The 57,671-nt window shown below is 60.5% G+C and carries 44 protein-coding genes and 1 riboswitch (2 of these 45 running past the window's edge); of the genes, 34 read left to right on the top strand and 10 right to left on the bottom strand.

The features are described from left to right. The 12 genes from Q7F15_RS03000 to Q7F15_RS03055 form a co-directional block, all read left to right on the top strand. Positions 1-110 carry the end of a DUF420 domain-containing protein gene (locus Q7F15_RS03000; protein WP_171566255.1) on the top strand. It extends 349 nt beyond the left edge of the window, so the window shows 110 of its 459 coding nt (coding positions 350-459); its start codon lies off the left edge, out of view; the stop codon is at positions 108-110. A 263-nt stretch (positions 111-373) separates the two neighbouring features. After that, positions 374-1,309: a heme o synthase gene (cyoE, locus tag Q7F15_RS03005; protein WP_171566254.1), complete on the top strand. Its 936-nt coding sequence runs from the start codon at positions 374-376 to the stop codon at positions 1,307-1,309. A gap of 105 nt (positions 1,310-1,414) precedes the next feature. After that, the gene (locus tag Q7F15_RS03010; protein ID WP_304415081.1) at positions 1,415-2,329 is read left to right on the top strand and encodes a COX15/CtaA family protein; all 915 of its coding nucleotides are present in this window, start codon (positions 1,415-1,417) and stop codon (positions 2,327-2,329) included. Positions 2,330-2,549: 220 nt separating this feature from the next. Then, complete coding sequence (locus Q7F15_RS03015; protein ID WP_171566252.1) at positions 2,550-3,797, top strand: metallophosphoesterase family protein; 1,248 nt, start codon at positions 2,550-2,552, stop codon at positions 3,795-3,797. Continuing rightward, positions 3,794-7,444, top strand: coding sequence for an AAA family ATPase (locus tag Q7F15_RS03020; protein WP_212132843.1), 3,651 nt, complete (start codon positions 3,794-3,796; stop codon positions 7,442-7,444). The genes Q7F15_RS03015 and Q7F15_RS03020 overlap by 4 nt, the downstream gene beginning before the upstream one ends. Positions 7,445-7,545: 101 nt before the next feature. After that, positions 7,546-11,094: a helicase-exonuclease AddAB subunit AddB gene (gene addB / locus Q7F15_RS03025; protein WP_171566250.1), complete on the top strand. Its 3,549-nt coding sequence runs from the start codon at positions 7,546-7,548 to the stop codon at positions 11,092-11,094. Beyond that, a complete protein-coding gene (gene addA, locus Q7F15_RS03030) occupies positions 11,066-14,872 on the top strand; it encodes a helicase-exonuclease AddAB subunit AddA (protein ID WP_304415082.1) in 3,807 nt (1,268 codons plus the stop codon). Before addB ends, addA begins: the two co-directional genes overlap by 29 nt. 380 nt (positions 14,873-15,252) lie before the next feature. Beyond that, positions 15,253-16,665, top strand: a complete 1,413-nt coding sequence (bcaP, locus tag Q7F15_RS03035; RefSeq protein WP_171566248.1) for a branched-chain amino acid transporter BcaP — start codon at positions 15,253-15,255, stop codon at positions 16,663-16,665. 329 nt (positions 16,666-16,994) lie between these two features. Further along, positions 16,995-18,185 (top strand): HlyD family secretion protein, encoded by a 1,191-nt coding sequence (locus Q7F15_RS03040; protein ID WP_304415083.1) that lies wholly within the window; start codon positions 16,995-16,997, stop codon positions 18,183-18,185. Further along, entirely contained in the window at positions 18,182-18,949 is a 768-nt protein-coding gene (locus tag Q7F15_RS03045) for an ABC transporter ATP-binding protein (RefSeq protein WP_171566246.1), read from the top strand. Before Q7F15_RS03040 ends, Q7F15_RS03045 begins: the two co-directional genes overlap by 4 nt. Continuing rightward, positions 18,946-20,085, top strand: coding sequence for an ABC transporter permease (locus tag Q7F15_RS03050; RefSeq protein ID WP_304415084.1), 1,140 nt, complete (start codon positions 18,946-18,948; stop codon positions 20,083-20,085). Before Q7F15_RS03045 ends, Q7F15_RS03050 begins: the two co-directional genes overlap by 4 nt. Before the next feature lie 43 nt (positions 20,086-20,128). After that, positions 20,129-20,797 (top strand): TetR/AcrR family transcriptional regulator, encoded by a 669-nt coding sequence (locus tag Q7F15_RS03055; RefSeq protein WP_171566244.1) that lies wholly within the window; start codon positions 20,129-20,131, stop codon positions 20,795-20,797. Between the two features lie 70 nt (positions 20,798-20,867). Here Q7F15_RS03055 and Q7F15_RS03060 read toward each other — a convergent pair whose 3' ends face one another. The 3 genes from Q7F15_RS03060 to Q7F15_RS03070 are packed head-to-tail and all read right to left on the bottom strand — an operon-like array spanning position 20,868 to position 24,744. Further along, the gene (locus Q7F15_RS03060) at positions 20,868-22,304 is read right to left on the bottom strand and encodes a sigma-54-dependent transcriptional regulator (protein WP_304415085.1); all 1,437 of its coding nucleotides are present in this window, start codon (positions 22,302-22,304) and stop codon (positions 20,868-20,870) included. Continuing rightward, on the bottom strand, positions 22,276-23,586 hold the full coding sequence (locus tag Q7F15_RS03065; protein ID WP_304415086.1) for a sensor histidine kinase: 1,311 nt from the start codon (positions 23,584-23,586) through the stop codon (positions 22,276-22,278). Before Q7F15_RS03065 ends, Q7F15_RS03060 begins: the two co-directional genes overlap by 29 nt. A gap of 9 nt (positions 23,587-23,595) precedes the next feature. Further along, positions 23,596-24,744 (bottom strand): iron-containing alcohol dehydrogenase, encoded by a 1,149-nt coding sequence (locus Q7F15_RS03070; protein WP_171566239.1) that lies wholly within the window; start codon positions 24,742-24,744, stop codon positions 23,596-23,598. Positions 24,745-24,970: 226 nt separating this feature from the next. On the opposite strand from Q7F15_RS03070, the gene adhP reads away from it, so the two are divergent. After that, positions 24,971-25,984 (top strand): alcohol dehydrogenase AdhP, encoded by a 1,014-nt coding sequence (gene adhP, locus Q7F15_RS03075; protein ID WP_171566237.1) that lies wholly within the window; start codon positions 24,971-24,973, stop codon positions 25,982-25,984. A gap of 589 nt (positions 25,985-26,573) precedes the next feature. Continuing rightward, on the top strand, positions 26,574-27,473 hold the full coding sequence (purU, locus tag Q7F15_RS03080; protein WP_171566235.1) for a formyltetrahydrofolate deformylase: 900 nt from the start codon (positions 26,574-26,576) through the stop codon (positions 27,471-27,473). A gap of 416 nt (positions 27,474-27,889) precedes the next feature. Here purU and Q7F15_RS03085 read toward each other — a convergent pair whose 3' ends face one another. Together Q7F15_RS03085 and Q7F15_RS03090 are read right to left on the bottom strand one after the other, a co-directional pair. Further along, complete coding sequence (locus tag Q7F15_RS03085; RefSeq protein WP_171566780.1) at positions 27,890-28,513, bottom strand: LysE family translocator; 624 nt, start codon at positions 28,511-28,513, stop codon at positions 27,890-27,892. A 149-nt stretch (positions 28,514-28,662) separates the two neighbouring features. Continuing rightward, positions 28,663-29,562: a LysR family transcriptional regulator gene (locus tag Q7F15_RS03090; RefSeq protein WP_171566781.1), complete on the bottom strand. Its 900-nt coding sequence runs from the start codon at positions 29,560-29,562 to the stop codon at positions 28,663-28,665. Positions 29,563-29,678: 116 nt separating this feature from the next. On the opposite strand from Q7F15_RS03090, the gene Q7F15_RS03095 reads away from it, so the two are divergent. After that, on the top strand, positions 29,679-30,908 hold the full coding sequence (locus Q7F15_RS03095) for an MFS transporter (protein ID WP_304415087.1): 1,230 nt from the start codon (positions 29,679-29,681) through the stop codon (positions 30,906-30,908). Between the two features lie 107 nt (positions 30,909-31,015). Here Q7F15_RS03095 and Q7F15_RS03100 read toward each other — a convergent pair whose 3' ends face one another. The 3 genes from Q7F15_RS03100 to Q7F15_RS03110 all read right to left on the bottom strand — a co-directional run bounded on the left by Q7F15_RS03100 (position 31,016) and on the right by Q7F15_RS03110 (position 33,214). Further along, positions 31,016-31,696: an alpha/beta hydrolase gene (locus Q7F15_RS03100; RefSeq protein WP_304415088.1), complete on the bottom strand. Its 681-nt coding sequence runs from the start codon at positions 31,694-31,696 to the stop codon at positions 31,016-31,018. 144 nt (positions 31,697-31,840) lie between these two features. Next, a complete protein-coding gene (locus Q7F15_RS03105) occupies positions 31,841-32,497 on the bottom strand; it encodes a CoA transferase subunit B (protein ID WP_171566784.1) in 657 nt (218 codons plus the stop codon). Positions 32,498-32,521: 24 nt separating this feature from the next. Continuing rightward, on the bottom strand, positions 32,522-33,214 hold the full coding sequence (locus Q7F15_RS03110) for a CoA transferase subunit A (RefSeq protein WP_171566785.1): 693 nt from the start codon (positions 33,212-33,214) through the stop codon (positions 32,522-32,524). A 296-nt stretch (positions 33,215-33,510) separates the two neighbouring features. On the opposite strand from Q7F15_RS03110, the gene Q7F15_RS03115 reads away from it, so the two are divergent. The 5 genes from Q7F15_RS03115 to Q7F15_RS03135 all read left to right on the top strand — a co-directional run bounded on the left by Q7F15_RS03115 (position 33,511) and on the right by Q7F15_RS03135 (position 40,161). Beyond that, positions 33,511-34,746 carry an efflux RND transporter periplasmic adaptor subunit gene (locus Q7F15_RS03115; RefSeq protein WP_230077409.1) on the top strand — a complete coding sequence of 412 codons (1,236 nt, stop codon included), beginning with the start codon at positions 33,511-33,513 and terminating at the stop codon, positions 34,744-34,746. Further along, positions 34,739-37,999, top strand: coding sequence for an efflux RND transporter permease subunit (locus Q7F15_RS03120; RefSeq protein ID WP_304415089.1), 3,261 nt, complete (start codon positions 34,739-34,741; stop codon positions 37,997-37,999). Before Q7F15_RS03115 ends, Q7F15_RS03120 begins: the two co-directional genes overlap by 8 nt. 73 nt (positions 38,000-38,072) lie before the next feature. Then, the gene (locus Q7F15_RS03125; RefSeq protein WP_171566788.1) at positions 38,073-38,576 is read left to right on the top strand and encodes a VanZ family protein; all 504 of its coding nucleotides are present in this window, start codon (positions 38,073-38,075) and stop codon (positions 38,574-38,576) included. A 214-nt stretch (positions 38,577-38,790) separates the two neighbouring features. Beyond that, complete coding sequence (locus tag Q7F15_RS03130; RefSeq protein ID WP_212132891.1) at positions 38,791-39,204, top strand: S1 RNA-binding domain-containing protein; 414 nt, start codon at positions 38,791-38,793, stop codon at positions 39,202-39,204. 165 nt (positions 39,205-39,369) lie between these two features. Next, a complete protein-coding gene (locus Q7F15_RS03135; RefSeq protein ID WP_212132899.1) occupies positions 39,370-40,161 on the top strand; it encodes an alpha/beta hydrolase family protein in 792 nt (263 codons plus the stop codon). On the opposite strand, the gene Q7F15_RS03140 is transcribed toward Q7F15_RS03135, so the two are convergent. Together Q7F15_RS03140 and Q7F15_RS03145 are read right to left on the bottom strand one after the other, a co-directional pair. Further along, a complete protein-coding gene (locus Q7F15_RS03140; RefSeq protein WP_171566790.1) occupies positions 40,158-41,993 on the bottom strand; it encodes a sensor histidine kinase in 1,836 nt (611 codons plus the stop codon). The two genes, Q7F15_RS03135 and Q7F15_RS03140, sit on opposite strands and share 4 nt — an antisense overlap. 16 nt (positions 41,994-42,009) lie before the next feature. Further along, positions 42,010-43,008, bottom strand: coding sequence for a BMP family ABC transporter substrate-binding protein (locus Q7F15_RS03145; RefSeq protein WP_171566791.1), 999 nt, complete (start codon positions 43,006-43,008; stop codon positions 42,010-42,012). Between the two features lie 229 nt (positions 43,009-43,237). Between Q7F15_RS03145 and Q7F15_RS03150 the strand changes: the two genes are divergently transcribed. The 14 genes from Q7F15_RS03150 to cbiQ all read left to right on the top strand — a co-directional run. Then, positions 43,238-43,402, top strand: coding sequence for a hypothetical protein (locus Q7F15_RS03150; RefSeq protein ID WP_171566792.1), 165 nt, complete (start codon positions 43,238-43,240; stop codon positions 43,400-43,402). A 113-nt stretch (positions 43,403-43,515) separates the two neighbouring features. Further along, positions 43,516-43,869: a response regulator gene (locus Q7F15_RS03155; protein ID WP_171566793.1), complete on the top strand. Its 354-nt coding sequence runs from the start codon at positions 43,516-43,518 to the stop codon at positions 43,867-43,869. A 164-nt stretch (positions 43,870-44,033) separates the two neighbouring features. Continuing rightward, a complete protein-coding gene (locus Q7F15_RS03160; protein ID WP_304415090.1) occupies positions 44,034-45,962 on the top strand; it encodes a sigma-54-dependent Fis family transcriptional regulator in 1,929 nt (642 codons plus the stop codon). Positions 45,963-45,979: 17 nt separating this feature from the next. Further along, a complete protein-coding gene (locus Q7F15_RS03165; protein ID WP_230077404.1) occupies positions 45,980-46,801 on the top strand; it encodes a lipoate--protein ligase family protein in 822 nt (273 codons plus the stop codon). A 234-nt stretch (positions 46,802-47,035) separates the two neighbouring features. Next, the gene (locus Q7F15_RS03170; RefSeq protein WP_171566796.1) at positions 47,036-48,028 is read left to right on the top strand and encodes a thiamine pyrophosphate-dependent dehydrogenase E1 component subunit alpha; all 993 of its coding nucleotides are present in this window, start codon (positions 47,036-47,038) and stop codon (positions 48,026-48,028) included. Positions 48,029-48,043: 15 nt separating this feature from the next. Then, positions 48,044-49,081 carry an alpha-ketoacid dehydrogenase subunit beta gene (locus Q7F15_RS03175; RefSeq protein ID WP_171566797.1) on the top strand — a complete coding sequence of 346 codons (1,038 nt, stop codon included), beginning with the start codon at positions 48,044-48,046 and terminating at the stop codon, positions 49,079-49,081. Positions 49,082-49,246: 165 nt separating this feature from the next. Beyond that, a complete protein-coding gene (locus Q7F15_RS03180) occupies positions 49,247-50,515 on the top strand; it encodes a dihydrolipoamide acetyltransferase family protein (RefSeq protein WP_212132888.1) in 1,269 nt (422 codons plus the stop codon). A 12-nt stretch (positions 50,516-50,527) separates the two neighbouring features. Next, on the top strand, positions 50,528-51,907 hold the full coding sequence (gene lpdA / locus Q7F15_RS03185) for a dihydrolipoyl dehydrogenase (protein WP_304415091.1): 1,380 nt from the start codon (positions 50,528-50,530) through the stop codon (positions 51,905-51,907). Between the two features lie 120 nt (positions 51,908-52,027). Then, complete coding sequence (locus Q7F15_RS03190; RefSeq protein ID WP_304415092.1) at positions 52,028-53,263, top strand: PucR family transcriptional regulator; 1,236 nt, start codon at positions 52,028-52,030, stop codon at positions 53,261-53,263. A 125-nt stretch (positions 53,264-53,388) separates the two neighbouring features. Then, positions 53,389-54,513, top strand: coding sequence for an alanine dehydrogenase (gene ald / locus Q7F15_RS03195; RefSeq protein WP_171566801.1), 1,125 nt, complete (start codon positions 53,389-53,391; stop codon positions 54,511-54,513). A gap of 331 nt (positions 54,514-54,844) precedes the next feature. Further along, positions 54,845-55,933, top strand: coding sequence for a quinone-dependent dihydroorotate dehydrogenase (locus Q7F15_RS03200; protein ID WP_230077397.1), 1,089 nt, complete (start codon positions 54,845-54,847; stop codon positions 55,931-55,933). 92 nt (positions 55,934-56,025) lie between these two features. Then, positions 56,026-56,217, top strand: a riboswitch (cobalamin riboswitch). Positions 56,218-56,367: 150 nt separating this feature from the next. Continuing rightward, positions 56,368-57,129 (top strand): energy-coupling factor ABC transporter permease, encoded by a 762-nt coding sequence (locus Q7F15_RS03205; RefSeq protein ID WP_304415093.1) that lies wholly within the window; start codon positions 56,368-56,370, stop codon positions 57,127-57,129. Continuing rightward, entirely contained in the window at positions 57,130-57,417 is a 288-nt protein-coding gene (locus Q7F15_RS03210) for an energy-coupling factor ABC transporter substrate-binding protein (RefSeq protein ID WP_230077396.1), read from the top strand. It abuts the gene before it with no gap. Continuing rightward, a protein-coding gene (cbiQ, locus tag Q7F15_RS03215; RefSeq protein WP_304415094.1) for a cobalt ECF transporter T component CbiQ crosses the window boundary here: on the top strand, positions 57,414-57,671 show its start. The gene runs 534 nt beyond the window's last position; the window shows 258 of its 792 coding nt (coding positions 1-258); the start codon lies at positions 57,414-57,416; its stop codon lies beyond the right edge, outside the window. Before Q7F15_RS03210 ends, cbiQ begins: the two co-directional genes overlap by 4 nt.

The raw sequence follows: 57,671 nt of genomic DNA on the forward strand, positions 1-57,671 counted from the left end.
TAGTCTGGTTTGGCTCAGCGATCACGGGCGTAACCGTATACACCTTGCTGTACCTGATATATCCGGGCGGTGAAACAGCCGGGGTGCTGGACGTCATCTTCGGCAAATAAGCGCCTGTTGAAATTTTGTCAAGAATATCGGCGTTTTGGATTTGCTTATTCTGATACAATGACGGTAATCGCAGCGCAACCACAGTTGCGGGCGCACTCTCGCACCTCGCAGGTTGACTTGTCAGGACTTGTTTCGTTACAATGTAAGCTGATTTATTCGCCGAAACGAATATGTGTGAGAGATTCGGGCCGCCGCTTCCTCGTCAGAAGCGGTATGCCCATGTAAAGGGATGTTTGCACAAATGAGACAGGAGGTACGAAACGTGGACCAGCAAGTGACGATGCAGGAATCGCTCAATACCGATTCCGCCATGCCGCCCCAACCGGTGCAGCAGGCTACTTGGCGCGATTACGTGCAGCTCACCAAACCGGGCATCACCATGTCGAACCTGATGGCTACATTTACCGGTCTATGGCTGGCTTCCCACGGTTTTCCCGATTGGAAACTGGCACTGTTCACCATGCTCGGCACCGCCTTGGTGATCATGTCTGGTGCGGCACTGAACAACTACTACGACCGTGAGCTAGATCAAAAGATGAAACGCACCAAGGACCGCGGACTGGCGGCCGGGCGCATTCACCCCCGTCATGCGCTGCTGATCGGTATTGTGTTCCTGCTTGTTGGTCTGGTCGTGCTGGCTGTCTTTGCCAACCCGTTGGCAGCGGTGTGGGGCTTGATCGGTCATATTTTCTACGTGTTGATCTACACACCGCTCAAGCGCGTCACCACTCTGAACACCGTGATCGGCGGCGTTTCCGGTGCGGCTCCCCCGGTTATCGGCTGGGTGGCGGTCACCAACAACATGGACCCGAGCGCGTGGTTGCTGTTTTTGATTCTGTTCCTGTGGCAGCCGCCCCATTTCCTGGCGTTGGCCATGCTGAAAACGGAAGATTACCGAGCAGGCGGCATTCCGATGTTGCCAGTGGTCAAAGGGTTTGCCGAGACAAAACGGCAGATGTTCCTGTGGGGCTCCGTGCTGCTGCCGGCCTCGCTGCTGCTGTTCGTGTACGGCAACGTTGGCTACCTCTATCTGGCAGTCATGGCAGTCATGGGTGTGCTGTACATCGTATTTCTGTATCAGGGCTTCCATACCAAGGATGACTTGGCGTGGGCGCGCAAGCTGTTCGGATTTTCCATTCTGTACCTGACCGTATTCTGCGCGGCCGTCGTCGTCAGCACGATGATCGCGAACTTTTGACACTTAACGCTCACAAATGGCAACGGAACATCCCTTGCATGGCGGGGGATGTTTTACTATTGTAAAGAGGGACAACAATAATTTATTCGAGCTAGGTGTTCACAGATGGAAAAATGGCTGAAAACGCTGGCTGTCGTTGCCACGCTCGTCATGTTGGGCGTGATGATTGGCGGCTCGCTGGTAACAAAGACCGAATCGGGTTTGGGATGCGGGAACGACTGGCCGCTCTGCAACGGCAAATGGGTCCCGGAATACACGTTGGAATCGTTGATTGAATACATGCACCGGTTTGTCACAGGGATTGCCGGCATCGTGGTCGGGGTGTTTTCCGTGATGGCATGGCGTCACTACCGGGGCAACCGGGAAGTGCGCAACCTGGCCATTTTTGGCGTGTTCTTTATCGTCCTGGAGTCCATATTGGGAGCATCCGCGGTGATCTGGCCGCAGTCGTCCGGGGTGCTCGCGCTGCATTTTGGATTCTCCCTGCTGGCCTTCACCGGTGTCTTTTTGTTAAGCCTGTTTGTGCTGCAGCGGGACAAGCGGGAAAAATGGGTGCAGATGCCCGTCTCCAAGGGATTTCGCAATTACATCTGGGGTGTGACCGCGTACGCCTATGGCGTCGTTTATCTGGGCGCCTATGTTCGCCATACGGGTTCCAGCATGGGATGCAGTGACTGGCCTCTCTGCCAGGGCAGGCTGATTCCCGACCTGGTGGGTCAGACCGGCATTCACTTCGCACACCGGGCGGCTGCTGCCGTGCTGTTCCTGCTGGTCCTGGGCGCCATGATCTACGCCGTTCGCCATTTCAAGGAGAAGCGGCACGACCTGTACGTGGCGAGCATCCTGGCCTTCGTGCTGACGGCGCTGCAGATCCTGAGCGGCGGGTTGGTCGTGCTGTTCCAACTGCATTTGTACGCGACCTTGTTCCACTCGCTGGTCATTACCTGTCTGTTTGGCGTCATCAGTTACATGTGCGTGCAGTCGCTCAAACAGCCGCACACGTCCACTGTTCGTCACTGACAAGTGAAAACGAGCGAAGCCGCCATTCGGCCGTATGCCGAGTGTGCGGCTTTTTGCTTGTGAGGCGATGATTTCCGCTCTGGTCGGAAAAATCCCTCCTTACCGCAGGAACCGGCGGACGGAGATGCCTGGCAAACAGTCACAGCAGCTTTTTCTTGCCGCGTCCTGCTTTGCTTTTGTTACAATAAAAGCAAACACATGATCGGGAAAGGGTGAAAGCATGCGCATTTTACATACGGCCGACTGGCATTTTGGGCGGCAGTTGGAAGGACGCGACCGACGCGCGGAGCAGGCTGCGTTTGTGGACGAGCTGTGCCGGATCGCGGACGAGCGGGAAGTTCACCTGGTGCTGGTCGCCGGAGACGTGTACGATTCGGTCAATCCGCCGGCCTGGGCGGAAGAGCTGTTTTACGAAGCGCTGGAGCGGTTGTCGGCGGGAGGAAGGCGCGGTGTGATCGTCATTGCCGGGAACCATGACCAGCCGGAGCGTGTACGCGCGGCCGCACCGCTCGCCTCCAAGCACGGGATCGTCCTGCTCGGCCTGCCCAAGGAAGCGCCGCTTTTGTCCGGGCCGGAGGCATCGCCACAGCGCGTGCGCGTCGTGGACGGAGGGCCGTCGTGGCTGGAGCTGGCTGTGCCGGATGTCGACCATCACGCGGTCGTGTTGGCTTTGCCGTATCCGTCGGAATCGCGGCTGAAAGAGCTGGTGAGCGAGACGTTCACGCCGGAGCAGATGCAGCTCGCCTTTTCCGAGCGGATTCAGACGCTGTTTGCCGAGTTGGCCGGCCGGTTTCGCGAGGATACCGTCAATCTGGTGATGAGCCATCTCTTTGTCATGGGCGGCAAGGAAACCGAATCGGAGCGGCCGATTCAGATCGGCGGGGCGCTGACCGTTTCACCGGATGCCTTCCCGCCGCAAGCCCACTACGTGGCGCTTGGCCACCTGCACCGCCTGCAAAAACTGGGGGAGCGCCCCCTGATCCGCTACAGCGGTTCGCCGCTGGCGTACAGTTTTTCCGAAGCCGGCCAAAGCAAGGCTGTCGTGCTGGTGGAGATCGTTCCAGGCGGAGAAGTGCGGGAAGAGATCGTCTACCTGCAAAGCGGCAAGCCGCTCGCCCGCTGGAAGGCGACGGAGGGCATCGCCCAGGTGGAACGCTGGCTGGAAGAAGGACGAGACGCGGGCGCATGGATCGATCTGGAACTGCACGTGTCAGAAGTGATCGATCCCGCCGAATTTCAGCGGCTGCGCAAACTGAGCGACGATTTTGTCAGCATTCGGCGCGTGGTGGTGCAGAGCGAGCGGGAACAAGCGCAGGAAGAAACGCGGACCGAGCTGGCGGAATTGCAGCCTGACCAGCTTTTTCGCCGCTTTTTCGAGCGCAGGCGGGGCGCGCAGCCTGACGAGCGGCTGGTCGAACTCTTTCTCCGCCTGCTGACGGAAGAATCCAGGGAGGAGGAGACGGGATGAAGCCGATACGCTTGAAGCTGGCCGGCCTGCACAGCTATCGGGAGATGCAGGAAGTGGATTTTGAGACGCTCTGCGAGGCCGGATTGTTCGGGATCTTCGGCCCGACCGGGAGCGGCAAATCGACGATTCTCGATGCCATCACGCTGGCCCTGTACGGACAGGTCGTCCGGCAGGGAGGGGGCAGCCATCCCAAGGATGTGCTGAACCAACTGGAGCAGCGGGTGTTCGTCTCGTTTACCTTTGAACTGGGCAAAGCGGGCGAACGGCGGCGGTACACGATCGAGCGGGAATTTGGCCTGGACAAGAAGGGCAAACGTCGTCCCCCGGAGGTGCGGCTTATCCAATGCGGTCAAACGCCGGACGAACAGGACGTGGTGCTGGAGTCCAGAGCGAAGGAGGCCACAGCGGCCGTCGAGGAATTGATCGGCCTGACGCTGCAGGACTTTACCCGCGCCGTGGTGCTGCCGCAGGGGCAGTTTTCCCGCTTTTTGACGTTGAAGGGCAGCGAGCGAAACGAGATGCTGCAGCGGATGTTTCATTTACATATCTACGGAGAAAAGCTGAATGAAAGTGTGCGCGCCGCGCTGGAGAAGACGCGGGCAAGGCTGCACGAGCTGCAGTTGGAGGCGGCGTCCTTGGGCGATGCCGGCCCGACAGCGCTGCAAGCGGCCCGGGAAGCGCTGGAGGAAGCGGCCCGACAGGAGCAGGTCTACGCGGAACAAAAGCAGGAGCTGGCTGAGAAAATAAAGGAAATGGAACAGCTCTACCAGTGGCAGCAGGAGCTTGAGCGCGTGCGGCAACGGCTGGACACGCTGATGGCCCGGCAGACGGAAGCGGATGAGTGGAAGGCCCGGATCGCCGAATGGGAGGCCAGCGTGCGCCTCTGGCCGCTGGTGCAGCAGTGGGAGCGGCTGGAGGCAGAGTGGACAGAAGCGGCGCAGAAGCTGGAGCAGAGCCGCCGCGAACAAGAAACTGCCCGGCAGGCACACGAAGCAGCCGAGAGCGAGTACCAGCGCTGCCAGAGCGCGCTCATGCAGGAAGAGCCGCTCTTGATCGAACAAAAAAGCAGGCTGATTCAGGCCGCGGAGTGGGAGACAGAGCTGGCGGCGCTGCGAGACGAGTTAACCGTTCTGGAGCGGGAGCAGCGGGCGGTAAGCGAGCAGTTGGCCGGGACAACACGACAGTTGGCCGAGGTGGAAGCGGCACTTGAAGACGGAGAACGCGAGTGGCAGCAGCTGACCGAACAGCTGGCTGCGGCTGTCGTGACGCCGGAGTGGCGCGATCGCTTGACGGCAGCGCGGGAGGCCAAACAGCACTGGGAACGGGAGATCAACGCGCGTCGCGAGCTGGAGGCCGAGCTTTCCAGCGTGGAACGGGAGCAGCAGGAGGCAGCTGCCGAGGCAGAGAGACTGCGCGCCAGCTGGGAAGCAAGCGCGGCTCGGCTGGCTGAGGTGCGCAAACAGCTGGACGTGCAACACGCACAGCCGCTGATGTCGGACGCGGAATGGGAGCATGCCCGCGATACGCTGGGGCAGATCAAGCAGCTGGGACGCCAATGGCGGGACCTGCTTCAGCAGCTGGCCGGCTGGCAGGAGAAGTGGCAGGCCGCTGTGCGGGAAGGCGAACAAGCTGAAGCCCGTTGCCGTAATCTGGAGGCGGCGTGGCAGAAGGAGGACGTGCGTCTCGCCCAACTGCAGGCGGAGCGTGACCGGCTTCGCGAGGAATGGGAGCGCTGGCAGGAAGCAAACATGGCTCGCCTGCTCCGCGAGCGTTTGGCGGAGGGCGAACCCTGTCCGGTCTGCGGTTCGGCGCACCATCCCCGGGCGGTGTCCGGCAGTGCCGACAGCGCAAACGGCGAACAGGACGGCCGTGAACTGCGCGAGCGGGCAAAAGCTGTGGAGGAGGCGCTCCGGGAAGCGGAGCGGCAGCTCAGGACCGCCTATGAAGCGCTGCAGGCGGCCAAGGCAGAGCAAAGTGCCGTGAAACAGCGCCAGGACGTGCTGCGGGAAGAGCGGGAAGCGCTGGAACAGCGAATCACTGCCGTCCGGCAGGAGTGCGCAAGCTACGGCGACAAGTGGAAAGCGGGCAGCATCGAGGAACTGCTGGAAGCCTATCGGCGGGAAGACGCCGCGCTGCGGGAGCAGGCCGCTCGCCGGGAACAGCTTGCAGCCGAGCGGGAACGGCTGCAGCAGCAGGCGGATGCGCTGCGTGAACAGGAGGCGGAAGAGCGCCGCCGCTACGAACGGATCACCGTGCTGACGGAGCAGCTTCACCGCAAGCAGGCGGAGATGCGGGAGCGCATGCAAGCGGCCGATTTCCGGGTCGCCCAGGCAAGAGAAGCGCTCGATGCGAAGCGGGGCGACCTGCCGGTGGAGGAGATCGAGCGGCAGTTTGCGGAGATTGGCCGAAAAGACCGGGAAACGAACCGGCTGCAGCAGATTCGCTCCGAACAGGAAGCGCAGATGCAGCAACTGCGCAGCCGCCGGGAAGCGGCTGCATCGGCACGCGCGGAACTGCTGGCCCGGGAAGCTACCCTGCGTGAACGGCATGACGACCGAAACCGGCTGTGGGAGCAAAAACAGGCCCAGTGGCAGGAGCGAACCGGCGGCACGCCGGCCAGCGAGCGGCTCACTCTCATAGAGCGGTCCCTGTCGGCGCTGCGCGAGGCGCTCACGGCGGCGGAAGAGCGGCGCAGACAGACTGCAGAGGCGAGGGAGCGGGTGCAGAGCGATCTGGTCAAGCATTCGGAGATGTACGCCGTGCTTACCCGGCAGCGGGCAGAGGCTGCGGAAGAACTGCAGCGCGCGCTCATGGAGAGCGGCATCGGCACGGCCGAACGCGTCAGGGAACTGTACGGGGAAAAGGAACTGCTGCCCCAGTACCAGGAGCGGCTTGCCGCCTTTGAAAGCGAATGGGCCCGTCTCCGCTACGACGAAGAGCGGCTCGTGCAGGCGCTGGACGGCCGTACGGTCAGCAGCGAGGACTGGCAGGCGGCAAAGCAGGCCTGGGACGAGTGGGAACAGGCGTATCACACAGCCAAAGAACAGGTGGCGGTCGCCCGGCAGGCGTATGCCTCCATCGAGGAGAACCACGGCAAGTGGCAGGAACTGCAAAAGCTGCTGGAGGCGGAGACGGACGAGCTGAGCAGGCTGGAGGAATTGAAAAAGCTGTTGGAAGGAAAAGCGTTTGTCCAGTTTATCGCGGAAGAGAAGCTGGCCTCGATTGCCCGCGACGCCTCCCATCACCTGAAGCGGATGACCAAGAACCGCTACGCGCTGGAGATCGGCGACGAAGGCGAATTCGTGCTGCGCGACGAAGGAGCCGGAGGCCTGCGGCGTCCCGTCAGTACACTGTCGGGCGGGGAGACGTTCCTGACGTCGCTCGCGCTGGCGCTGGCGCTTTCGATGGAAATCCAGATGCGCGGCGGCCGCCTGGAGTTCTTTTTCCTGGACGAAGGGTTCGGGACGCTGGACCCCGAGCTGCTGGAAGTGGTGATGGACGCGCTGGAACGCCTGCGCATGGAGGACTTTACCATCGGTGTGATCAGCCACGTGCCGGAGATTCGCGTGCGCGTGCCGCGCCGTTTGATCGTGACGCCGGCTGAACCGCTGGGAGAAGGCAGCAAAATCAGCATGGAAGTGGAATAAAGGCGCCGGCACATGTAACGGTGCAGCCGTGGGAGCCAGGTGGGCAGGCATGTATGGCGCCCCTGGCTCGCTGCGAGGAATAGCGAAGAGGAGGGAAACGGATGGCGGTCCAATTTGTCCTGGGCCGGGCGGGAACCGGAAAGACGCGGACGATTCTGGAGCGGATCAGCCGGCGTTTGCAGGATGATCCGCTGGGCTCGCCGATCATCTTGCTGGTGCCTGAGCAGGCCAGTTTTCAGGCGGAGCAGACACTGGCCACCCTGTCCGGGCTGGGCGGCGTGATCGGCACGCAGGTTCTCAGCTTTGGCCGGTTGGCCCACCGCCTGCAGCAGGAACTGGGCGATCTGACGCTGATGCAGGTGGACGACCTGGGCAAGCACATGGTGCTGCGCCTGATGCTGGAACGGTACAAGGATCAGCTGCAGGTGTTTGGCCGTTCCGCCCTGCAGCCCGGTTTTGCGGCGCAGTTGGGACGGCTGATCAGCGAGTGCAAGTCGTACGGAGTAACCTTTGAACATACGGAAAATCTGGAGTGGGGGAGCGCTACACTCAACCAGAAGATACATGACCTGCGCCTGATCATGGGTGCGTACGAAGCCTACCTGGCTGACGGGTACTGCGACGCCGACGACATTCTCAACCGCGTGGCGGCAAAGGTGAGCGAATCGGCCTACATCCGCCAAGCGGAGGTGTATATTGACGGCTTCAGCGGGTTTACCAATCAGGAGCTGCGGCTGATCGAACAGATGATGATCCATGCCAAGCGGGTGACGATCGCTCTCTGTCTCGATCCGGCCGAGCGGGATGCGTCCCTGGATGAACTGGGCCTGTTTCATCCCACGCTGCGGACGTACCGGGCGCTGGAGACGATGGCGCGAGAAGCGGGTGTCGCCGTGGAGCAGCCCGTCCTGTTGACGGAACCTGTCCGCTTTGCTCACAGTCCGTGGCTCAAGCAGCTTGAAGCCCGCTACTTTGAATGGGGCGATCCGGAAGCGCCGCCCGCCCCTGCCCGCGCGGACGAAGTAGTGCTGCTCTCTGCCGCCAACCGGCGTGCCGAAGTGGAGGCGGTGGCACTGCAAATCCTCGCGCTGGCTCGGGACGAAGGATATCGTTGGCGGGACATGGCCATCCTGCTCCGGGAGATCGGGACGTATGCCGATGAGGTGGCCACCGTCTTTACCGATTACGGCATCCCGTTTTTCCTGGACCAGAAGCGGACTGTGATGCACCACCCGCTGGTGGAACTGGTCCGCTCCGCCTTGGAGGTAATCGCCGGGAAGTGGCGGTACGAGGCGGTATTTCGCTGTTTCAAGACCGACCTGATCAGTCCGGAGCCGCAAGCGGAAGAAGGGGCAGGCGCAGAAGCGGGGGCGGATGCAGAAAAAGCAGGGACGGACGCAGAAGAAGCAGTGCGGCGCCAGATTGACGTATTGGAAAATTACGTCTTGGCGCACGGTGTATACGGCTCCCACTGGGCACAGGAGGCCCCCTGGCGCTTCGGCGGACCGGCGGGGGCGGACGAAGACGCCGAGGCAGACGGCCTGCGGCGCCGTTACGCTGCACCGCTGCTGCGGTTTGAGGCGGAGCTGAAGCGGGCGGAAAAGGAGAACGTGCGGGAGATGACGGCTGCCCTGTATTGCTTTCTCACCGCGTTGGACGTTCCAGAGAAGCTGGAGAGTTGGCAGCGAACGGCGGAAGAGGCTGGTGATCTGGAGGAAGCCCAGGTGCACGGCCAGGTCTGGAACGGCCTGATGAACCTGCTGGACCAGGTGGTGGAGGTGATGGGCGACGAGCAGATGGAGATCGCCATGTATGCCCGCGTCCTCGACAGCGGCCTGGAAAGCATTGAGCTGGGGCTGGTGCCGCCTGCGCTGGATCAGGTGCTGGTCGGGTCGATGGAGCGATCCCGCCAGCCGGACGTCAAGGCGCTGTTTCTGCTCGGCGTCAACGAGGGCGTGATCCCGCTCAAGCCGAAGGAAGAAGGCATCCTGGACGAGGCGGAGCGGGAGCGGCTGGCCGAGCTGGGGGTGGAATTGGCGCCAAGCGCAAGACAGCGGCTGATGGCCGAGCCGTTCCTGCTGTATCAGGCGATGACGCGCCCCTCCCTGCGTCTGGCGCTGAGCTGCGCCCTGGCTGACGAGGAGGGCAAGGCGCTGCTGCCGTCATCTGTCTTTTCGCGCGTGAAAGAGGTGCTTCCCGAGGCGCCTCACCGCTTTTTCCACAACGAGCCGACCGGGGAGGCGGAGGCGGACGCCTTTTTGCTCGGCAACCCGCGCCGCCTGTTTCGCCATCTGCTGACGCTTTTGCGGGGGATGAAAAAGAGCGGCACCCTGCCTGTTTTTTGGTGGGAAGTATACGACTGGTTTATCCGCTGCTCGCCCGATGCAAAACGGGAAGGCTGGCTGCTTTCCGGCCTGCGTTACACCAACCGGGCGGCGCCGCTCGACGGTAAGACCAGCCGGGCGCTGTACGGCGAGCGGCTGAGAATGAGCGTCTCCCGCCTGGAGCGCTTCCAGTCCTGTCCGTTTTCCCACTTTTCCTCGCACGGCCTGCGCTTGGGCGAGCGGCGGCTGTACAAGCTGGAGCGGTTTGACGTGGGTGAGTTGTTCCACGCCTCGCTGAAGCGGGCCGTAGAAAAGATGAACGAAGAACACCTGGAGTGGGGACGGCTGACTGAGGCCGACAGCATGCAACTCGCCAGCGCGGTGGTGGACGAGCTGGTGCCGGCGACGCGGAGCAGCATCCTGACCCGGACGGCGCGGTACCGCTTCCTCTCCGGCAAACTGAAGCGTGCCGTGGGCCGGGCGATCTACGTGCTGGGAGAACACGCCAAGCGCAGCCGGTTTGCTCCGGTGGGACTGGAGGTGGCGTTCGGGCCGGGCGGTGACCTGCCGGGACTGGCGCTGAAGCTGGCAAACGGGGCGGAAATGCTGCTCGTCGGACGCATCGACCGCGTGGACCAGTCACTGGATGACGAAGTGCCGTATCTGCGTGTGATCGACTACAAATCCGGCCCCAAGCAGCTCCAGCTCTCCGACGTGTGGAACGGGCTCAATCTGCAGCTGCTGGTCTACCTGGACGTCGTGGTGTCCAACGCGGAGGCCTGGCTGGGGAAAAAGGCGGAACCGGCGGGGGTCTTTTACTACCAGGTGGCTGATCCGTTCGTCACTGCCAAGCGGCTGCTGACGCCCGACGAGGCTGCCCGGGAGCGGGCGAAAAAGCTGCGCATGAAGGGGCTGATGCTGGCCGACCCGGAACTTGCACGGATGATGGATGCTTACGTGGAGCAGGGGCCGTCGGAACTGCTGCCGTTTGAACTGAAAAAGGACGGCACTCTCTCGGCGCGTTCATCCGTTGCCACGCCGGAGCAGTTTCAGGCGCTGCAGCAGTACGTGCGGGAGACGGTGGAAGCGATTGGGCAGCGCATGGTCGACGGCGAGATCCAGATCGCCCCGTATGTGCAGGGGACCGTGTCCGCCTGCCAGTTTTGCGCGTACAAACCGGTCTGCCAGTTTGACGCGGAATCCGCCGGGGAAATGCGCCAACTCCCCAAATGGAACAACAAACAGGTGTGGAGCATGCTGGCCGGCCCACAGCAAACGGGTAAAGGAGGAAACGACGATGTCACAGCAGCAAGTGGCCAAGCCTGAGCAGTGGACGGAAGAGCAGTGGCGGGCGATTACGCGGCGCGGCCGCAACCTGCTGGTGGCGGCAGCAGCCGGTTCCGGGAAGACGTCGGTCCTGGTGGAACGGATCATCCGGCGAATCATGGATGAAAGCGATCCGGTCGGGGTGGACCAACTGCTGGTGGTCACCTTTACCAATGCGGCCGCCGCAGAGATGCGGCACCGCATCGGCGATGCCCTGCGCAAGACGCTGAAGACACAGCCCCACTCCGCCCATCTGCGGTGGCAGTTGGCGCTGCTGCAGCGGGCGACGATCACCACGCTTCACTCCTTCTGTCTGTCGCTCCTGCGCCAGTATTACTACCTGGTGGAACTGGACCCGGATTTTCGCATCGCCGACCAGATGGAAGCCGAACTGCTGCGCCAGGACGTGCTGGACGAGCAGTTGGAGGAGTGGTACGAACGAGATGCAGAGTTTCAGGCGTTGGCCGACCTGATCCTTGACGGCCAGGATGACACGCCGCTGGCAGCGCTTATCGTCAGGCTGCATGAGTTTTCCCGCAGCCATCCCGAGCCCGAGCGCTGGCTGGACGAGGCGGCGGGAATGTTTGAAGCGGCTGATCCCGGCGGGTTGGACAGTTTGGCCTGGACCAAAAGCGTCCTCCAGTCGCTGGCGTTGGAGCTGAGGGCGTTGGAAGGAAAAATTCGGCGGGCAGCTGTCCTCGCCGCGTCCCCGGACGGCCCCCAGGCCTACATGCCGCTCCTGGAGGCCGAGGCGGATGCACTGGCCCGGGCTGCTGCCGCCTGCCGTCAGGGATGGGAAGCGGCGGAGTCGGCAGTGCGTGCCGTATCGTTTGGAAGGCTGCCTTCGGTGAAGGAGGCGGCCCCCGAGGTCAAAGAACAGGTGCAGGACCTGCGCAACGAGGTGAAAAAGGCGCTGGGCGAGCTTACGGAACAGTATTTTGCCATGTCAGCAGCGCAATATGTGGAAGATTTGCGCCAGCTCGCTCCGCACATGCGGACGCTCGCCCGGCTCGTCTGCGAATTTGAAGCGGCATTTCAGCGGGAAAAGCGGGCCCGCTCGCTGGTCGATTTCAGCGACCTGGAGCATCTCGCGCTGCAGGTGCTGACGGAGCGGACGGAGGACGGCCAGACAATTCCTTCCGCCGTCTCCCGCCAACTGCGCGACCAGTTTGTCGAGGTGTTGGTGGACGAGTACCAGGATATCAATCTGGTGCAGGAGACAATTCTGCGGTTGGTCTCCCGCGACGCCGAGACACACGGGGCGGCCAACCGATTTATGGTAGGCGACGTGAAGCAGAGCATTTACCGCTTCCGGCTGGCGGAGCCGAAGCTGTTTCTCGACAAGTACCTGACGTATGCGACGGAAGAGGACGAATCCGGATCAATCGGCGAATGTCCCGGCGAACGAATCGACCTGGCGGCCAACTTCCGCAGCCGGCGGGAGGTGGTGGACGCGGTCAACTTCCTGTTCCGGCAGATCATGTCGCCGGGAGTGGGAGAGATCGACTACGACCGTTCCGCCGAACTCATCTGCCGGGCCGCCTACCCGGAATCTGAACCGGAGCGGTTGCGGCCGGAGGTTCATCTGATCGATCGGGCCGCCCCCGAAGAGTCAGAGGATCAGGCTGAGGCCGAGGAGACCGGTCTGCCCCCTGCGGGAGAGGCGGCAGAAGAGGCCAGCACGGCCCAGTTGGAAGCAAGGCTGATTGCCAGGCGGATTCGCCGCTGGATGGAGCCGGGCGAGGGAGAGGCACCGCTGTTGGTCTACGATAAAAAAGAGGGCGGGCTGCGTCCTCTGGCCTACCGGGACATCGTGATCCTGCTGCGGGCTGTCTCCGGCTGGGGCGAGGCGATGATGGAAGAGCTGCGGGCCGCCGGCATTCCCGTCTACGCGGAGCAGAGCGAGGGGTACTTTGACGCGACCGAGGTGGAAGTGATGCTCTCGCTGCTGCGCGTGATCGACAACCCGCTGCAGGATATTCCGCTTGCCGCCGTGCTCCGCTCTCCGCTCGTCGGTCTGCGCGAAGAGCAGCTGGCTCACATCCGCATCAGCTATCCGGCGGGGCCGTTTTATCAGGCGGTGCACCGCTATGTGGAAGAACAGCCGGCAACATGCGAGTGGGAAGAAAAACTGCACCGCTTTTTCCGCAGCCTGAAGCGGTGGCGGACCCAGGCGCGGCGGGAACCGCTGGCCGAACTGATCGCCGCGCTATACAGGGAGACCGGCTATCTGGACTACGTCGCCGCCCTGGAAAACGGACAGCAGCGGCAGGCCAACCTGCGCGCGCTGTACGACCGCGCCCGGCAGTACGAAGCGGGCTCGTATCGGGGACTGTTCCGCTTTCTTCGCTTTGTCGACAGACTGCGGGAGGCGGGCAGCGACATGGGCGAAGCCCGAACGATCGGGGAGAGCGAAGACGTCGTGAGGATCATGACGATTCACAAGAGCAAGGGGCTGGAGTTTCCCGTTGTCTTTGTCGCCGGGATGGGCAAAATGTTTAACACCATGGATGTAAAAAGTTCGTTTCTCCTGCACAAGGATCTCGGATTTGGACCGATGGCGGTGGAGCCGCAACTGCAGGTCCGCTATCCCAGTCTGGCGGCACTGGGCATCCGGCAGCAGATGCGGCGGGAGATGCTGGCCGAAGAGATGCGGGTGCTGTACGTCGCCCTGACGCGGGCGCGGGAAAAGCTGGTGCTGGTGGGCACGGCCAAGGATCTGGGGAAAAGTGTAACCGCCTGGGGACGACAGGGGGATGGCGAACGGCTGCATGACGAAGACTTGATTCAGGCCAAGGGCTACCTGGATTGGGTGGGCCGCGCGCTGCTCAGACATCCTCAGGCTGCGCCGCTCAGGGACTACCCGCGTGAACGCGGCGGAGAGCCGGTGTCGGTCCGCACGGTGCCGGACGATTCCAGCTGGTCGTTTCATTTTTATCTGGCGGATCGGCTGCAGGCGGAGTCGGACGCTCAGGCGGAGGGACATTCTGTCTGGGAGCGGCTGACCCGACGCGAACCGATTCCCGAGCGTCCGGCCGACGACACGCTGCGCACGCTGATCGAACGCCGACTGGGCTGGAGCGATCCCCATTCGTCCGCATCCCGGTTGGCCGCCAAGTGGACGGTCAGCGAACTGAAGCAGCGAGCCAAAACGGGCAGTGGTTTTCCCTATCTGCTGCCGTCGATTGCGGAGAAACCGCGCTTTCTCGCCGAAGACGCACGCCATCGCCTGACCAGCGCCGAACTGGGGACGCTAACTCACCTGGTCCTGCAGCAGCTTGACCTGCGCCGACCACTTGATGAGCCGGACATCCGGCAGCAGATCGATTCGCTGGTGCTGCGCCGCTTTTTGACCGAGGAGCAGGCGGAGGCAGTAAACGCACGCGACCTTGCCCGCTTTTTTGCTTCTCCGTTGGGAACGCGAATGAAACAGGCAGCCAAGGTCTATCGTGAACTGCCTTTTACGATGGCGCTGCCTGCCAATGAGGTAGATCCGGAGATCGGGGACGACGAGCACGTCATCGTCCAAGGCGTGATCGACTGTCTGCTGGAGGAGGAGAACGGCAGACTGGTCCTGATCGATTTCAAGACGGACCGGATCGCGGCAGAGCCGTCGCCTGCGGTTATCGCCGAGATGAAACGGCGGTACGAAGCGCAAATCCGTCTCTACGTCCGCGCCGTAGAACAGATTCTCAAGACGCGCAAGGTAGCGGAGAGTTATCTGTATCTGCTGGCGGGCGGGGTTGAGGTGCTTGTCGAACCCGACAGCCGACATTAAGCCGACATTAAGCCGACATCAATAGAATCACCATCCGGTTTCCAATAGGAAGCCGGATGTATTTTTTTACCTAGAAACCATTACCTGTATATGTGCAAAGCATTGTCGGCACGCTACAAATAGGGATCCCGGAACGTTTCTCCAGAAAGACGCATCTTGCAACGGCCTGATTCGGAAGGGACTAACTGTCTGTCGGCGGCCGTTTTTGTTTATAGCAAAAAAATCTTTTAACGATAACAAAAATATAATTCTGATTTTAATATTGTTCTGATAAATATGACAATGTATAATGAGAGGCGTTTCCGGTGCGGACACCGGTTTTTAGGCGGCAGGCACATCTTATGTAAATGAGAACACAATCATCGGGGGTTATACGGAAAATGGACATTAGTCAATTCTTACGCAAAAAATCGATCTCCCAGATGCTGGAGCAGACGGAAAGCAAGCACGGCTCGCTGCGCAAAACACTGGGAGCATTTGATCTCACCATGCTGGGCATCGGGGCCATTATCGGCACCGGGGTCTTTGTACTGACAGGTGTGGCCGCCGCGAAATACGCTGGTCCCGCGTTGGTGCTTTCCTTTGTCCTGGCGGGGCTGGCCTGTGTGTTTGCCGCGCTTTGTTACGCTGAGTTTGCCTCTACCGTACCCGTTTCCGGAAGCGCATACACGTACAGCTATGCCGCTTTTGGCGAACTGGTCGCGTGGATTCTCGGTTGGGATTTGATCCTGGAGTACGGCGTAGCGTCCGCCGCCGTCGCGAGCGGTTGGTCCGGATACGCACAGGGGCTGTTGGCCGGATTCGACATATATCTGCCCACTGCACTGACCAGCGCGTACGACCCGGCCAAGGGGACGATCATCGACCTGCCCGCCGTCCTGATCACCGGCGTTATCACCGCCCTGCTCATGATGGGCACACGCGAATCAGCGAGATTTAACAACCTGATGGTGTTTATCAAAGTGGCCGTCATCCTGCTGTTTTTGGTTGTGGGGGTCGGCTACGTGAAGCCGGACAATTGGTCGCCCTTCATGCCGTTCGGCTTCGCGGGAGTGGCCACGGGAGCGGCGACGGTCTTCTTTGCCTTCATCGGCTTTGACGCCGTCTCGACCGCAGCAGAGGAAGTGCGGAATCCTCAACGCAACATGCCGATTGGCATCATCGCCTCCCTGCTGATCTGTACGTTTCTGTACATTGCGGTCTCACTTGTGCTGACCGGGATCGTGCCGTTCGATCAGCTGAACGTGAAAAACCCGGTTGCCTTTGCGATGCAGTTTGTGCAGCAGGATTGGGTGGCCGGATTCATCTCCTTGGGCGCGATCACGGGCATTACCACTGTGCTGCTGGTGATGATGTACGGGCAAACCCGGCTGTTTTTTGCGATGAGCCGCGACGGACTGCTGCCTGGTGTCTTTTCCCGCGTCAATGAAAAGCGGCAGGTTCCCCGTCAAAGCACGATGATCGTGGGCGCCCTCGTCGCCCTGTTCAGCGGTCTTTTGCCGCTGCACAAGCTGGCCGAACTGACCAACATCGGTACGCTGTTTGCCTTTATCGTCGTCTCTGCAGGTGTGATGGTGCTGCGCAAGACCAATCCCGGCCTGCGGCGAGCGTTCCGCGTGCCGATGGTGCCGCTGGTGCCCATCCTGGCGATTCTGTTTTGCGGATATTTGATTTACAGTCTGCCTTCCAGCACCAAGATCGGATTTTTGCTCTGGCTGGTTGTCGGAGCCGTCGTCTACCTGGCGTACGGCAGACGTCACAGCAAGCTGGCCCGAGATACAAGCGAGGGGTAATACGGGAACAAACGGAGACGAGCAGGCATGCTGAAGCGGGCAGCCTGCTCGTTTTCTTGCGCGTTCGGGGGTGGCAATCGTGGGGACGGGCGGACCGCCCCGGCATGCTGGCAAATATTTGCCGCCGGCCAGGGTTTTTTTTACAAGCGTCTTTACATGGAGGCGGGAGCATACATATAATGTACATAACACAAAAGTGAGTAATCACTCACTATAATCATCATCACTGGTATCGTCAAAATGGACTACGCTTGCATCAGGCACCAGAAAGTTTTTTTGACAGCAAAATGAGTGAGTGCTCACATCAACAAATTGGTCGAGGTGGTCTTATGTATCGTCGTTTTCTGTTGTTCTGTCTGGCCGGCTCGCTCGCGGCGCTGCCGGGGTGCACATGGTTTCAGCCGCGCGAATGGCCGCTCTCCGGCACGATTGAAGCGGTGGAACTGCCTGTTGTCGCCGAAGTGGGGGGACTGCTGACGGCCGTCAAGGTGGACGACGGCGCCGTCGTGAAAAAGGGACAGGTGCTGGCGGAGATCGACAAGCGCAGCTATCAGGCGAGCGTGCGCGAAGCGGAGGCGGTGCTGGCCCAGGCCCAGGCACGGCTGGAAGAAGCCCAGGCGGGCAGCCGCGACTCGACCATCCGCCGAGGTATCGCCGCCGTAGACCAGGCGGACGCCGCCATCCGGCTGGCAGAGGCGCGTCAAAAACAGGCAGAAGCCGGGCTGAACCGGGCCAAAGAACTGGTGGACCAGGTCGCCTCGCAGCTGGAAGGGGCAAAGCAGACGCTCGCCTACCAGGAGAACCGCTTGCGGGAAGCGGCCCGGTTGTACGAGCGGGGAGCGATTGCGAAACAGGAGTACGAAGCGAAGCAGGAGGCGGTCAATCAGGCCCGGACACAGGTAAACCAGTTGGCCGCTCAACTGGAGGTGGCCCGCTCCCAGTACGCTGCCGCCCGGGAAGACGTCGCCGCCGCTGTCGCCCAGACCGGCACGGCGCAGGCGCAGCGGGCGGGTGCGCAGGCCGAGCTTGACCAATTGAAAGAGGGGAGCACCGATTACGCGATTCGCGCCCTGCTGGCGGCCAGGGATCAGGCCCAGGCGCGTCTGGAGCAGGCCCGGCTGCAGTTGGAGAAGGCGGTGATCACCGCGCCGGAGGACGGTGTCGTGCTGCGTTCCTCCGTGACCCAAGGGGAAGTGGCAAAACCGGGAGCGACGCTGTTTACGATGAGGAAGGGCGATCATCTGGAGCTGAAGGTGTACATCCCGGAAGCGGAGCTGGGCCGCGTGCGTCCGGGCGAGACGGTGGGCATACAGGTGGACGCGTATCCGGGCGAGACGTTTCGCGGCGTGATCAGCGCAGTCGCCGACAAGGCGGAGTTTACCCCGAAAAACGTGCAGACCCCGGATGAGCGGACCAAGCTGGTGTTTGCCGTGACGATCCGCATCAGCGAAGGGCTCGACAAGCTGAAACCGGGCATGCCCGCCGATGTGCTGCTGCCCGGCAAGGAGGACGCGCAATGAACTACGCCATCCAATGCGAGCAGTTGACCAAGCGCTTTCAGGATCGCGTCGCCGTCAACAGCCTGACGCTGTCCGTTCCCACCGGCTCCATCTACGGCTTTCTCGGCCCCAACGGCTCGGGCAAATCGACCACGATCCGGATGCTCTGCGGCCTGATAAACCCCACGTCCGGACGGGGAACGGTGCTCGGCTATGACGTGATGACGCAGAGCGAGGAGATCAAGCAGCGCATCGGCTACATGTCGCAAAAGTTCAGCCTGTACGAAGATCTCACGGTGGAGGAGAACCTCGACTTCTACGCCGGAGTGTACCGTCTGGGCAGAGAGGAGCGCAGGCGGCGCAAAGCAGAGCTGATTGAAATGGCCGGGCTGACCGGGCGGGAGCGGCAGTTGGCCGGCTCCCTCTCCGGAGGCTGGAAGCAGCGGCTGGCCCTGTCCTGCGCCCTGCTGCACCAGCCGGAGCTGCTGATTCTGGACGAACCGACCGCGGGCGTCGATCCGGTCTCCCGCCGCATCTTCTGGGAGGTGATCCACGACCTGGCGAAGCAGGGGATGACCGTGCTGGTCACCACCCACTACATGGACGAAGCGCAGACCTGCGACTGGATCGGCTTCATTTTCTTCGGCAACCTGCTGGCCCAGGGAACCCCGCAGGAGCTGATCGAGCGGATGGGCGCAAACAACCTGGAGGACGTCTTTGTCACCCTGGTCAAGGAGGAGGAAGCCCGGCAGGCAGCCGCGGGCAGAGGGGAGGAACGCCGATGAAGCGGTTTTCCTGGGCGCGGTACTGGTCGGTGGTGAAAAAGGAAGTGATCCAGATCAGGCGGGATCGGCCCAGCCTTGCCATCGCGCTGGCGATGCCGCTGATGATGCTGTTTTTGTTCGGCTATGCCGTCAATACGGACGTCAACGACATCAAGACGGTCGTGTGGGATCAAAGCGCCTCGCCCTACAGCCGGGAACTGGCGGCCAACCTGGAAAACACGCGGGTGTTTCAGGTGGTCGCCCACGTCGGCGGGTATGCGCAGATCGAAGCGATGCTGGACGACGGCAGCGCGGACGTGGCCTTGGTCATCCCGCCCGACTACGCCCGCAAGCGCGACCGCGGCGAACCGGCAGCGGTGCAGATGCTGATCGACGGCTCCGATCCCAACATCGCCCGGACTGCCTTGTCCAACGCGCAGCTGATCGTGCAGAACCGGGCCGTCACCCTGGTGCAGGAGCGGATGGAAAAAGAGGGGATGGGCCGCTTCGAACCAAGCATCGAACTGGACGCGCGCGTGCTGTTCAATCCCAACATGGAGAGCATCGTGTTCAACATTCCCGGCCTGATCGGCCTGATCATGCAGAACGTGACGATGATCCTGACCGCGTTTTCGCTGGTGCGGGAAAAAGAGCGGGGAACGATGGAGCAGCTGATCGTCACCCCGATCCGGCCGCTGGAGCTTTTGCTCGGCAAAATCACGCCCTACGTCTGCATCGGCTTCTTCTCGTTTTGCCTCGTCCTGCTCTTGGGAAGCTGGTGGTTCGGCGTTCCGGTGAAAGGCAGCGTGCCGCTTCTGATCGCCCTGTCGGTGCTGTTTTTGGTCACCACGCTGACGCTCGGCATTTTCATCTCCACGGTGTCCCGTACCCAACTGCAGGCGATGCAGATTGCGTTTGCCTTCATTCTGCCCAGCGTGCTGCTGTCCGGGTTCATGTTCCCGCGCGAAACGATGCCGCTCGTGATACAATGGTTAGGCGGGATTGTCCCCTTGACTTATTTTTTGGAAATTCTCAGGGGTATCTTTTTAAAAGGGGTAGACCTGTCCGCCCTGTGGCAGGACACGTTGGGAATGGCAGTGTTTTTCCTGCTGTTCCTGACGGTCGCCATGCTGCGGTTCCGCAAGAAGATCGAGTGACACGGCGCATGTGAAGCTCGGATGGAGGAGCGTTTGCAAGGATATGAGCCGATCGTTTGAAGAAAGCCTGATGCAGTTTGTCGAGGAATTGAAAGACGAGAGCGAAATGACGGAGAAGCAGCGCCGCATTCTGCAGGCGTCGCTCAAGCTGTTTGCCGCCAAAGGGTTTCACGCCAGCTCGACGGCTGAAATCGCCAAAGAGGCGGGAGTGGCGGAGGGCACCATCTTCCGCCACTACAAGTCCAAAAAAGACCTGTTGTTGGCCCTGGTGGCCCCGGTGCTGGTCAAGTTTGCCGCCCCGTTCATTTTGAAGGACGTGCGCGTCATTTTTCAGGAGCAGGCGAAAAAGCCGCTGGCCGAGGTGCTCACCGAGCTGTACCGGAACCGGCTGGAATTGATTGGGGCCAATGAAAAGCACGTCCGGATTCTCCTGCAGGAGGCGTTTTTCCACGAGGAAATCCGCGAAGCGATGCTATCGACGGTATTTCAGGAGATGAAGCGGCTGGCGGCGAAACTGATCGAGGAGCGCAAGGAAGCAGGCGAACTGCGCCCACTGCCCACGGAGGCGGTGTTTCGCATGATGCTCTCTTCGCTGCTTGGGATGATCCTGTTCAAGCACGTGACGGAGCCGGAGGAATACGCCAAGCGCTCCGAAGAGGAACAGATCGCCCTCACCGTGGACATGCTCCTGTACGGTATCGCCAACCGCTAGACGGTTCGCCACGCGGGAAGACGACTCCAGGAAAAAGGCCGCACGTTGCGGGAGGCGGTGAAGCGCAGCGCTAGTCTTTTTCGTTCAGGATGTAGCGCAGCGTTCGTTTGGAGATGCCCAGCTTTTTGCTTAACAGCTCCCGGTCTCCGCTGGTTTCGGCCAGCCCTTTGGCAATCACCTGGCGGCCTATCTCCGTCTCCAGCCTCCTGATTCTGCCCAGCAGTTGGACAAAGTCAATCTCGTCCACCGAACCGATTTGCCCGATGACATTCTGTACAAACCGGACCGCTTCCTGTTCGATCGCATGGTGAACAGCAGGCGGTCCGGCTGTTTTGTCCCGGGGGGTGCCCGCACCGCTCACGATCGGCTGCGGCAGGTGTTCCGGCTTCAGGACGGCGCAGTCGTGGATGGCGACCGCCTGGTTGACCACGTTGATGAGCTGGCGGACGTTGCCCGGCCATTCATAGTGCTGCAGCAGCGTCATCGCTTCCGGATCGACCCGGCAGGCGCCGCCAAACTTCTTTTCCAGGAAGGCGTGCACAATGGCCGGGATGTCGTTTGGCCTCTCGCGCAAGGGGGGAATGGTCAGCTTTACTCCTTCCAGGCGGTACAGCAGGTCGGCGCGAAACCGGGACGATTCCGCCTCCTGTTCCAGATTCCGGTTGGTGGCAGCGATAAACCGGACGTTGCACTTCAGCGTCTGCTCGCCGCCCACCCGCATGTACTCGCCTGTCTCGATGACCCGCAGCAGCTTCACCTGGATGAGCGGGGGGGCTTCTCCGATCTCGTCGAGAAACAGCGTCCCGTTATTGGCCAGTTCGAAGATGCCTTTGCGTTCTTTGACCGCACCGGTGAACGCTCCCTTTTCATGGCCGAACAGTTCACTTTCCAGCAGGGACTCCGGGATTGCGCCGCAGTTGATCCCGACAAAGGGATGCTGCGAACGGGCGCTGACTCCGTGCAGAAAGCGGGCCATCAGTTCCTTGCCGGTGCCCGTTTCGCCTTCGATCAGCACGTTGATCGCCTTTTTGGCCAGCTTGTCCGCGACGGACAGGACTTTTGCCATCGGGCTGCCGGCCGTGTAGATGATGCCGAAGCGGGCAGCCGTCTCGGCCAGTTCATCGGAGAGGCCGCCGGGCTTGTCCCAGACGGAGAAGATCACCTGTTCCAGACTGTCCAGATCGTCAAACGGCTTTTCCAGATAGTCTCGCGCTCCCGATTGGATGGCGGTCACCGCCGACTTGATCGTGCTGTAGCCGGTCATGATGATGACCTCGCAGGCGGGCTGTCGCGCCTTGATGGCGGAGAGCAGCTCCAGTCCGTTGGCATCGGGCAGCTTCAAATCAATCAGCGCCAGGTGAAACGGGAAATCGCCGGCCAAAAGCTGCCGGACCGCTTTTCCCGAGTGGGCGACCGTCACGTCGCACTGCTTGGCTTTGAGAAAATAAGAGAAAAAGGACGTAACCTCCACTTCGTCGTCAACGACTAGCACCTGTTTCGGATTCATCAGCACTCTCCTCATCTGTGTAAATGGGCAGCAAGAGCGTAAACGTACTGTACTCCCCTCGCACGCTCTCGGCGGTCAGCGTTCCGCCGTGCGACTCGGCAATCCCCAGACTGACGGACAGACCCAGTCCGGTTCCCTTTGTTTGTTCCTTGGTCGTAAAGAAAGGATGGAAGATCTGCGGCAAATGCTCTGCGTCAATGCCTGCGCCGTTGTCGCGAACGGACATGCCGACGTAGACGCCGTCGTCCGTTTCCTGGCGAAAGGTTGTGATGACAATCTCGGGGCTGGATGCGCCGTGCAGCGCGTCGCGGGCGTTCAACAGCAAATTGATGATGATCTGCTCGATCTGGTGCCGGCTTCCCCAGACAGCCAGCGGCTCGTCCGCCAGCCGCTTCGTGATGCAAATGCCGGACACGGTAAGCTGGTAGCCGATCAGGCCGAGCACGACTTCGACCAGGTCGTTGATGAACAGACGCTCAAACTGGTACTCCTCCTGCCGGGAAAAGGTCAGCAGGTTTTGAATGATCTTCTTGCAGCGGACGCTGCACTGAAACACGTCCTGCAGCATTTGCCGCTGCGGCTCGGTGTGCGTCTCCCTCAGCAATAGCTGGACGTTCCCCAAAATGGCGGTAAGCGGACTGTTCAGTTCGTGCGCCACTCCGGCGGCCATTTCGCCGATGGCGGCCAGCTTGGCTGATTGGATCAGCCGGGCTTCGATCTGCACTTTCTCACTGACGTCTTTAAACAGGAGGATGTTTTCCACGGACACCCCGACGTGTTCGGCAATTTGCTGAAAGAGGAGGAGATGCTCTCCGTCGTCTTGCGGCTGTTTCTGATGAAGCAGGGTGATAAAGCCAAACGGTTTGTTCAGCCGGCTTTGCAGCGCGACGGAGGTGACGTGGCAGCCGGGGTGTTCGGTCTGAAACAGGCGGTCCAGCGCGCTCGTGGAGACGGACTCTCCCCGTTTCAATGATTGGGTCAGGGTGCGAACCCGCCAATCCGCCCCGTTTCGCTTTGCAACATAGGCGGAGAGGGACGTTCCCTCCACCAGCGTGAGCGCGAACAGGTCAAACGGGATCAGCCGGGACAACTGCTCCGCCAGATAGGCGCTGACTTCGCTCCAGTCCGCATCAATCTTGATTTTCGTCAAGCAGTTGATGACTTCCAGCTGACGGTTCTTTTTCTTCATTTCGTCCACGACAAGGTTCAGTTCACGATAGTAGCTTTTGCGCGAGGATTGGATGCCGGTCAATTTCTCCAGGATTTCTTGTTTGTGATGCATGGCGTCCTCCTACAGTGCATTGCAAAACAGCATGTGCACGTCTTCTTCCGTCATGTCGCGGGGGTTGGTGGCCATGCAGACGTCGCGGACGGCGTTGCGGCTCAACACCGGGATGTGCTCCGGCTGCAGCCCCAGCGTGGACAGGTGGTCGGGGATGCCGAGATCGCTCGCCAGTTCCTTGACCGCTTTCATCGCCAGGCGGGAAGCGTCGGACAGGCTTAATCCGGAGACGTTTTCGCCCAGGGCTTCCGCCATCTTTTTGTACTTTTCCGGGGCGGCTAGGAAGTTGTACTCCAGCACGTAGGGCAGCAGCACGGCGTTGACCTCCCCGTGCGGCAGGTCCAGCAGCCCGCCCAACTGGTGGGACATCGCGTGGACGGCTCCCAGGATCGCGTTGGAAAAGGCAAGCCCCGCCTGCAGACTGGCCATCGCCATGCCCTGCTTTGCCTCGGCATTGTACCGGCTGGCTGCCGACGGGCGCAGGTGCTGGGCGATCAGCCGCATCGCCTGCAGCGAGAGGACTTCCGTCAGCGGCGTGGCGGCCAGCGAGACGTACGACTCGATCGCGTGCGTCAGCGCGTCCATTCCCGTGTTGGCCGTCAGCTGCTTGTCCTTGGTCATCAGTGTCTGCGGGTCGATGATGGCGATGTCGGGGATCAGTGATTTGGAGATGATCGTCATCTTGACCTTGCGCTTGGAATCTACGATGATCGAAAATTGCGACACTTCCGAGCCGGAACCGGCCGTCGTCGGCACCATGACCATGGGCGGCAGGGGACGCGTGATTTTGTCTACACCTTCGTATTCAAGGATGCTGCCGCCGTTCGACGCGAGCAGGGCAATCGCCTTGGCTGCGTCCATGGCGCTTCCGCCGCCGATGCCGACAATCGCGTTGCACCCGTGGCGAAGGTATTCGGCTACGCCGGCGTGCACCTCTTCGTCTTTCGGGTTGGAGGTGAGGTTCGTCCAGAGGTGCCACTCCAGTCTGCTCTGCTTCAGGTAACGGATCGCCTGCTCTGCCCATCCGGCGTTTACCACGCCCGGGTCGCTGACGAGAAACACGTTTTTTGCCCCCAGCCGAATCAGACTTTCGCCGACTTGGCTGATCGACTGGTTGCCAAAGATAATTTCCGGCGTCATGAATTTGGAGATTTGCATGGGAACACCTCCTGTCAGGTTCTATTGTAAACAGGGGCGGCTCGCTTCCCAAGGACAAAATTACGGCCCGCGGGCCGATTTTTTGGCAGATGGCCGAAAAATTGTCCCGACAGCATTGTAATAGGTTGAATTATCCTAATATTTGTTCATTTTTTGAGCTTGGTATGCTTTTTGCTGAAATGGAGCGGTACAAGCACGTAATTCATGTTTCAAAGGAGGAGAACAGATGAAAGCAGCAGTTGTCAATCACTTTCGCGAAAAGCTGGAGGTAAAGGATGTGCCGATCCCCGAGATCGGGTTTGGCGAGGTGCTGGTTCGGATCAAGGCGTGCGGGGTCTGCCACACCGACTTGCATGCGGCGCACGGAGACTGGCCGGTCAAACCGAAGCTGCCGCTGATCCCCGGACACGAAGGCGTCGGGGTCGTGGAGAAGGTAGGCGAAGGGGTAACCTCGTTGAAGCCGGGAGACCGCGTCGGGATTCCCTGGCTGTATTCTGCGTGCGGTGAGTGCGAGTACTGTCTGACGGGATGGGAGACGTTGTGCAAGAAACAGCTGAACGGCGGGTACTCCGTTGACGGCGGTTATGCGGAATACTGCAAGGCGCCTGCCGCGTATGTGGCTCGCATCCCTGACGGCCTGAGCGACGTGGAGGCTGCCCCAATTCTGTGCGCCGGCGTGACGACGTACAAGGCGCTGAAAGTGGCCGACATCAAGCCGGGGGAATGGGTGGCCATCTACGGCATCGGCGGATTGGGCCATCTGGCGCTCCAGTATGCCAAAGCGATGGGGTACAACGTGGCGGCAGTCGACATCAACGATGAAAAGCTGACCTTGGCCAAAGAACTGGGGGCCGACCTGACAGTCAACGGGGCCAAGACAGATCCGGTCGCGGAGATTACCGAAAAAATCGGCGGAGCGCACGCCGCGATCAGCGTCGCTGTCACGCGCAAGGCGTTTGAACAGGCGTACCGTTCGGTGCGGCGCGGCGGATCGCTGGTCGTGGTCGGACTGCCCAACGACGAGCTGCCTGTCCCGATTTTTGACACCGTGCTGAACGGCGTTTCTGTGAAAGGTTCCATTGTCGGGACCCGCAAGGACATGCAGGAGGCGCTAGACTTCGCTGCGCGCGGTAAAGTAAAGGCGATCATTGAGACGCAGCCGCTGGAAAAGATCAACGAAGTATTTGAACGGATGGAAAAGGGACAGATCAACGGCCGTGTCGTGCTGACCCTGGAATAATCAGCTCGTCTCGGGCAAAAAGGCACCGCGCGCCAAAGCCCGATACGCTTTGCAGCACCGCTTTCTGAAAGCGGTTCCAGACTGAAGACAAACGGTTCCTTGAGTAAACGCCCACAAGAAATGATTTCCAGACCGAAAGGCCTGCCTATTCATCAACCGAAGCGAAAAGACAATGTGCATCGCATGGCGGGATGGGCCAAGCGAGCTCCTTTGACGACCGACTCAGCGGAAAAACGAAGACGCGGGAATCAACAGGGGACACAAGTCTCACTTCATCGAAACACCCAGATGTTTGTCCCCTGCCCGCGTCTCGTTTTGGAGCGGACTTCATCCGCTTCTGTGCTGGGCGTCAAACGAGCGAGCGGGCCCGCTCTCCCATGCGCCGCGGACTTTGTCTACACGCTGAGCACCGCTTTCTGAAATCGGTTCATACCCGGATTGGGGAAACACAGATTGATCGGGCAAATAAACTTGATTGCATGGCTGTCCTCCTCTGACGAAAAGATAGGGATGGAAACGACAAAAATGGATGATATGATGATATCATGACTAGATCATCCTGACGTTCATTATTGGAGGAGAGAGATCCATGCTTCGTTTGTCAGAGAGAGAATGGCAGGCGTACCGGCAGAAAAACAAGGACCGGGCGCGCATGCTGATTTCGTGTCCGGACCGGGCCGGGATTGTGGCGGCCGTGTCCACCTTCCTGTTTGAACAGGGGGCCAACATCGTTCAGTCCGACCAGTACACGACCGATCCGGAAACGGGCCGCTTTTTCATGCGGATTGAATTTGACGTGGTCAATCTGGAGGAGCGCTGCGAGGCGATCAAGCAGGCGTTCCGGCCGGTGGCGGAGAGCTACGGCATGGATTGGTCGCTGGTGGAGGCGAAGAAGCGGAAGCGCATGGCCATCTTCGTCTCCAAAGAGGACCATTGCCTGTTGGAGCTGTTGTGGCTCTGGAAGTCGGGCGCTCTGCACGCCGACATCGAGGTCGTGGTGAGCAACCACCCCGACATGCGGGAGACCGTGGAGTCGTTCGGGATTCCGTACCGCCATATCCCGGTGACGAAGGAGCGCAAGGCGGAGGCGGAAGAGGAGCAGTTGGCCGCGCTGGGCAGCGGCGTGGACGTAATCGTCCTGGCCCGCTACATGCAGATTCTGTCGCCCCGCTTTTTGCAGGAGTATCCGATGCGGATTATCAACATCCACCACTCGTTCCTGCCTGCCTTCATCGGGGCCAAGCCGTACGAGCAGGCTTACCGCCGCGGCGTCAAACTGATCGGCGCCACCGCCCACTACGTCACCGAGGAGCTGGACGCCGGCCCGATCATCGAGCAGGATGTGCTGCGGGTGACGCACGAGCAGGACGTGGAGGCGCTGAAACAGTTGGGCCGCCAGGTGGAGCGGACCGTGCTGGCGCGCGCTGTCGGCTGGCATCTGGAGGACCGGGTGCTGGTCTACGGCAACAAGACAATCGTGTTTCCGTAAAAGTGGAGCCCTTCCTAAATGGAAGGGCTCTCAGACTGAAGACAAACTGTATTTTTATCATTGAGGTTCCGTAAAGAAACGATTTTCTATCGTTACCAGGCCGATAGGCCTGCACATTAATCAACCGAAGGTGGAGAAAAATACATGGTATGGAGTGATGGGCCAAGCGAGCTCCTTTGACGACCTGCCCAGCGGAAAAACGAAAGACGCGGGGAAAACAGGGGGCACAAGTCTCACTTCCTCGAAATACCCAGATGTTTGCCCCCTGCCCGCGTCGCGTTTTGAAGCGGACACTGCCACCTGCTTTGCTGGTCGTCAAGAGAGCGAGCGGGCCCTATCACCCATGCGCCACGGACTTTGTATACACGCTGAGAGCCCTTCCTAAATGGAAGGGCTCTTTGCCGTTGAGGGATCATTTACGGGCGCTTTTCCAGGGCCAGCGTGACGCCGAACGCCACCAGCGCAAGGCCGGTGATTCCTTGGATGGCCCGCTGCGTGGACGCTTTTTTCATCCAGGCGCGCAGCCGGTCAATGAACCGGACGTACAGGAAAAACCATGCGACCGTAAGCAGTGTGTAAGTCAAACCCAAGGCGAGGAATTGCAGAAACGCGTAGCTGCCGGGCGTTACAAACTGCGGAAGGAATGTCAGGAAGAAGACAGCCACTTTCGGATTGAGCACATTGGTCAAAAATCCCTGCAGAAAGGGGGATTTGTTCTGATGCTTGGCATCTGGCTGCTCAACAGCCGCGGTTTTCTGATTCCGAAGCGACCACAACGACGTAATTCCCAGGTAGAGAAGGTAGACGGCCCCGACGTACTTGATGATGGAAAAGAGAAACGCGGACTTCACCAGGATCGCCGATATGCCGCAGACAACGGCCAGCGTGTGGATCAGCAGTCCGGACGTGCTGCCCAGAACCGTTTTCATCCCGCCTGAACGGCCGTGGAAAACAGTGTTTTGCGTCACCACGCCGGTATCGGGGCCAGGCAGAATGATCAGCAGGATCGACATAAGCACGAACAACGCATAATGTTCCATTGGAATCCCCCCAGTTTAAGCAGACATGTTGCGGCGACCAATCATTTTGCATTGTATCCATTGTAACAATAACAACGAATCAATCAACTCTTTTTAATAATCAATCAATTCTTTTTTTGATTGGGACGACGGCGACTCGCCTCTCATCCTCACGTCTGCATGCAGGGCGGCAGGATCATCTCCAGAAACCGGGCGGCCGCAGGGCGCAGGGCATCATCCTCCTCGCGGGTGCAGATGTAGATCGGCCGTTTGATCGTCACACCGTCGACCAGCACTCGCCCCACTTCGCCTCGTTCCACCAGTTCACGGACGGACGGTTCCGGTGCCAGCATCGAGCCGTACCCCGCCCTGACGGACTGGATGGATTCGAACAGGCCGTGGTATTCAAGGCCCGCTTTCGGCGGAGCGACGCCGTGCTCGCGGCAGAGGGAAAACAGCCTCTCCCGCGTGGAACTGCCCTTTTCCCGCAGCAAAAACGGCTCCCGCATCAGCGCTGCCAATGAAACCGTCCGGCCGGCAAACGGATGACCGGCGGGGACGATAAACCAAAAGGCCACATCCGTAATGTGCCGACGCCGGATGGGCAGGTGTTCGTCCCACGACTCGTTGGTGACCACGGCCAGGTCCGCCTGACAGCGGAGCAGACGTTCCAGCGACTGCTTCGAGTTTCCGGCGCGGATTTCCACGTCCGCCTGCGGGTGCTGCTGTTTGTAGGCGGCCAGCCATTTGGGCAGGAGGTAATGGGAGGGGAGAAAAGTGGACGCCACCCGCAGCTTTCCCCGCTTGCCCTGTTTGATCTCCTCCAATTGGGACTCGATCTCCCGTTCCCAGTCAAAAATCCGCCGGGCTTTCTCATACAAAAAACGTCCTTCGGGAGTGAGCGCAATGCCTCGTCCCTGCGGCGTGAGCAGCTTGATGTCGAGATCCCGTTCCAGTTTGCGGATGTGCGCGGTCACGGCCGGCTGGCTGATGGAGAGCGCATCGGCCGCGCCGGTCACGCTGCCCCGTGCCGCCACTTCCACGAAGATGCGCAGCGCGTGAAGGTTCATGATTTTCCTCCATTCATAAGGATTGCTTATGAGTCGGGTGCCAATATGTATTGGATTTTTGTCAGTCTCCTTTGTAGTGTAAAGCATATAGATTTGTTCCGGCAAAGGAGATTGCGATGGAAGGCAAACACGGCAAGACACAGGTTATGGCACTGGCTCTCGTGACAGCGATGTGCGTGCTCGGTGATTCCGTGCTGTACGTGGCGCTTCCGCTCTATTGGCGGGAGGCGGGACTGGACGCGCTCTGGCAGGTAGGTGTGTTGCTCTCGGTCAACCGGCTGGTGCGGGTGCCGCTGGGGCCGTTGATCGGCAAATGGTATGAGCGGACAGGCGGCCGGTCGGGGTTGGCGATCGCCGTGTTCCTGGCGTTCGTGACGACAGCCTCGTACGGGTTTCAGGGATTTTGGCTGTGGCTCTTGATGTGCTGTCTCTGGGGAGCGGCCTGGACCTTCTTGCGGTTGGGTGCCTATTCGTTGATCGTCAGCGTCTCCGACGACGGGAATCGCGGCCATTTCATGGGGCTGTACAACGGACTGTTCCGGCTGGGCAGCCTGGTCGGCATGCTGGCCGGCCCGCTGCTGGTCGCCTGGGTGGGCTTGCGGACGACGTCCTTTTTGCTGGCGGGGGTGTCGCTGGTGGCGTTTGTCCTCGTTTTTGCCTTCATCCCCGCATCCTTTACCGGACAGAGCGGCGATGCGTCCGCCGCAGCGGTGCGGCCGCAGCTTTGCTGGACGGGGAGTGTCGCGCTGACCATGGCCTCGGGAATGTTTGTCGCCATGTGCTACCAAGGCATACTGGTTTCCACACTGAGCCGCTTGATCGATCTTCGGCAGCCGTTTGCGGTGATCGGCGGGATGGTGGTGGGCTCAGCCGTCGTCGCCGGCGTGGTGCAGGGAGCCCGCTGGGTCTGGGAACCGTGGGCGGCGCCGTGGTTCGGCAGGTGGTCGGACCGCTGCGGACGGCGGCGGATGCTGGTCGGGGCGGTGCTGGCGGCTGCGGTGTTGTTCGGCCTCACAGCAGTGCCGCTGCCCTTTGCGCTCTGGTTGGGCGTGCTTTTGGGGATACAGCTTACCGGCACGGTGCTCACTACCGTGATGGACACGCTGGCGGCAGACGAAGCGTCCCGGCAGGCCAACGGCGCGCAGCTGCTGACGTGTTACTCGGTGGTGACCGATCTCGGCGCCGCCGCTGGACCGCTGCTCGCGTTTTGGGCAGACGGCTGGTTCGGCCTGAACGGACTGTACGCAGGAACTGCCGCCTTCCTGCTGGCGATGGCGGCCGCCTGGTCCGGGCGGGCGGGGCAGGCGCATGCGGCCGGAGAGAACAAGCCGGAGAAAACAAGATAGTGGATTGAATCGCCAACCGATTGGACGGCCATTTGCCATTTCTCGTACGTTCCGCTTCTTCCGGTTTCGTACAGGGCTTGCTCGGATTCACCGTCCGCGCTGTTTACTTACGCCGAGCCGTGTTCCCGAATCGCCTCCAGGATGCGGGCGATCGCGTCGTCGCGGTCCGGACTGTGCAGCAGCATGTGGCCGGAGTTGTCGTACCAATAGATGCGGGCGCCTGCCTCGGGGGCAACGCTGTTGGCCAGATGCTCCGCGCTGGATGGCCGCACGGTATCGTCCCGTCTCGACTGCAGCAGCACGTACGGGACGCGGATGTCGGGCAAGAGCGGCTTTGTCTCTTTCAGCAAGCGGCGAAATTGCAGCATGCTGCGCAGCGGAATGTTAACCAGGCCGTTGATGTAGCGGCGGGAATGGGTGGAGAAATCGTCGCGCAGATTGCGCAGGGCCTGCCGCACCTCCCAGTAATGGTACGGGGAATTGATCGTAACCAACAGGCGGACGGGATGACGGTGGGCGACGTGAATGGCGAGCAGGCCGCCCATGGAAAAGCCGATGACAACAATCGGGTCGGCACGCATGGCCAGCCGTTTGTACGCTTCATCGGCGGAGCGCAGCCAGTCGTGCCGGGTGCTTTTGGCCAGCTGCCGTCGGCCCAAGCCGTGTCCTTCCAGGGTGGGGCACTCCACATGGTAGCCCGCTTCACGCAGTGTCTTCGCCAGCGGCATCACATCCCGGATATCGCCGGCAAAACCGTGCAGGACGAGGCAGCCAAGCGTATTGGACATGGTGAATCTCCTCTCGGTCAAGATTGTTTACTCCTTGTATTATAAACGGTTTCCCGGGCGGGAAGCGATTCAGCACCAAACAAAAAACCGGCTCCGTCCTTTGAGAAGGGACGAGGCCGGTTTGTTTTCACACGGGTGTTTTCTTCATGGCGTGATTGTTTTCAAGTCGGGGGAGACGATGAGTTTTGGCTGCGTGCACGCCTGAATGTCTTCCGGCGTGTAGCCTTCCGCCACCTCTTTCAGCACCAGGCCGTCCGGGGTGACGTCCAGCACGGCGCGGTCGGTGATGATCCGGTTCACCACCCGTTTGCCGGTCAGCGGCAGGGCGCATTCGTTCAAAATTTTCGGATCACCGTGTTTGTTGACGTGCTCCATGATGACGACGATCCGCTTTGCACCGTGGACCAGGTCCATCGCGCCGCCCATGCCCTTGACCATTTTGCCGGGGATCATCCAGTTGGCCAGGTCGCCTGCGGCAGAGACTTCCATCGCGCCGAGGATGGCCAGGTCAATGTGGCCGCCGCGGATCATCGCAAACGACTCCGCGCTGGAAAAGTAGGCGGCGCCGGGTATGGCGGTGACCGTCTCCTTGCCGGCGTTAATCAGGTCGGGGTCGATTTCGTCTTCCGTCGGATAGGGACCGATGCCGAGCAGGCCGTTCTCCGACTGGAGCACGACTGTTTTGCCCTCCGGAATGTAGTTGGCGACGAGGGTGGGCATGCCGATCCCCAGGTTCACATAAAAGCCGTCCTCGATTTCCTGGGCGGCGCGCATCGCAATCTGTTCACGCGTAAGAGCCATCACTGCATCCTCCTTTTGCTGGAATTACTGCCGCACCGTGCGTCGTTCGATCCGTTTTTCAAACGACGGAGCCTGGATCAAACGCTGCACGTAAATGCTGGGGGTGTGAATCTGATCGGGGTCCAGCTCACCTGTCTCGACGATTTCTTCCACTTCGACGATGGTGATTCTCCCGGCGGCGGCCATCATCGGATTGAAGTTGCGGGCCGTCTTGCGGTAGACGAGGTTGCCCATCTTATCCGCCTTCCATGCCTTGATCAGGGCGAAGTCGCCGGTGATGGCGTGTTCCAGCAGGTACTCCTTGCCGTTGAACACGCGGGTTTCCCTTCCCTCGGCGATCGGGGTGCCGACGCCGGCAGGTGTGTAGAATGCGGGAATGCCGGCCCCGCCGGCCCGGAGACGTTCAGCCAGCGTCCCCTGCGGCGTCAGTTCCACTTCCAGTTCTCCTGAGAGGAACTGCCGCTCAAACTCCTTGTTTTCCCCCACGTAGGACGAGATCATTTTCTTAATCTGCTTTTCCTTGAGCAGAAGACCAAGCCCCCAGTCGTCGACGCCGCAGTTGTTGGAGACGACGGTGAGGTCCTTCACGCCCTTGTCGCGAAGTGCGATGATCAGGTTCTCCGGGATGCCCACCAGACCGAAACCGCCGACCAGCAAGGTGGCACCGTCGTGGATGTCTTGCACGATTTCCGCATAGGACGAGTAGATCTTTGCCATGAAGCTCACTCCCACCATTCGAAATATTGAGAAAAAGCGACGCGTGAAAGCGCTGACAAAATCGGGCTACCTCCATCTTACCAGAAGTGGCGATCGGCTGAAAAGAAGGGGGGAATTCCGCCTGTTTGCCCAAGAGGACAAGGCGCGGTGGCAGACGTAAAGTAAAGAATCGTAAAAATCGACAGAAAAGTGGCGCAAGTAGAATCCTTTCGGTAAAATTATTTTGTACTAATTGTCCCATTTTCTGTTTATGTTTCATGTTTCGACATATCGAGTCCGGGGTAGGGGTTGATGGAATGAAGAAATGGATCGGGCTTTCCCTCGCTGCCCTGCTGATTGCCGGGTGCGAAAAACTGGAGAAAAGCGTGGAAAACCTGAAGCGCCTGCAAGAAGAAAGCGTGATCAAGGTGAAGACGGTGAAAGCCTACACGGTCGAACAGCATGACGGCATGACCCAGGAGATCGCCGGTGTGGTGGCCCCGCTCAAGGAACTGCCGCTTTCGTTTGGCCGATCGGGCCGGATTGCCAATATTTTTGTAAAAAAGGGCAGTGTGGTCAAGCAGGGAGAGACATTGGCCACACTCGACACGTCCGTGTGGCAGCAGGAGGTGAACGCGGCCCAGGGGCAGGTGGCCAGTGCCGCCATTCGTCGGGCAAAGGCGTTGCAGGGGCCGGAGCAGCACGAGGTGGAGGCGCAGAAGATACAGCTTGAAAAGGCCAGGCAGACGGCTGCCCAGGCGGCGGAAGAGCACGCGCGCGGAAAGCTGCTTTACGCCAACGGCGCCATTTCCAAAGAGGAGCTGGACAGCCTGGCTCTCCGCGAGCGACAGGCGAAACTGGACCTGGAGGAGAAGCAGATCCGCTACGACAATCTGCTGAAGGGAGCGGACAAGCTGGACGTGGAAGAGGCCAACGCCGAAGTGCAGCAGGCCAGAGTACAGTTGGAGCGGGCCCGGCAAGAGGCGGCGGACGCCGTGTTGAAGGCGCCGTTTTCGGGCGTGGTGGCGTCGATATCGCAGGCGGAGTCGGAGCAGACGGGGCCGGGCAGCGAGGTGATGCGCCTGGTGGACACCTCAGGCTGGCTGGTCAAGCTGCAGGTGACCGGTGAGCAAATCAGCAATTTTGCCGTGGGCAAAACGGTGACGGTAAAAGCGCCGGACGGTACGGAGACGGAGGGGACAGTCAGCTTCGTGGCGCCGGTGATCGACGCCGGAACCGGCACGTATCCGGTAGAGGTGACAATCAGCGGCCGGGAGCACGTCTGGAAAGGGGGTATGACCGTCACCTGCCGCTATCAGGTGAAGCCGAGCGGGGGAGTGCTGGTGCCCGCGAGCAGTGTCGGCATCTCCGAAGAATCCCACTACGTCATGGTGATCGAGGAGAACACGGTCAGGAAAACACCCGTCAAGGTGGGCAATGTGTACGGCCCCCATTATGAAGTCCTGGAAGGGCTGAAGCCGGGCGATATGATCGTCAGTTCCGGACTCTCCTATGTGGCGGACGGTGAGGTGGTGAAAGTGGCCGATGAGTAAACGCACTTACACTTCGACGTTGCCGACGCTGGCCGGGCTGCTGGCGCTCGTCTGCTGCCTGCTGACTGTCGGCGCCCTTTCCAGGATGGATGTCGCGCTGTTTCCCGACCGCCCCCTGCCGGAGTACGTCATTGCCCTGGAGGCTCCCGGCATGTCGGCGGAAGCCGTGGACGAGTCTGTGACCCGTCCCGTGGAGAATGCAGTCCGCGAACTGGACGCCGGGGTGCACATCAGCGCCGAATCCCGATCGGGAGGGGCGACGCTCACAGTCAAGACGGCGGGACGGCCGGCCAGCTCCTACAAAGGCCGATTGGAGCAGAAACTGCAAGAGACGACAGCGCGGTTGCCGATAAGCGGCTGGCGTCTCAGCCAGGCCAACCTGGCCGACAATCAGATCGGCCGTTATCTGCTGCACGGTGCGGACGTGCAGGCACTGGCCGACGCGGCCCGCTACGCGGTGCATGACAAACTGGCCTCCATCCCGGGCGTAGCCCGCGTGGAGGTGGAGGACCACAGCGTCCGGGAAGAGGTGGAGCTGGTGTTTCGCCCCTCCATGCTGCTAACCTACGGCCTGACTCCGGGGGATGTGCTGGGACAGCTGCGCGGCGTCGGCGCGGACGAGCAGGTGGGCGCTGTCGGAACCGGCGGTGAGCGGACCGCTTTCCAGTGGAAGGGCCAACTGTCAGGCCCACAGGAGCTGGCCCAAAAGCTGATCGCCACGGAGAAGGGATACGTGCCGCTGAAAGAACTGGCCGAGGTGCGCGATTTGCGGGGGAGCAGAGGGGAAGAGGTGACACTCTATCGCGGCGAACCGGCGGTGGGGATCAGCGTCTTCGCGACGGAAGCGGCCCAGGTTCCCGCCATCCGGGCCAAAGTGGCGCAGGCCGTGGCTGAGTGGAACGAACAGGCAGCGGGCAGGTACACGCTGGATCTGGTGGAAGACCGGTCACAGGCGTTGACGGCGGCGCTGCGCGACATCGGCTGGCTTGTGGCCGTGGCCGGGTTGGGGGCGGCAGTGATGCTTGGCGTATGGCTCCGCAGTGCGATGGCCGCCCTGCTGATGCTGTACGCGGCATGTCTGTCGCTGGGAGCGCTGTTGGGCGGCATGTGGCTGATTGGTGTGCCGCTGACGTTGACCTCGCTCGGCCCGACAGCCGTCTTTGCTCTGCTGTACGTCGGGGCGGCAGCGGCGTTGATCCATCGGCTGGCCGGAGCGGGGCAGCTGTCGCCGGTGCTCGGCCTGCGCGAGGCATGGTCTCTGCTGAAGCCGCTGCTGCTGGCTGTCGTCGTCTGTGCCGCCGGCTGGTGCGTGCTGATGGTGACCGACTTTGTCAAAGCAGCCGACCTGCCTCTTTTATATGACGCACTGCCGGTTCTTACGCTGGGGACGTTGACCATGCTTCTGGTGTACGGGTTTATCGTGCCGGTGCAGGCCGCTCAATGGCTGACCGGCGGCGCGGCCGCTGGACCGGCCGCAGAGCGGAAGCATTTGGCGGGCAGCCTGCTGGGCGGCAGGGTGGGCCGCTTCCTGAAGAACCGGTGGGAGCGCTCTGTCAACCAGGGCTTTCTGCCGTACGGGATTACCGTGGCCCTCTCGCTGTTGGCCGTCGTGCTGTTGGACGCCTTTGTCCTGACCGAACCGTACGGGGATATCGATGGACAGGAGAAGACGCTGTCGCTGGAGATGGTCAAGGGCAGCACGCTGGATGAGGCGATTCAAGCCGCCCGGGTGGCGGAAGAGCGTCTTTCCGGACTGGAAGAAGTGCGCGACCTGTACACGACAGCCAGTCGGGAGCGGCTTACCTTTCATCTGAAACTGATTGACAAGAGCCGCTGGACCCGGACGCCGACGGAACTGGAAAAAGAGCTGGACAAACGACTTCGGGAGATCCCCGGCACCGATCCGTTTGCCGTCGTGCTTTCAGAGGACCAGAAGACGAGGTTGGAATTTTATGTAAAAGGGCCGTCCCTGCACACAGTCCGGGAGATCGCCTCCCAGACGGTCGCCTACCTGCAGGAGCTGCGGTGGACGGACAAAGACGGGCGGGAGATCATCACCGACGAGCGCCTCGGCGAAGGCGATACGGGGACGTATATCGCCATTCGCCCCAGACCGGAGATGCTCGTCCGCTACCGCGTGACGGAGGAGGAGATCAAGCGGCAGTTGGCCACCTATCTTGGAAAGCAGCAGGCCGGAACCCTGTACGGAGACAACGGGGCGGTACCGGTAACCGCCCGCTTCCCCGACAAGTGGATGGAGCATCCCGACCAGGTGAAACAGATCCTGATTCGCACGCCGCAGGGAGCCGTCCGTCTGGGTGACCTGACGGAATGGACAATTGTCGATGAACCGCCCGTCTATCGCCGCGTGGACGGCATGTACGTAATCAAATTGAGCAGTGCCGTTTCCATGCAAGATCGAATCAGGAGCTTGTCGTATGTGATCCCTGACAACATGAAGGAGATATTCACGATTCCGGAAGGATACGAGATCCTCAATGCAAGCGAATGGGACAAGCTGGAAGAAGCGGAAGCAAACAAAAAGGATACGGCCGGACGGTTGCTGGCAGTAGCCGTGGCGGCGGCCGCAGTGCTTCTGTGCAGTCTGCTTCTTTACCGGCGGATGCGGCAAGGGATGGTGGCGCTCGCGCTGCTGCCCGTTTTGGCCGGAGGGGTGACGGTCGGGCTGCTCTGGCTGGATCGGCCGCTCAACCTGATGGGCGTGTACGGCATCGCTGCCGTCTGTGCCGTGATGACACAGCAGGCGTTGATCCATCTGGACGAATTGTTCCGCGCGGACGCTGCTCCCTCCGTCCTCAAAGGGATTCGTGTCGGGACAGTCCGGGCGATCCGGCCGCTGGTGTGCGTTTTGGCGGCGACGGCTGCCGCCTGTCTGCCGCTGGCTGCCGGGTGGATGGAAGGCGCCGCCCTTCACGCCTCGTTTGCTGTCGCGCTGTTGACGGGTCTGCTCCTGGCCGCCTATGCCGTTCTCGTCCTTGTGCCGGCGATGCAGCACGCCACTGAGCAGAGGTTGGCCAATCGCGCCGGATTGTCACTGGCGGAACTGCGCAGCCGGCTGCGTGCCTGGTGGGAAAATGAACAGGTCCGCCGCCGGGATGCGCGCATGCGACAACGGCAGGAAATAGTTCAAGTGGCAAAGGGGGAGGAGGCCGTCACCGTACGGGACAGGCACGAGCTGACCGAAGAGGATTTTCAACCGCTGCCGGTGACGGCGCGCGACGCCCATTCGTGACATTTTGCAGGCGTGCGACGGGCGGATTCCTGGTACAATGAAAGCGGAACATTCCCGCGAAAGGAAGAAGAGCGTGAAGACATTCGTTCGGCTGTTGGACGTGCTGCTGCTGGTCGCCATATTGGCCGGCTTGTACGTTTCGTCGTCCCAGCCTTACTACAAACAAGACATGCGCGGAACCATTTCCCGCTTCATTGACGAACAAGCGGTGGGCGAACGTCTGAAGGACGTGTCGTTTCGCTACGGAAAACAGGAGATCAGCGTAGAGGCAAGCGGCATTGACGGGTTTATTGAATTTTTCCTCCGCAAAGGAACCCATTTTGCCACATTTGCCCTGCTCGCCCTGACCGGGTACCGCGTGCTGCGCCGCTTCGCACCGTTTGCGGTCGCACTGCCGTGGAGCGCATTTTTGACGCTGGCGGTGGCAGTGCTGGACGAGTGGCATCAAACTTTTACCCCGGACAGGACGGGACAGGTGGCTGACGTGGTGCTGGATGCCAGCGGCGCGTGCACGATGCTGCTGCTGATCGTGCTTGCGCGGGCGTGGCCCGGACAAAAACGGCGTGATAAAAGATGAGCAGCTCATCCATCCTAATACAGGGGGATCGGACACGCACCCAGGCGTCCTTCCCTGCATCTTTTTCCATCGTTTTTCACCTCTGCCGGCCGGTGTGCTTCGGCAAAAGATTAGGCTTTTCAGTATTTGAATTTCTCTGTTATACTTATGAAATGAGGCTTCTGGTAGAGGTTCTCTTACATTTTTGGGAAATGATAAAAGGAGTGCAAACTGAATGGCAGTACAAGTGGGAAGCATCATCGAGGGAAAAGTGACAGCGATTAAACCGTTTGGGATGTTCGTAGCAGTCAGCGAAACCGAGCAGGGGCTGGTCCACATTTCCCAAGTAGCAAACGGTTTTGTTAAGGACATTAACGATCACTTTTCCGTGGGAGATCAGGTGAAGGTAAAAGTACTCTCCATTGATGATGCAGGCAAAATCTCGCTTTCGGTTCGCGCTGCACTGCCTGCGCCGGAGCGCAGCGATCGCGACGAGCGCCGTGGCGGTGGCTATCGCGGAGGAGACCGCGGAGGAAACGCAAGACGTGACAGCTCTGCTTCCTTCGAGGACAAACTGAAGCGTTGGCTGAAGCACAGCGAAGAGAACCTTGCTACCATCAACAAAAAGAACGCAAAACGCGGCTATTAAGCCTTGTTGATACTGGTTTGACATATCGGGAAGAAGGACCGGTTACCGTCCCTTCTTCCCTTTTTGCATTTTCGCCATGCCCATCCAGGCGTAGGAGGCAAAACGGGGCATCTTAATGCAAGACGAAGGAGACGAGGAGGAGTCCGTGTGCAAACAGGAGGCAACATGGCGTGCGCGCCGTTCCTGGAGCTGAAGCCCGAACTGCCGGTCCAACCGGGCGTCCGGCTGTACACCGTCACCTATCTCAGCCAGGGATTGCGCGTCAAAGCGCTTCTGGCTGTTCCTGATGCAGAAGCGGCGGAACTTCCGGCGCTGCTCTACTGCCGCGGCGGCATCAAGGGCGTCGGGAAGGTGAGGCCTGAGCGGATCAGCCAATTGGCGTCGTTTGGATACGTGGTGCTGGCTCCGCACTACCGCGGAAACGAAGGAGGCGAGGGACGGGACGAGTTCGGCGGCGAGGACCGGCACGATGTGTTCGCCGCCTACGAGCTGCTGCGGGCGATGCCGGGCGTGGATCGGACGCGGATCAGCGTCTACGGGTTTTCCCGCGGCGGGATCATGTCGCTCTTGGCAGCGATCGAGTGTCCCGGGATTCGCGCGGCGGTGGTGTGGGGAGGGGTCAGCGACCTGTTTCTCACCTACGAGGAGCGAGTTGACCTGCGGCGCATGCTTCGCCGCGTCGTCGGCCACCCGCGCAAGCAGCCGGAGGCGTACCGCTGGCGGTCGCCCGTCTACCGGGCGGCGGAGATTGCCTGCCCCGTGCTGATCATCCACGGGACAGAAGACCAAAACGTGGGAGTGGAGCACGCCATTCGCCTGGCGGACGCGTTGCAGCGGTGCGGCAAACCCTGTGAGCTGTGGCTGGTGGACGGAGCCAGCCACCTGTTCCAGGGAGAGCGGATGGAGACGTACACCCGGCGGATGTTTGCCTGGCTGGACAGCGTTGCCCGGGATTAAGCGCTGCCCTCGAGGGCGCGCGGCTGGATCGGGAGGGAAATGACGATTTCCGTGCCTTCTCCCACTTTGCTGAAGATGCGCATGTCTCCGCCGTGGTTTTCCACCATGCGCCGGGTGATCGGCAGACCCAGTCCGGTGCCGTCTTCCTTGAGCGAGAAAAACGGGTCGAATATCCGGTTCAGATGCTCTGGCGGGATGCCTTCGCCGGTGTCGCGGATGTGGATGTTCACATAATTCTCGTCCACCCGGTTTTCCACGGTGAGGACGCCGCCCTGCCGCATCGCTTCGATGCTGTTTTTCATCAGGTTGAGCAAAATCTGTTTCAGCTGTTCCACGTCCACCGGCATGCGTGTCTCCTTGTCGCAGAGGTCGACGATTTCGATGCCGTGCAGCGTCGCTTCCGCCTTGATCAGCGGAAGAATTGAGTCCAGCACCTGGGCCAGCGCCACTTCCCGGTAGTTGGGCTGTGACGGCTTGGAGAGCATCAGCAGTTCCGTCACGATTTTGTTGACCCGCTCGATCTCCTGCAGGATGAGCGGCAGGTAGTGGCGGTCGCGCTCCTCGTCGGGGAGGCGCTGCTGGAGCAGTTGAATAAAGCCGTAGATGACGGTCAACGGGTTGCGGATTTCGTGGGCGGCACCGGCTGCCAACTGGCCGACCATGGCCAGCTTTTCCGACTGGTGCAGGTACGCCTGCACCTTTTCCTGTTCCGTGATGTCGGTAAAGGTGACCATCCACCCTGCCTCCCGGTTGTGCTGGTTTCGCAGCGGCACGTAGGAGACCAGCGCGGTGAACGAACTGCCATCCTGCTTGTACAGGGTGATCTTCCGGTTTTCAAACCACGGCGCCTCGTCCGTATCCGGCGATTGTTCCCAGACGGAGGGATCGTCGGTCTGCGGAAAGTAGTTCTTGTCCAGCTGTACCAGTTCGTTCGCCTTTTGATTGATGTGCACCCAGGCAGAGTGATAGTGGCGAGTGATGACCCCGACCGGCAGCGAGTTCAGGATCTGCTCGCGCACGTTTTTCTCCTCTTCCAGTACCAGGCGGCGGGCTTCATCCTGCTGAAACAGGCGGGCGATGTTTCTCGACATCCGGTTGAACTCCTGGGCCAGCTCGTAAAACTCATCCCGGGTGCTGTAGATGATCTGCTGCCCGAACGTGCCTTTGGACACTTTGCGCACCTGCTGGATCAGCGATTGGATCGGCCGGAGCAGCTCCTTGCGGAAGTAGAACGTGCAGAACAGTCCAAACAGAATGGCGGCCACGGAGACTGAATAGGTGAGGATGAGGGAGACTTTCAGGCTCTCGTTGGTCCGCTGAAACTCCTTGTTCGTCTGGAATTCCAGCCGGTTGAGCGAAAAGGTGAGCTGCTTTTCCAACTTGTCGATGTGCGGCTGCACTTCCTGGGTGAGGACGTAGCTGACCGCCTCCACGTTGTTGGCTTTCAGCAACGGGTTGATTTTGTTCAAGAACAGAAAATCCAGTTCACTAATAGATTCAATGATGGCAAACAAGTCGCTGTTGGTGTCTGTCTTGGGGATGGATTCGAAGCGCGACGTGTCAATCAGGTTGGTGTAGTACTCGTCCAGATAGGACGGCTCTCGGGTGATGGTGTACATTTTCAGCGCATACGTTTTCATGTACATCTGGTTTTTGATGTCAAGCAGGCTGCTCGCCTGCGGCAGCACGTTTTGCGTCAGGTGTGTCTCGTCCGTGGTGACTTTGGTCATCTGGTAGCTGAACAACGTTGTGACACAGCCGATCAGAAGCATCATGACAAGGTAACTGAGCATCATTTTTTTCTGAAACCCTAAGTTTCGAAACGGAGACATGTAGATAATCCTCCACCTATTGCTGGCGATGATGAGTAAGGCGTTCAAATTCCTGCTGCATTTCGGCGCGTACCTCCGGCGGCACCATCGGGCCAAACGTGCTTAACCGATTTACGCCCTCGGCCAGACCGTAGGTGACCGTACCGGAAGGAAGCGTGCCGGCGGTGTACTGGGCCATCAGGGTTCGGTAGCACTGCCGGACGTCCTGAATCAACGAGGCGAGCACGTGGTTGGGGGCGATGTAGCGCTGGTCGGCAATGTAGCCGATGGCGTAGATGTTGGCCCGCTGCGCTTCCGTGATGACCGCCAGATTGTAGCTGTCGCCGGTCGTGTAGATCACGTCCACACCTTTGGCAATCATGCTTTTGGCGGCCCGGGTGGCACCCTCCACGTCGTTGAAATCAGGCACTTTCTCGACGATTAGCTGCGTGCGCGAATTTGTGTTTCTGACCCCCTCCTGGAAACCTTCCAACTGCTTGTACTCGGTCGGTTTGTCCGTCAGGATATAGCCGACTTTGCGGGTCTTGGACATGGTGGCGGCCAGTTTCCCGACGAGATAGCCGGCCGGTTTCATATCGTAGCAGATGGTCGTCTGGTTGGGGTGGACCGCTTCCCCGTTAAAGGAGATGAAACGCGTCTCCGGGTAGAGGGGAGCGATCTGGGTGAACGGCTCGGAAAAAATGACACCGTGACCGAAGATCAGATCATAGCCGTTGGAGGCGTACTGCTGCGTCACGGCGGTAATCTGTTCCGGCTTCAGATTGCTGGCGACTTCCAGGGAAAACCCGTACGTTTTCTTCAATTCCGTCAGGCTCTCCAGCGCACTGCTGTTCCAACCCTGGTCGTACGTGGGCCCTTCCAAAAGGAGCGCCACCCGCAGCTTGTGCTTGGCATTCCCAGTTTGGTTGAACTGCTGCAGGTGTGTCATGCTGGTCATAAACTGGCTGGTGATCAACAGGAGCAGGGCGATGACCAGACCCACGAACAGGGCGGAAAACGGCTGCAGTTTGGGCATGACTCGATCCTCCCTAAAAAACAAACGTAATTGAACACACTTCTACAACATAGGCCAAAAATCCTCTGTTTGGAAAAAAAGAGAAGGGGCGGAGCAAAATGGTGCAGGTGTGGCGATGCGCATGTCCTGCCGGGTAAAACATGCGGCGGGGAATGGGGCGCGGCCGCTCGGGGAACGATAACGGGGAGCGCCGATGACACCGGCAATACGTTGGGCAAAGGAGGATATCATGGAAAAGGAGATTGTGGAAATTCCCCAGGTGGACATCCCGGACGAGTTCACGCAGGTGGAAATACCGGAGATCGGCGAGACGACGCCCCATCCGAAACCGGACAGCCCGCTGGCCACTGCGGGAGAGGCGGAACAGCCGATCGGTTTTACCACCGGTCGATAACGGACATAACGGGCAGTTCGACAAAAACAGCCAATTTCTTTCGTGGACAAGTCTCGCGTTTTTTGTAAAAGTAAAAAGAGAAAGTGCGAGACGGTTCAAGGGGGAAAAAGTGCGTGGCCCGTTTGTTGATTGTGGACGACGCGGCGTTTATGAGGCGGATGCTGGCCGACATGGTCGGCGACGTGCATGAGGTGTGCGGGGAAGCCGCCAACGGGATAGAAGCGATTGCCAAGTACAAGGAACTGAAACCGGACATCGTCACCATGGACATCAGTATGCCCGAGATGCAGGGCATCGAGGCGATGCGGGAGATTCTGGCGTACGACAGGGAGGCACGGGTGCTGATCTGCTCTGCGATCGGCCACCGTCAGAAAGTGCTGGAAGCGATGAAGTCAGGCGCGCGGGACTTTCTCGTCAAGCCGTTTCAAAAAGAACAGGTGATGGATGCAATTTCGCGACTGCTGTAAGGAGATACGGCCGCCTTTCGTAGAGAAGTCGGCCGTTTTTGAGTGGCTCGGTGCTGTTCGGTTCTCACCTTCGCTTCTAACTGGATAACTTCTTGAAAAAACAGAAAATTCAATATATTGTTAAGGCAGCGGGACAGAATTGAGGAGCGGAGGGTGGAGGATGCATGATTGAGGAAAGCGTTTCGCTCAGCATGTGGAAACGTTTTGTTCAAGAAGGCGTATTGGACTCGGCGCGACTCAACAAACGAATCTCGGAATCGTGGCATCGTTGCAAGATCGGGAAAGTCAATCCGTACGAAGGAAAAGGGAGGAAGGTCCTGAAGGGGGAAGCCTGGGAACTGCAAAAGGAAAAAAACCGCCGCCTTCTGGAGTTGACCTTGCCGCAGATCAGCAGGCTGTCTCCGTTTATTCGCGATGTCGGGATGATTGCCCTGGTGATCGATCCGGAGGGCTACGTGCTCAGCATGCAGGGAGAACAGCGAACGCTTCAGGAGGCGCACGCCATCAATTTTCGGGAAGGTGTGCGCTGGACGGAGGACGAGGTGGGAACCAATGCGATCGGCACGGCGCTCATGGCGGGCGAGCCGATCATGGTCAACGGTACGGAACACTACTCCGTCGCGTCTCACTCCTGGAGCTGTTCGGCGGCACCGATCCGGGACGGAAACGGAACCTTGATCGGGGTGGTGGATGTTTCCGCTCCGTTGGCCCGCAGCCATCCCCAGATGATGGCCACGGTCTCTTCGCTGGCTTTCTTGATCGAGCAGGAGTGGATGAAAGAGCGGCAGCGGGATGACCTGGAATTGATGCGGTTGGCGGTGGAGGAGCCGGACGAAGAAGAGCGCCTCTGGGTGGTCTGCAATCAGGATCAGCGGGTGGTGTACGCCAGCCGCAGCGTCCGGCAGGCGATGCGCGGCTGGGCTGAAGCGCCCCGTGAACAGGTGCGGGAATCCGGCTTTCGGGAAGGCATTCAGATTCCCCTGTACTCGCTCAGGCACGGAGGGCTGATCGGTTACCGGATCGAACTGCTCCGCAGCGAGTCCCGGGTCCATCTGCACGGGACAGGCCGTGCCGTCTCCGGGCTCCTGCAGCAGGCAACCGACAGTGCCATCTCCGGGTTCCAGCAGCAGGCAACCGGCCGTGCCGTTTCCCGAGTTCGGTTTCGCGGAGAGGCAGGCACGAGCCGCGCCTTTCAGTTTACCCTGCGCGAAGTCGAACGGATTGCCCCATCGGACGGCACCGTTGTCATTTACGGAGAAAGCGGCACGGGAAAGGAATTGATCGCCCGGGCGATTCACGACAGCAGTCCGCGGGCGGAGGGGCCGTTTGTGGCGGTGAACTGCGGAGCGGTGCCGCGCGAGCTGATGGAAAGCGAATTGTTCGGGTACGCCGAGGGCGCCTTTACCGGAGCCAGGCGCCGCGGTTACAGCGGGAAGATTGTTCAGGCGGACGGCGGCACGTTGTTTTTGGATGAGATCGGCGAGATACCGCATGCGATGCAGGTGGCGCTGTTGCGGGTGCTGCAGGAACGAAAGGTCACCCCGATCGGAAGTGCGGAGGAGATTTCGGTGAACGTTCGCGTCATCGCCGCCACGCACCGCAACCTGCGTCAACTGGTGAAGGAAGGAGCGTTTCGGGAGGATTTGTATTACCGGCTGCACGTGCTGCCGATCACGGTTCCGCCGCTGCGGGAGCGAAAAGAAGACATCCCGTCTCTGATCCGTCACTATTGCAGTCAGAACGGCTTCGCGCTGGAACTGCCGGCAGATGTGATGGAGGTATTGCTTGCCTATGACTGGCCGGGGAATATCCGGGAACTGTTCAACGTGCTGGAACGGATGAGGGTGTCGCCGCGCGAAGAATGGAAGCGCTTTCTTTTAGAGGCGGTGCAGCCGGAATGTTCTCTGGGTCTGCCACCGCAATCCGCAGCGCCATCCCCTTCCCCTCGTCCGCTCACGTATCGGGAGCAGTTGGAGCGAAACGCGATCGTCCGGGCGTTGGAAAAGAGCAACGGGAGCGCTTCCGTGGCGGCGGAGATGCTGGGGATTCCGCGCAGCACGTTTTACCGGAAGCTGAAAAAATATCAGTTGTAGGCGCAAGGAGGAACCTAATGAATGACATGCCTGTCATCCGCATGCTGAACACGGCCGCATCCATCCAGACCGGAGACGTTTTAATCCCGTTTGGCATCGACGAAGCATACGCCCGGCTGGCGGCGCGGGAAACAGAAGCGGTGCCGCCGCTGGTCCATCTCTGGAGGCACCGGCGGGCGATGGTGCTGGGAGCGCAGGACGCCAAGCTGCCGAATGCAGCGCTGGCCGTCCGACTGCTGCGGGAGCGGGGGTGCCAGACGGCTGTCAGACACTCGGGCGGAGCGGCGGTTCCGCTCGACGGCGGGGTGGTGAACCTGTCTTTGGTCATGCAGGCGCCTGCCCATGATCTCACCCCCGAACCGCATTTCGAGCGCATGGCGGCCTTGATTCGAGCGGTCCTTGGCACGACGGGACAGCGGGTGCAAACAGGCGAAGTGGAGGGAGCCTACTGTCCCGGTTCGTACGATCTTAGCATCGACGGTCTCAAATTTTGCGGGATTGCCCAGAGGCGGCTCTCGCGCGCTGTCATCGTGCAGGCGTTTGTTCTGACGGAAGGGAGCGGCTGCTCGTACGGTGAAGCGGCGCGAGACTTTTACCGGATGGCTGGAAAAGGTGCACCGGCAGACGCCTTTCCCCGTGTGGTGCCGGAGCGCATGGCCAGCCTGAGCGAACTGGGCATGAGCGGGGGCGTAGACGCATTTGTCGGGCGGGTGCGGGACGTGCTGGCAGGGCTGGGAACGGTGGAGGAGATGAGCGCCTGCCCCGCCTCGCTGGAAGCAGACGCGAAACGGTCGCTTGCCTCGTTGAAGGAGCGAAACGGCAACGTCGGTTTGTTGTGAACCGGCGTTTTTTTATGTCCGCACGCGTACAGCGCATGAGACAAAACGGGACGATTTGGGAATGTGTCTCATCCGGTGCCGCTCGCTGCGGACGCGGGGATATGCGGAATAGGGAAAAATCCGCATCCGATTGCTGTTTGCACGAGACGTAAACGGCTGGCACGGTGGTTGCAATTCAGACAGGAGGCAAGAGCGGTTTTTGCTGCCGACAAATCACGATGGGAGGCGTAAGCGATGAAAGCGACACAAGCGGAAGCACAGGTACTGTCCCGCGAACAGGCGAGATGGATGTACCGCAAGATGGTGGAGATCCGGAAGTTTGAAGACGCGGTTCACCTGCTGTTCGGGCAGGGCAAACTGCCGGGTTTCGTTCATCTGTACGCGGGAGAAGAGGCGATCGCGGTAGGAGTTGGCGCCCATTTGAACCAGCAGGACAGCATTACCAGCACGCACCGCGGCCACGGTCACTGCATCGCCAAGGAATGTGACCTGAACGGCATGATGGCGGAGCTGTACGGCAAAGCCACCGGCCTGTGCAAAGGGAAGGGCGGCTCGATGCACATCGCCGATCTGGACAAAGGCATGCTCGGCGCAAATGGAATCGTCGGAGGCGGATTCCCGCTCGCCTGCGGAGCGGCGCTGACGGCCAAGCTGAAAAAGAGCGGCGCGGTCAGCGTCTGTTTCTTCGGAGACGGGGCCAACAATCAGGGAACGTTTCATGAAGGACTGAACCTGGCGGCCATCTGGAAGCTGCCGGTCGTCTTCGTGGCGGAAAACAACGGATATGCAGAGGCCACCCCGTTCACATACGCCTCAAGCTGCACCCGTATCGCTGATCGTGCAAGCGGTTACAACATGCCCGGCGTGGTCGTTGACGGCAAGGATGTGCTGGCTGTCTACCGCGCGGCGGGTGAAGCGATCGCCCGCGCCCGCAGAGGCGAAGGTCCCACGCTGATCGAGTGCATTACCTACCGCAATTACGGCCATTTTGAAGGTGATGCCCAAAAGTACAAAACAGAGGAAGAGAAGGCCGAACATCTCAACGAACGGGATGCGATCGCCCTGTTCCGTAATCACCTGCTTGCCACGCAGACGCTGACGGCTGATGAGATCAACGGCATCGAGCGTGACGTGGACGCAGCCGTGCAGGCGGCGATCCGGTTCGCGGAGGAAAGCCCGTATCCGGATGCGAGCGAACTGTTGACCGACGTGTACGTGTCCTACTAAGAAAGGAGGATGAACATGACGAGAAAAATCAGCTTTTCTGCCGCTGTCAACGAAGCGATCAGGCTGGCCATGCGGGCTGACGAAAACGTCATCCTGCTCGGCGAAGACGTGGCCGGAGGTGCGCAGGTGGACCATCTGCAGGATGACGAAGCCTGGGGCGGAGTGCTCGGTGTGACCAAGGGACTGGTGCAGGAGTTTGGCCGTGAGCGGGTGCTGGACACGCCGATTACGGAAGCCGGCTTTATCGGAGCTGCGATGGGAGCCGCGGCAACCGGCCTGCGCCCGATCGCGGAACTGATGTTTAACGACTTTATCGGCAGCTGTCTCGACATGGTGATGAACCAGGGGGCCAAGTTCCGCTACATGTTCGGCGGCAAGGCGCAGGTGCCCGTCACGATTCGGACCATGCACGGCGCGGGCTTTAGCGCCGCCGCCCAGCACTCCCAAAGCCTGTACGCAATGTTTACCCACATCCCGGGCATCAAGGTGGTCGTCCCGTCCACCCCGTATGATGCCAAAGGGCTGCTGCTCGCTTCCATCGAGGACAACGACCCGGTGATTTTCTTTGAAGACAAGACCCTGTACAACACTACCGGTGACGTGCCGGAAGAGTATTACACCCTGCCGCTCGGCAAGGCGGACATCAAACGGGTCGGCAGCGACGTGACGATCGTGGCCATCGGCAAGCAGGTCCACACGGCGCTGCAGGCGGCGGAGCGACTGGCCCAAAAAGGCGTCGAGGCAGAAGTGGTGGACCCGCGCACGCTTTCGCCGCTGGACGAAGACACCATCCTCGCGTCGGTCGCCAAGACCAATCGCCTGATCGTGGTCGACGAAGCCAATCCGCGCTGCAGCGTGGCGACCGATATCGCGGCCTTGGTGGCGGACAAGGGCTTCGATACACTGGATGCGCCGATCAAGCGGATCACCGCGCCGCATACTCCGGTGCCGTTTTCGCCGCCCCTGGAGGAGTTGTATCTGCCTTCGCCCCAGAAAGTGGTGGAGGCCGTCTCGGAACTGATCGGTGACGCGTCCATCGCGGCGGTGACGTAATCGCTGCCCGATGGCGGAAAAGCCCGCTGGCCGTCCTGATCGCGGGAGTGAGCGGGACCGGTACATGGTTGTTTGCCCAGGAGCATTCGGTTCGGTGCGGCAGCCGCGCCGGGTGCTCCTGGCTCGTTTTTGGGTGACGTCGAAGCAGGGGGAGGAGAGATCAGCATGGCACATGAAGTGATTATGCCCAAACTGGGCATGGCGATGGTGGAGGGGACCGTCATCGCCTGGAAAAAACGAGTGGGCGATGCCGTGAAAAAGGGGGAGGGCATCGTCGAGATCAGCTCGGAAAAAATCGAGATGGAAGTGGAAGCACCGGCCGATGGCGTCCTGCTGCGCATTGACGTAGCCGAGGGGGGCGTCGTTCCCTACGGTACCGTGCTGGGTGTGGTAGGCCAACCAAACGAGACGATAACAGAGGTGCCGGCAGCTGGTGCTGCACAGGTGGAAGCGGCCGCTTCGCTGGCGGCTGCAGAGCCGGTGACGACTGCGACTGCCGCGCCGGGAGCACCGGCGACAGGAAGGACACCGGCGGCAGGTTCGGCCCTGTCGCGGGAAGGCGTCAAGATTTCGCCAGTGGCCCGCAAAATGGCCGAAGAGGCTGGACTGGACTACACGCGCATCGTCGGATCGGGTCCGCAGGGACGCATTACCAAGGAGGATATCGAGGCGGCGCTGGCGGCGCGGGAAAACGCAGCAAACGCGTCGGCCGGACAGGTTGACGCGGAGCCGGTTGGGACAATGAGCGCCGAACGCATTCCGGTGGCGGGCATGCGCAAGGTCATTGCCGAGCGGATGAAACACAGCCTGATGCAGAGCGCCCAGCTCACCATAACGATGCATGCCGATGTGACCGACTTGCTGCGGATGAAGGAACAAGTAGCTGGCGAGCTGCAGGAGCGCTGCGGGGTGAAGCTGACCGTCACCGATTTGATCGCTAGGGCGGTCGTGCTGGCCCTGTCCCGCCACAAGGACATGAACAGCGCGTTTCTCGGCGATCACATCGAGCGGTACGAGGAGATTCATCTGGGCATTGCCGTCGCTCTGGAAAAAGGACTGGTGGTGCCAGTCATCAGGCGGGCCGGGACGCTGTCGCTGGCAGAACTGTCCGGAACAATCAGGTCGCTGGTGGATCGCGCCCGCCAAAACCAGCTTGCGCCGGATGAGATGAAAGGCTCCACCTTCACCATCACCAATCTGGGCGGATACGGCGTGGACACCTTTACCCCGATCCTCAACCCGCCGGAGACGGGGATTCTCGGTGTCGGGGCCGCAAAGGATACGCCTGTCTTTGTCGGCGACGAACTTGTGCGGCGAAGCATGCTGCCGCTCTCGCTCACCTTTGATCACCGGGTGCTTGACGGCGCTCCGGCAGCGGCATTTCTGGCGACGGTGAAGCGCTATCTGGAAGAGCCGTACAACCTGCTGCTTTAGGGAGGACATCACATGCAAAACGTTGCGATTATTGGCGGAGGTCCGGCAGGGTACGTGGCGGCAATTACCGCCGCGCGCCTGGGGAAACGGGTGTTTTTGATCGAAGAAAAGGAATTGGGCGGCACTTGTCTGAACGAAGGCTGCATGCCGACCAAAGCGCTGCTGGAGTCGGCAGAGATGTACCAGCATGTTCAGCGTGCCGGCCGCTTTGGCATTGACGTGCCGGCGGAAGCAACAAGCGTCAACTGGAAAAATGTGCAGGCGTACAAGCAGGGCATTGTGCGCAGGTTGACCAGCGGGGTTCATCACTTGATGAAGAAAAACCAGGTGCAGGTCATCCGCGGGAGGGCGTCCTTCATCGACGAGCACCGGCTGCTCATTGAGCGGAGTGACGGTGAACAGCGGCTGGAAGCGGACCGCTTTCTCATCGCCAGCGGCTCGGAGCCGATCGCCCTGCCGTTTGCGCCGTTTGACGGCGAGTGGGTCCTGCACAGCGGTCATGCCATGTCGCTTGACGCCGCCCCGCCCGTCCTGCTGATCGTGGGCGGCGGCGTGATCGGCTGTGAATTTGCTTCGCTGTACGGGCGGATGGGCAGCAGCGTGATCGTCGTCGAAATGGCAGACCAACTGCTGCCTGGCGAAGACGCAGACATCGCCGCCGTCCTGGAGCGGGGATTGAGGCAAGCGGGGGTCACCGTTCATTTGGGCAGCCGTGTGGAAGCGCTGGATCACGCGACGAAAACAGCGCGGGTGCGTACACCGGAGGGGGTGATCGAAATTGCCGCAGATGCTGTTCTCGTGGCAATCGGGCGCAGGCCCCGGGTGGCCGGTCTGGGGTTGGAACGGATCGGGGTGCGCGTCACTTCGCGCGGGGTCGAGGTGAACGAGCGGATGCAGACCAACCTGCCGCACATTTTCGCGGCGGGCGATGTGATCGGGGGAATTCAGCTCGCGCACGTGGCGTTTCATGAAGGAGAGGTGAGCGCCGTCAACATCTGCGGAGGGGACCGCAGCGTCGATTACCGCACAGTGCCGCGCTGCATCTACACTTCGCCGGAAGTGGCGTCGGTGGGACTGACTGAGCGGCAGGCGCGGGAAACGTACGGCGAGATCCGGATCGGCGAGTTTCCCTTTGCGGCCAACGGCAAGGCGCAGATTTTGCAGGAGACAGCCGGCAAGGCAAAAGTCTTGATCGAACCTCGCTATCATGAAATCGTGGGCATTTCCCTGGTGGGACCGCGGGCAACCGAGTTAATCGGTCAGGCTTCGCTGATGCTGCACACGGAAATGACAGCCGAGGCGGCGGAAACCCTGATCGCGCCCCATCCGACACTGTCCGAAACGCTCTGGGAGGCAGTTCGGGGCGGGATCGGCCAGGCTGTCCATGCATGACGTCAGGCAGGTATCGCTGCCGGGCGGGCATTGCGGTGTCTCGCTATCTTTTGTTCCGCCTCGTTCCACCTTTCCGGTATAATAGAACTACGTACACATGGTCGGCAAAGAGGTGGAACCGTGTCTGTTCAACCTGATTACTTTCAGAAGTACCAACATGCGGATATTGAAGAACTGGCGGACATCATCGGGGATCTGTTGCAAAACCCGATCACGATCGAAGACGCCGACCACAGGCTGATCGCCTACAGCTCCCACGGCGAAAGCACCGACCAGGCCCGCTGGTCGACGATCATGGGCCGGCGGGTGCCGGAACACGTGCTGACCCGGTTGTGGAAAGACGGGGTGTTTCAGGAGCTTTTGACCAAGGACGACCCCGTGCACATCCCGGCAAAAGACGAGGTGGGGCTCGGCAAGCGGGTGGCGATTGCGATTCGCCGCGGCAGCGACGTGCTGGGATACATCTGGGCCCAGGAAGTAAACCGCCCCTTGACCGAGGAAGACGACGAAATATTGCGACAGGCGGCGCGGGCAGCGGTGACCCGGCTGGTGCAGCGGCAGGGAAAGCGGAAGGCGGAGGAGCGGCGGCGCAAGGAGTTTCTCTGGGAGTTGTTGTTGGGCAATCACACCAGTGACGCGCTGATTCGGCAAAAAGCGGAAAGCCTGCAGATGAAGCTGCCTTCCTCCTACCTCATCTGCGTCATCGAGGCGGCCGGAACGGGGCTGGAGCAGTACCTCTACCCGCTTTTGATGCGCGACAAGCTGCTGTGGGTGGTGGATGACGGACAGATCGTGCTGCTGATCGGTCTTTTCGGTCGAGGCAAGGAAGGGAAAGACGAGCTGCTGCGCAAAACCGAGCAGTTTCTGGCCGACTCGCTCAGCAAGCTGGTGACCCACGTCCGCGAAGGCCAGGTGACGGCCGGTTACGGCTGCGTCTACAGGGCCTACCCCGACATCGTAAAAAGCTACCGGGAAGCGCTCCACGCGGTCCGGGTAAAGCGGCTGTTTCCGCGTGAGACAGAAGGGATCCACGGGTACCACGAACTGGGCATCTACCGCTACCTGCTGAAGCTGAAGGAGTGGGACGAAGAGCAGGGCTACCAAAACGACCGGCTGGCCCGGCTCAAGGCGTATGACAGGGAAAACCAGACTGCGCTGATGGAGACGCTGGAGACGTACCTGGACGCTGCCGGCCGGTCCAACGTCACCGCCCAGCGGCTGCACATCCACATCAACACGCTTGGGTACCGCCTGCGCCGGATCGAGGAGATTCTGCGAGTCGACCTGGAGGACATGAATCAGCGCGCCGCGTTGTATCTGGAACTGAAAATGGATAAGTTGGACCAGGAACGCTAGTTCGTTTGTGAAAATTCACAAACAGATCGGCAAAAGATTAAGGGAATCCCCAAGGAAACACGTTTTGAAAACGCTGTACAATAGCAGTAACTCGTTATACGGCGTTGCGAAGGAGGATAACCAGCATGATTGTAGGGATTCCCAAAGAGATTAAAAACAACGAAAATCGCGTAGCCATTACCCCTGCCGGCGTGGCTGCGCTGGTGCAAAACGGCCACACGGTTCGCATCGAAAACGGTGCCGGCCTGGGCAGCGGCTTTACCAACGACGATTACACGGCGGTAGGAGCGGAGATCGTCGCAACGGCAGCGGAAGCGTGGGCAGCCGATATGGTGATGAAAGTAAAAGAACCGCTTCCGTCCGAATACGGCTACTTCCGCGAAGGCCTGGTCCTGTTCACCTACCTGCACCTGGCGCCGGAACCGGAGCTGACTCGCGCCCTGATGGAGAAAAAAGTGGTGGCGATCGCGTATGAAACCATTCAATTGGACAACGGTTCACTGCCTCTCCTGATGCCGATGTCCGAAGTGGCCGGCCGCATGTCCGTGCAAATCGGCGCGCAGTTCCTGGAGAAACCGTACGGCGGCAAGGGCGTGCTGCTCGGCGGCGTACCTGGTGTGCAAAAAGGTGAAGTGGTCATCATCGGCGGCGGCATCGTCGGCACCAACGCTGCCAAAATGGCAGTCGGTCTGGGCGCCAACGTCACGATTATCGACGTGAATGCTGATCGCCTGCGCCAACTGGATGACCTGTTCCAAGGTCGCGTGCAAACCCTGATGTCCAATTCGTTCAACATCGCCAACGCCGTGAAAAAGGCGGACCTGCTCATCGGCGCCGTGCTCATCCCTGGTGCCCGTGCACCTCGCCTGGTGACGGAAGAGATGGTCAAAACGATGGCACCGGGCTCTGTGATCGTCGACGTGGCGATCGACCAGGGCGGTTCCATCGAAACGATCGACCGCATCACCACGCACGACAACCCGACCTACGAAAAACACGGCGTGATCCACTACGCGGTTGCCAACATGCCGGGCGCGGTGGCGCGCACTTCCACGCTGGCACTGACCAATGTGACCGTGCCGTACGCTGTGCAGCTTGCCAACAAGGGCTACCGCCAAGCGATCCTGGACAACCGCGCGCTGGCCAAAGGGGTCAACGTGATCGAGGGGAACGTGACCTACAAGGCCGTCGCCGAAGCGCACAACCTGCCGTACGTCTCTATCGACGACGTGCTGCTGGTGAAAAACTGACCGGGCCGGGACGATCCCAGCCGACACAGCAAAACCGTGACCAACTGCCTGCCCTGCCAATCGGGGCAGGCAGTTTTTTTTGTCGGGAGATCGGGTTTAAGAGAATACAGGCATAGGGAATGAGGATACTAGTTGCTAGAGGGGCCGGCTGTCTGCAGACGGGAGGAGTAGGAACCGAAACAGCCGTCTGCTGCCAATGGACCAGGGTCTATCCTCGTATCGCGGCAGAAGTTTTTCCGTAACCGAAGGGAAAGGGTACTTCTCTCGTAGTGCGCACCCTTTTGCAAATATGGTATGCTACTAGGCAGTAGAACGAGTGAGGAGTGCAGTGATGTATCAACTGGTCAAAAAATTCCTGTTTAAGATGAGCGCAGAAGAAGCGCATGAGAAGACCATACACCTGCTCCGGTCAGTGGAAAACTCCGCACCGGGCAAAAGCATCCTGAAGATGGTGTATCAGTTCCGCGACGAACGTCTGGAGACAACGCTCTGGGGCATTCGCTTTCCCAATCCAGTCGGCCTGGCCGCCGGATTTGACAAAAACGCCGAAGTCTACCACGCGTTGGCTTCGCTGGGCTTTGGATTCGTGGAAGTGGGCACAATCACGCCGCAGGGACAACCGGGCAATCCGCAGCCGCGGCTGTTCCGCCTGCCGGAGAAGCAGGCGGTCATTAACCGCATGGGGTTCAACAATTACGGCGCCTACACCGCCTCGCAAAACCTGTTGGACTACGCCTATGCCGACATCCCGATCGGCATCAACATCGGCAAGAACAAGCTGACGCCCAATGAAGAAGCGGCTTCCGACTACAGCAAGTGCCTGGACCTGCTCTATTCGTACGGCCATTATTTTGTGATCAACGTCAGCTCGCCCAACACGCCCAACCTGCGCGACTTGCAGGAGGCCAACAGCCTGCGGTCCATTCTCCGCGAAGTAAAGGCCAAGGCGGCCGAACTGGAGATGCGCGGCGCCAAGGCGAAGCCGATCCTGGTGAAGGTATCGCCCGACATGGCGGACGAGCAGATGAGTGACGTGGTCAGGGCCGCGGTGGCTGAAGGGGCGGCCGGCATCATCGCCACCAACACCACACTGTCCCGTGATGGGGTGGAAAACCACCCGTACGCAGAAGAAGTGGGCGGCTTGAGCGGAAAGCCGCTGGAGGAGCGGTCCACCGCCTGGGTGAGAGAAATTTACCAGGAAGTGGGGGACAAGGTGCCGATCATCGGAGTGGGCGGCATCTTCACCGGTGACGACGCCTACCGCAAGATTCGCGCCGGCGCCAGCCTGGTGCAGGTGTACACGGGAATGATCTACCGCGGGCCGGGTATTGCGCGGCAGATTAACAAACGGCTGGTGCAGCTGTTGAAGAAGGACGGGTTTGCCCGCATCAGCGACGCGGTAGGCGTGGACGCACGATAGATAGCGCACCTCGGAGACGATTCTCCCCTCTTTTGCTTTCGCGGGGGCTCGTTTATAATGGACGCAAACGTCCAAGATGGAAAGGAAAAAAACCGAATACAACGGAGCTAGGTGCCCTTATGCGGATAAGGGGTAACAGGGAATCGGGTGAAAATCCCGAGCGGTCCCGCCACTGTAACCAGGGAATTCTCTTTTGACAGGCCACTCGCCGCTCGCCGGACGGGGAAGGCAAAAGAGCGTGATGATCTGGAAGCCAGGAGACCTACCTAGCTGCCGCACCCAACAGCCTTCGAGGAAAGGAGAGGTGAGCCCAGGCAGTACGACTGTTTTGTTTGAGGAAGTAGTCGTCTATTCACATTGCGCAAAGCTCATCCGGCCGGATGAGTTTTTTTCTTGGACGTTGGATGTCGAACCAGATAGGGAGAGGATGCTCGATGAGCCGTTCGCGTTCGTTGATGAGCGGAATGCTTGTGACGGGATTTGTCCTGTACTTTCTGCTGAATGAGCCGGAGACCGGACACGCCATGCACATCATGGAAGGCTTTTTGCCGGTGGAGTGGGCGCTGTTCTGGTGGGCCGCGTTTCTGCCCTTTTTCCTGCTGGGCCTGCGCTCCATCAAGCGGCGGGTCCAGGATAACCCCGAGTTGAAGCTGCTGCTGGGGGTGGCGGGGGCGTTTGCCTTTGTTCTGTCCGCATTGAAAATTCCGTCTGTGACCGGGAGCAGTTCCCACCCGACCGGGACCGGCCTGGGAGCCATCCTGTTCGGTCCGCTGGTCATGTCGGTGCTGGGCACCTTGGTGCTGCTGTTCCAGGCCCTGCTGCTCGCCCACGGCGGCTTGACCACGCTGGGGGCCAACGCGTTTTCCATGGCAGTGGTCGGGCCGTTTGTGGCCTACGGGGTGTATCGGCTGGTGCTGCGGGCCAACGGCGGCCAGCGGCTGGCAGTGTTTCTGGCGGCTGCCCTGGCCGACCTGACCACGTACGTGGTGACGTCACTGCAGCTGGCGCTGGCGTTTCCGGCAGCATCCGGTGGTGTCGCCGCCTCGTTCGCCAAATTTGCCGGCATCTTCGCGCTGACGCAGGTGCCGCTGGCCGTAAGCGAGGGACTGCTGACGGTGCTCGTCTGGAACTGGCTGCAGTCGTACAATGCAAAAGAACTGTCGCAACTGCCGCTGCTCAAACGGGAGGGGATGTAAGTGAAACGCTGGTCAAACTGGGTGCTGTTGCTGCTGGTGGCGTTGTTGGCCGTGCTGCCGCTGATATTGGTGAAAGATTCGGAGTTTGGCGGAGCGGACGGCGCGGCGGAAGAAGCGATCAAAGAAGTGGCCCCCGACTATGAGCCCTGGTTCCAGCCGCTTGTGGAGCCGCCGGGCGGCGAGACGGAAAGCCTGCTGTTTGCCGTGCAGGCCGCGCTGGGCGCCGGATTTATCGGATATGCAATCGGCCTGTACCGGGGTCGGTTGAACAACGGCAAAGAACAATGATCGACCAGTTGGATACGCTCGCCTACACCAACCGGCTGCGCCGCCTGTCCCCCGGCTGCAAGCTGCTGTTTGCCGTGGCGCTGATGTTGATCGTCCTGGTCAGCCATCCGCCCGTGCAGATTGCCGCCTTTGTCTGGATCAGCATCTGGATTGTCGCCTACGCCCGCATTCCCTGGCGCGTCTACCTGGTCGGGCTCGTTCTCGCATGTTCGTTTCTGGCCGCGGGAATGCCGGCCCTGTTGGTGGAAGCGGCG

This window comes from Brevibacillus aydinogluensis (genome assembly GCF_961514395.1).
Lineage (GTDB): Bacteria > Bacillota > Bacilli > Brevibacillales > Brevibacillaceae > Brevibacillus > Brevibacillus aydinogluensis.

Excerpts from the sequence above, each read along its gene's own strand:
- Q7F15_RS03010 (WP_304415081.1), top strand. The coding sequence starts at position 1,415 with ATGGAAAAATGGCTGAAAACGCTGGCTGTCGTTGCCACGCTCGTCATG.
- Q7F15_RS03015 (WP_171566252.1), top strand. The coding sequence starts at position 2,550 with ATGCGCATTTTACATACGGCCGACTGGCATTTTGGGCGGCAGTTGGAA.
- Q7F15_RS03020 (WP_212132843.1), top strand. The coding sequence starts at position 3,794 with ATGAAGCCGATACGCTTGAAGCTGGCCGGCCTGCACAGCTATCGGGAG.
- addB (WP_171566250.1), top strand. The coding sequence starts at position 7,546 with ATGGCGGTCCAATTTGTCCTGGGCCGGGCGGGAACCGGAAAGACGCGG.
- addA (WP_304415082.1), top strand. The coding sequence starts at position 11,066 with ATGTCACAGCAGCAAGTGGCCAAGCCTGAGCAGTGGACGGAAGAGCAG.
- bcaP (WP_171566248.1), top strand. The coding sequence starts at position 15,253 with ATGGACATTAGTCAATTCTTACGCAAAAAATCGATCTCCCAGATGCTG.
- Q7F15_RS03040 (WP_304415083.1), top strand. The coding sequence starts at position 16,995 with ATGTATCGTCGTTTTCTGTTGTTCTGTCTGGCCGGCTCGCTCGCGGCG.
- Q7F15_RS03045 (WP_171566246.1), top strand. The coding sequence starts at position 18,182 with ATGAACTACGCCATCCAATGCGAGCAGTTGACCAAGCGCTTTCAGGAT.
- Q7F15_RS03050 (WP_304415084.1), top strand. The coding sequence starts at position 18,946 with ATGAAGCGGTTTTCCTGGGCGCGGTACTGGTCGGTGGTGAAAAAGGAA.
- Q7F15_RS03055 (WP_171566244.1), top strand. The coding sequence starts at position 20,129 with ATGAGCCGATCGTTTGAAGAAAGCCTGATGCAGTTTGTCGAGGAATTG.
- Q7F15_RS03060 (WP_304415085.1), bottom strand. The coding sequence starts at position 22,304 with ATGAATCCGAAACAGGTGCTAGTCGTTGACGACGAAGTGGAGGTTACG.
- Q7F15_RS03065 (WP_304415086.1), bottom strand. The coding sequence starts at position 23,586 with ATGCATCACAAACAAGAAATCCTGGAGAAATTGACCGGCATCCAATCC.
- Q7F15_RS03070 (WP_171566239.1), bottom strand. The coding sequence starts at position 24,744 with ATGCAAATCTCCAAATTCATGACGCCGGAAATTATCTTTGGCAACCAG.
- adhP (WP_171566237.1), top strand. The coding sequence starts at position 24,971 with ATGAAAGCAGCAGTTGTCAATCACTTTCGCGAAAAGCTGGAGGTAAAG.
- purU (WP_171566235.1), top strand. The coding sequence starts at position 26,574 with ATGCTTCGTTTGTCAGAGAGAGAATGGCAGGCGTACCGGCAGAAAAAC.
- Q7F15_RS03085 (WP_171566780.1), bottom strand. The coding sequence starts at position 28,513 with ATGGAACATTATGCGTTGTTCGTGCTTATGTCGATCCTGCTGATCATT.
- Q7F15_RS03090 (WP_171566781.1), bottom strand. The coding sequence starts at position 29,562 with ATGAACCTTCACGCGCTGCGCATCTTCGTGGAAGTGGCGGCACGGGGC.
- Q7F15_RS03095 (WP_304415087.1), top strand. The coding sequence starts at position 29,679 with ATGGAAGGCAAACACGGCAAGACACAGGTTATGGCACTGGCTCTCGTG.
- Q7F15_RS03100 (WP_304415088.1), bottom strand. The coding sequence starts at position 31,696 with ATGTCCAATACGCTTGGCTGCCTCGTCCTGCACGGTTTTGCCGGCGAT.
- Q7F15_RS03105 (WP_171566784.1), bottom strand. The coding sequence starts at position 32,497 with ATGGCTCTTACGCGTGAACAGATTGCGATGCGCGCCGCCCAGGAAATC.
- Q7F15_RS03110 (WP_171566785.1), bottom strand. The coding sequence starts at position 33,214 with ATGGCAAAGATCTACTCGTCCTATGCGGAAATCGTGCAAGACATCCAC.
- Q7F15_RS03115 (WP_230077409.1), top strand. The coding sequence starts at position 33,511 with ATGAAGAAATGGATCGGGCTTTCCCTCGCTGCCCTGCTGATTGCCGGG.
- Q7F15_RS03120 (WP_304415089.1), top strand. The coding sequence starts at position 34,739 with ATGAGTAAACGCACTTACACTTCGACGTTGCCGACGCTGGCCGGGCTG.
- Q7F15_RS03130 (WP_212132891.1), top strand. The coding sequence starts at position 38,791 with ATGGCAGTACAAGTGGGAAGCATCATCGAGGGAAAAGTGACAGCGATT.
- Q7F15_RS03135 (WP_212132899.1), top strand. The coding sequence starts at position 39,370 with ATGGCGTGCGCGCCGTTCCTGGAGCTGAAGCCCGAACTGCCGGTCCAA.
- Q7F15_RS03140 (WP_171566790.1), bottom strand. The coding sequence starts at position 41,993 with ATGTCTCCGTTTCGAAACTTAGGGTTTCAGAAAAAAATGATGCTCAGT.
- Q7F15_RS03145 (WP_171566791.1), bottom strand. The coding sequence starts at position 43,008 with ATGCCCAAACTGCAGCCGTTTTCCGCCCTGTTCGTGGGTCTGGTCATC.
- Q7F15_RS03150 (WP_171566792.1), top strand. The coding sequence starts at position 43,238 with ATGGAAAAGGAGATTGTGGAAATTCCCCAGGTGGACATCCCGGACGAG.
- Q7F15_RS03160 (WP_304415090.1), top strand. The coding sequence starts at position 44,034 with ATGATTGAGGAAAGCGTTTCGCTCAGCATGTGGAAACGTTTTGTTCAA.
- Q7F15_RS03165 (WP_230077404.1), top strand. The coding sequence starts at position 45,980 with ATGAATGACATGCCTGTCATCCGCATGCTGAACACGGCCGCATCCATC.
- Q7F15_RS03170 (WP_171566796.1), top strand. The coding sequence starts at position 47,036 with ATGAAAGCGACACAAGCGGAAGCACAGGTACTGTCCCGCGAACAGGCG.
- Q7F15_RS03175 (WP_171566797.1), top strand. The coding sequence starts at position 48,044 with ATGACGAGAAAAATCAGCTTTTCTGCCGCTGTCAACGAAGCGATCAGG.
- Q7F15_RS03180 (WP_212132888.1), top strand. The coding sequence starts at position 49,247 with ATGGCACATGAAGTGATTATGCCCAAACTGGGCATGGCGATGGTGGAG.
- lpdA (WP_304415091.1), top strand. The coding sequence starts at position 50,528 with ATGCAAAACGTTGCGATTATTGGCGGAGGTCCGGCAGGGTACGTGGCG.
- ald (WP_171566801.1), top strand. The coding sequence starts at position 53,389 with ATGATTGTAGGGATTCCCAAAGAGATTAAAAACAACGAAAATCGCGTA.
- Q7F15_RS03200 (WP_230077397.1), top strand. The coding sequence starts at position 54,845 with ATGTATCAACTGGTCAAAAAATTCCTGTTTAAGATGAGCGCAGAAGAA.
- Q7F15_RS03205 (WP_304415093.1), top strand. The coding sequence starts at position 56,368 with ATGAGCCGTTCGCGTTCGTTGATGAGCGGAATGCTTGTGACGGGATTT.